The 56,201-nt window shown below is 46.6% G+C and carries 48 protein-coding genes, 1 other RNA gene and 3 pseudogenes (1 of these 52 cut by a window edge); 20 read left to right on the top strand and 32 right to left on the bottom strand.

The window, feature by feature from the left end; translation table 11 throughout:
* Positions 1-267, bottom strand: the start of a protein-coding gene (gene dnaK, locus AR383_RS06810; protein WP_055732455.1) for a molecular chaperone DnaK. 1,650 nt of this gene lie to the left of the window's left edge; only the first 267 of its 1,917 coding nucleotides appear in the window; the start codon lies at positions 265-267; its stop codon lies beyond the left edge, outside the window.
* Between the two features lie 292 nt (positions 268-559).
* Here dnaK and AR383_RS06815 point away from each other — a divergent pair, with 292 nt between their 5' ends.
* Positions 560-1,900: a dicarboxylate/amino acid:cation symporter gene (locus tag AR383_RS06815; protein ID WP_055732456.1), complete on the top strand. Its 1,341-nt coding sequence runs from the start codon at positions 560-562 to the stop codon at positions 1,898-1,900.
* Between the two features lie 73 nt (positions 1,901-1,973).
* On the opposite strand, the gene can is transcribed toward AR383_RS06815, so the two are convergent.
* Both can and AR383_RS06825 read right to left on the bottom strand, forming a co-directional pair.
* Entirely contained in the window at positions 1,974-2,579 is a 606-nt protein-coding gene (gene can, locus AR383_RS06820) for a carbonate dehydratase (protein WP_055732457.1), read from the bottom strand.
* An 87-nt stretch (positions 2,580-2,666) separates the two neighbouring features.
* A complete protein-coding gene (locus AR383_RS06825) occupies positions 2,667-2,924 on the bottom strand; it encodes a DUF1289 domain-containing protein (protein WP_055732458.1) in 258 nt (85 codons plus the stop codon).
* Between the two features lie 190 nt (positions 2,925-3,114).
* On the opposite strand from AR383_RS06825, the gene AR383_RS22500 reads away from it, so the two are divergent.
* Positions 3,115-3,696 carry a DUF4115 domain-containing protein gene (locus AR383_RS22500; RefSeq protein ID WP_157051660.1) on the top strand — a complete coding sequence of 194 codons (582 nt, stop codon included), beginning with the start codon at positions 3,115-3,117 and terminating at the stop codon, positions 3,694-3,696.
* A 116-nt stretch (positions 3,697-3,812) separates the two neighbouring features.
* Here the strand turns inward: AR383_RS22500 and grpE are convergent, their stop codons facing one another.
* A complete protein-coding gene (grpE, locus tag AR383_RS06835) occupies positions 3,813-4,448 on the bottom strand; it encodes a nucleotide exchange factor GrpE (RefSeq protein WP_055732460.1) in 636 nt (211 codons plus the stop codon).
* A gap of 151 nt (positions 4,449-4,599) precedes the next feature.
* On the opposite strand from grpE, the gene nadK reads away from it, so the two are divergent.
* Positions 4,600-5,481, top strand: a complete 882-nt coding sequence (gene nadK, locus AR383_RS06840; RefSeq protein ID WP_055734972.1) for an NAD(+) kinase — start codon at positions 4,600-4,602, stop codon at positions 5,479-5,481.
* A 31-nt stretch (positions 5,482-5,512) separates the two neighbouring features.
* Positions 5,513-6,217, top strand: coding sequence for a flagellar brake protein (locus AR383_RS06845; RefSeq protein WP_055732461.1), 705 nt, complete (start codon positions 5,513-5,515; stop codon positions 6,215-6,217).
* A gap of 35 nt (positions 6,218-6,252) precedes the next feature.
* Here the strand turns inward: AR383_RS06845 and AR383_RS06850 are convergent, their stop codons facing one another.
* The 5 genes from AR383_RS06850 to AR383_RS06870 form a co-directional block, all read right to left on the bottom strand.
* Positions 6,253-7,455 (bottom strand): multidrug effflux MFS transporter, encoded by a 1,203-nt coding sequence (locus AR383_RS06850; RefSeq protein ID WP_055732462.1) that lies wholly within the window; start codon positions 7,453-7,455, stop codon positions 6,253-6,255.
* Positions 7,456-7,617: 162 nt separating this feature from the next.
* Positions 7,618-8,475 carry an ABC transporter permease gene (locus tag AR383_RS06855; protein WP_055732463.1) on the bottom strand — a complete coding sequence of 286 codons (858 nt, stop codon included), beginning with the start codon at positions 8,473-8,475 and terminating at the stop codon, positions 7,618-7,620.
* 6 nt (positions 8,476-8,481) lie between these two features.
* The gene (locus AR383_RS06860; RefSeq protein WP_055732464.1) at positions 8,482-9,339 is read right to left on the bottom strand and encodes an ABC transporter permease; all 858 of its coding nucleotides are present in this window, start codon (positions 9,337-9,339) and stop codon (positions 8,482-8,484) included.
* Positions 9,329-10,444 (bottom strand): ABC transporter ATP-binding protein, encoded by a 1,116-nt coding sequence (locus AR383_RS06865; RefSeq protein WP_055732465.1) that lies wholly within the window; start codon positions 10,442-10,444, stop codon positions 9,329-9,331. The genes AR383_RS06860 and AR383_RS06865 overlap by 11 nt, the downstream gene beginning before the upstream one ends.
* Positions 10,445-10,489: 45 nt before the next feature.
* Positions 10,490-11,560, bottom strand: coding sequence for an extracellular solute-binding protein (locus AR383_RS06870; RefSeq protein WP_055732466.1), 1,071 nt, complete (start codon positions 11,558-11,560; stop codon positions 10,490-10,492).
* Between the two features lie 448 nt (positions 11,561-12,008).
* On the opposite strand from AR383_RS06870, the gene recN reads away from it, so the two are divergent.
* On the top strand, positions 12,009-13,676 hold the full coding sequence (recN, locus tag AR383_RS06875; RefSeq protein ID WP_055732467.1) for a DNA repair protein RecN: 1,668 nt from the start codon (positions 12,009-12,011) through the stop codon (positions 13,674-13,676).
* 76 nt (positions 13,677-13,752) lie between these two features.
* Positions 13,753-14,112, top strand: a complete 360-nt coding sequence (locus AR383_RS06880; RefSeq protein WP_055732468.1) for an outer membrane protein assembly factor BamE — start codon at positions 13,753-13,755, stop codon at positions 14,110-14,112.
* A 50-nt stretch (positions 14,113-14,162) separates the two neighbouring features.
* On the opposite strand, the gene AR383_RS06885 is transcribed toward AR383_RS06880, so the two are convergent.
* Both AR383_RS06885 and AR383_RS06890 read right to left on the bottom strand, forming a co-directional pair.
* A complete protein-coding gene (locus AR383_RS06885; RefSeq protein ID WP_083481744.1) occupies positions 14,163-14,507 on the bottom strand; it encodes an RnfH family protein in 345 nt (114 codons plus the stop codon).
* A 2-nt stretch (positions 14,508-14,509) separates the two neighbouring features.
* Positions 14,510-14,938 carry an SRPBCC family protein gene (locus AR383_RS06890; protein ID WP_055732470.1) on the bottom strand — a complete coding sequence of 143 codons (429 nt, stop codon included), beginning with the start codon at positions 14,936-14,938 and terminating at the stop codon, positions 14,510-14,512.
* A 367-nt stretch (positions 14,939-15,305) separates the two neighbouring features.
* On the opposite strand from AR383_RS06890, the gene smpB reads away from it, so the two are divergent.
* The 5 genes and pseudogenes from smpB (at position 15,306) to AR383_RS06910 (ending at position 19,954) form a co-directional block, all read left to right on the top strand.
* Positions 15,306-15,791: an SsrA-binding protein SmpB gene (gene smpB / locus AR383_RS06895; protein WP_055734973.1), complete on the top strand. Its 486-nt coding sequence runs from the start codon at positions 15,306-15,308 to the stop codon at positions 15,789-15,791.
* Positions 15,792-16,047: 256 nt separating this feature from the next.
* Entirely contained in the window at positions 16,048-16,701 is a 654-nt protein-coding gene (locus AR383_RS06900; protein WP_055732471.1) for a nicotinamidase, read from the top strand.
* 21 nt (positions 16,702-16,722) lie between these two features.
* A complete protein-coding gene (gene pncB, locus AR383_RS06905; RefSeq protein ID WP_198150214.1) occupies positions 16,723-17,949 on the top strand; it encodes a nicotinate phosphoribosyltransferase in 1,227 nt (408 codons plus the stop codon).
* A 112-nt stretch (positions 17,950-18,061) separates the two neighbouring features.
* Positions 18,062-18,428, top strand: a transfer-messenger RNA (tmRNA) gene (gene ssrA / locus AR383_RS21225).
* Between the two features lie 481 nt (positions 18,429-18,909).
* Positions 18,910-19,954 (top strand): annotated as a pseudogene (locus AR383_RS06910) (IS110 family RNA-guided transposase).
* Between the two features lie 667 nt (positions 19,955-20,621).
* Here the strand turns inward: AR383_RS06910 and AR383_RS06920 are convergent.
* Positions 20,622-21,170 carry a T6SS effector amidase Tae4 family protein gene (locus tag AR383_RS06920; protein WP_055732474.1) on the bottom strand — a complete coding sequence of 183 codons (549 nt, stop codon included), beginning with the start codon at positions 21,168-21,170 and terminating at the stop codon, positions 20,622-20,624.
* A 135-nt stretch (positions 21,171-21,305) separates the two neighbouring features.
* Between AR383_RS06920 and AR383_RS06925 the strand changes: the two genes are divergently transcribed.
* A complete protein-coding gene (locus AR383_RS06925; RefSeq protein WP_055732475.1) occupies positions 21,306-22,460 on the top strand; it encodes an IS110 family RNA-guided transposase in 1,155 nt (384 codons plus the stop codon).
* 374 nt (positions 22,461-22,834) lie between these two features.
* On the opposite strand, the gene AR383_RS06930 is transcribed toward AR383_RS06925, so the two are convergent.
* The 7 genes and pseudogenes from AR383_RS06930 to AR383_RS06965 all read right to left on the bottom strand — a co-directional run bounded on the left by AR383_RS06930 (position 22,835) and on the right by AR383_RS06965 (position 28,640).
* The gene (locus AR383_RS06930) at positions 22,835-23,074 is read right to left on the bottom strand and encodes a hypothetical protein (protein WP_055732476.1); all 240 of its coding nucleotides are present in this window, start codon (positions 23,072-23,074) and stop codon (positions 22,835-22,837) included.
* A complete protein-coding gene (locus AR383_RS06935) occupies positions 23,071-23,577 on the bottom strand; it encodes a T6SS effector amidase Tae4 family protein (protein WP_055732477.1) in 507 nt (168 codons plus the stop codon). Before AR383_RS06935 ends, AR383_RS06930 begins: the two co-directional genes overlap by 4 nt.
* A gap of 290 nt (positions 23,578-23,867) precedes the next feature.
* A pseudogene (locus AR383_RS21230) lies at positions 23,868-24,785 on the bottom strand (IS5 family transposase).
* 156 nt (positions 24,786-24,941) lie between these two features.
* Positions 24,942-25,916 (bottom strand): DUF4917 family protein, encoded by a 975-nt coding sequence (locus AR383_RS06950; RefSeq protein ID WP_055732479.1) that lies wholly within the window; start codon positions 25,914-25,916, stop codon positions 24,942-24,944.
* 596 nt (positions 25,917-26,512) lie between these two features.
* The gene (locus tag AR383_RS06955) at positions 26,513-27,118 is read right to left on the bottom strand and encodes a LysE family translocator (protein WP_055732480.1); all 606 of its coding nucleotides are present in this window, start codon (positions 27,116-27,118) and stop codon (positions 26,513-26,515) included.
* A gap of 55 nt (positions 27,119-27,173) precedes the next feature.
* Positions 27,174-27,869, bottom strand: coding sequence for a DUF4336 domain-containing protein (locus tag AR383_RS06960; protein ID WP_055732481.1), 696 nt, complete (start codon positions 27,867-27,869; stop codon positions 27,174-27,176).
* Positions 27,870-27,965: 96 nt separating this feature from the next.
* Positions 27,966-28,640, bottom strand: a complete 675-nt coding sequence (locus AR383_RS06965) for a 2OG-Fe(II) oxygenase (protein WP_055732482.1) — start codon at positions 28,638-28,640, stop codon at positions 27,966-27,968.
* Between the two features lie 844 nt (positions 28,641-29,484).
* Between AR383_RS06965 and AR383_RS06975 the strand changes: the two genes are divergently transcribed.
* Entirely contained in the window at positions 29,485-30,063 is a 579-nt protein-coding gene (locus AR383_RS06975; RefSeq protein WP_055732484.1) for a hypothetical protein, read from the top strand.
* A gap of 100 nt (positions 30,064-30,163) precedes the next feature.
* On the opposite strand, the gene AR383_RS06980 is transcribed toward AR383_RS06975, so the two are convergent.
* Genes AR383_RS06980 through AR383_RS07005 form a run of 6 tightly spaced genes read right to left on the bottom strand, consistent with a single transcriptional unit; the run spans position 30,164 to position 35,152 of the window.
* Positions 30,164-31,393 (bottom strand): tetratricopeptide repeat protein, encoded by a 1,230-nt coding sequence (locus AR383_RS06980; protein WP_055732485.1) that lies wholly within the window; start codon positions 31,391-31,393, stop codon positions 30,164-30,166.
* 8 nt (positions 31,394-31,401) lie between these two features.
* On the bottom strand, positions 31,402-32,049 hold the full coding sequence (locus tag AR383_RS06985; protein ID WP_055732486.1) for an energy transducer TonB: 648 nt from the start codon (positions 32,047-32,049) through the stop codon (positions 31,402-31,404).
* The gene (locus AR383_RS06990) at positions 32,049-32,459 is read right to left on the bottom strand and encodes an ExbD/TolR family protein (protein ID WP_055732487.1); all 411 of its coding nucleotides are present in this window, start codon (positions 32,457-32,459) and stop codon (positions 32,049-32,051) included. Before AR383_RS06990 ends, AR383_RS06985 begins: the two co-directional genes overlap by 1 nt.
* 11 nt (positions 32,460-32,470) lie before the next feature.
* Entirely contained in the window at positions 32,471-33,010 is a 540-nt protein-coding gene (locus AR383_RS06995) for a MotA/TolQ/ExbB proton channel family protein (RefSeq protein WP_055732488.1), read from the bottom strand.
* Positions 33,000-34,352 carry a MotA/TolQ/ExbB proton channel family protein gene (locus AR383_RS07000; protein WP_055732489.1) on the bottom strand — a complete coding sequence of 451 codons (1,353 nt, stop codon included), beginning with the start codon at positions 34,350-34,352 and terminating at the stop codon, positions 33,000-33,002. Before AR383_RS07000 ends, AR383_RS06995 begins: the two co-directional genes overlap by 11 nt.
* Positions 34,352-35,152 carry a DUF3450 domain-containing protein gene (locus AR383_RS07005; protein WP_055732490.1) on the bottom strand — a complete coding sequence of 267 codons (801 nt, stop codon included), beginning with the start codon at positions 35,150-35,152 and terminating at the stop codon, positions 34,352-34,354. The genes AR383_RS07000 and AR383_RS07005 overlap by 1 nt, the downstream gene beginning before the upstream one ends.
* Positions 35,153-35,433: 281 nt before the next feature.
* On the opposite strand from AR383_RS07005, the gene AR383_RS07010 reads away from it, so the two are divergent.
* From AR383_RS07010 to AR383_RS07035, 6 genes are all read left to right on the top strand, one after another.
* On the top strand, positions 35,434-37,515 hold the full coding sequence (locus tag AR383_RS07010; protein WP_055732491.1) for a TonB-dependent siderophore receptor: 2,082 nt from the start codon (positions 35,434-35,436) through the stop codon (positions 37,513-37,515).
* Positions 37,516-37,553: 38 nt separating this feature from the next.
* Positions 37,554-38,366: a siderophore ferric iron reductase gene (locus AR383_RS07015; RefSeq protein WP_055732492.1), complete on the top strand. Its 813-nt coding sequence runs from the start codon at positions 37,554-37,556 to the stop codon at positions 38,364-38,366.
* Positions 38,360-39,199: an ABC transporter ATP-binding protein gene (locus AR383_RS07020; protein WP_083481525.1), complete on the top strand. Its 840-nt coding sequence runs from the start codon at positions 38,360-38,362 to the stop codon at positions 39,197-39,199. Before AR383_RS07015 ends, AR383_RS07020 begins: the two co-directional genes overlap by 7 nt.
* A gap of 8 nt (positions 39,200-39,207) precedes the next feature.
* Positions 39,208-40,143 (top strand): ABC transporter substrate-binding protein, encoded by a 936-nt coding sequence (locus AR383_RS07025; RefSeq protein ID WP_055732493.1) that lies wholly within the window; start codon positions 39,208-39,210, stop codon positions 40,141-40,143.
* The gene (fhuB, locus tag AR383_RS07030) at positions 40,136-42,127 is read left to right on the top strand and encodes a Fe(3+)-hydroxamate ABC transporter permease FhuB (protein ID WP_055732494.1); all 1,992 of its coding nucleotides are present in this window, start codon (positions 40,136-40,138) and stop codon (positions 42,125-42,127) included. The genes AR383_RS07025 and fhuB overlap by 8 nt, the downstream gene beginning before the upstream one ends.
* A 380-nt stretch (positions 42,128-42,507) precedes the next feature.
* Positions 42,508-44,661 carry a TonB-dependent hemoglobin/transferrin/lactoferrin family receptor gene (locus AR383_RS07035; RefSeq protein WP_055732495.1) on the top strand — a complete coding sequence of 718 codons (2,154 nt, stop codon included), beginning with the start codon at positions 42,508-42,510 and terminating at the stop codon, positions 44,659-44,661.
* Between the two features lie 36 nt (positions 44,662-44,697).
* On the opposite strand, the gene AR383_RS07040 is transcribed toward AR383_RS07035, so the two are convergent.
* From AR383_RS07040 to AR383_RS07055, 3 genes and pseudogenes are all read right to left on the bottom strand, one after another.
* Complete coding sequence (locus AR383_RS07040; protein ID WP_055732496.1) at positions 44,698-45,546, bottom strand: HDOD domain-containing protein; 849 nt, start codon at positions 45,544-45,546, stop codon at positions 44,698-44,700.
* 82 nt (positions 45,547-45,628) lie between these two features.
* Positions 45,629-46,186, bottom strand: coding sequence for a DUF1415 domain-containing protein (locus tag AR383_RS07045; RefSeq protein WP_055732497.1), 558 nt, complete (start codon positions 46,184-46,186; stop codon positions 45,629-45,631).
* Positions 46,187-46,564: 378 nt separating this feature from the next.
* Positions 46,565-47,442 (bottom strand): annotated as a pseudogene (locus tag AR383_RS07055) (LysR substrate-binding domain-containing protein).
* A gap of 105 nt (positions 47,443-47,547) precedes the next feature.
* On the opposite strand from AR383_RS07055, the gene AR383_RS07060 reads away from it, so the two are divergent.
* The gene (locus tag AR383_RS07060) at positions 47,548-48,525 is read left to right on the top strand and encodes an aldo/keto reductase (RefSeq protein WP_055732500.1); all 978 of its coding nucleotides are present in this window, start codon (positions 47,548-47,550) and stop codon (positions 48,523-48,525) included.
* A 353-nt stretch (positions 48,526-48,878) separates the two neighbouring features.
* Here AR383_RS07060 and AR383_RS07065 read toward each other — a convergent pair whose 3' ends face one another.
* The 4 genes from AR383_RS07065 to AR383_RS07080 form a co-directional block, all read right to left on the bottom strand.
* Entirely contained in the window at positions 48,879-50,129 is a 1,251-nt protein-coding gene (locus AR383_RS07065; RefSeq protein WP_055732501.1) for an HNH endonuclease signature motif containing protein, read from the bottom strand.
* Positions 50,130-50,185: 56 nt separating this feature from the next.
* Positions 50,186-53,230: an ExeM/NucH family extracellular endonuclease gene (locus AR383_RS07070; RefSeq protein ID WP_055732502.1), complete on the bottom strand. Its 3,045-nt coding sequence runs from the start codon at positions 53,228-53,230 to the stop codon at positions 50,186-50,188.
* 101 nt (positions 53,231-53,331) lie between these two features.
* Positions 53,332-54,321, bottom strand: a complete 990-nt coding sequence (locus AR383_RS07075; RefSeq protein WP_055732503.1) for a porin family protein — start codon at positions 54,319-54,321, stop codon at positions 53,332-53,334.
* A gap of 141 nt (positions 54,322-54,462) precedes the next feature.
* The gene (locus AR383_RS07080; protein ID WP_083481527.1) at positions 54,463-55,329 is read right to left on the bottom strand and encodes a DUF2608 domain-containing protein; all 867 of its coding nucleotides are present in this window, start codon (positions 55,327-55,329) and stop codon (positions 54,463-54,465) included.
* Between the last annotated feature and the right edge of the window lie 872 nt (positions 55,330-56,201).

The following is a 56,201-nucleotide window of genomic DNA, read 5'->3' on the forward strand; positions in this document are numbered from 1 at the left end:
CATAATTTCGATGTCACGTTGAACTTCGTCATCAGTAAAACGACGACCGATTAAACGCTTAATCGCAAATAAAGTATTTTTAGGGTTAGTTACCGCTTGGCGCTTTGCAGGTTGACCCACTAAGGTTTCGCCATCTTCAGTAAAAGCAATGATAGATGGGGTTGTGCGATCGCCTTCTGCGTTCTCAATAACTTTAGGGGTGTCGCCGTCTAATATTGCAACACAAGAGTTAGTGGTTCCTAAGTCGATACCAATAATTCTACCCATGATGGTGTTCTCCAAATTCTGGTTTTAACTAATATTCTGTTGTTGAAATCTAAGTGGGGGCAGCAAATTTCTTTTCAAGGGAAAACACTAAAAAAACTTATTAAAAATAATTTCCCCTGGCTTCACGCCTCGCTCTTTTAAATCCCCCGCCGGGAATACCGATAGTTCAAAAAACCAACAAAAACACCCAAAATAGTGCCATAAATGATTTTACCTATAACTTATGGTACTATCCGCTGAACTTTAAGTTATATGGAGACATAAAATCTCCATTAGAATAGAGAGAAGGATAATGAAAAACGATCCAAAACTAAGCCTCACACATAGAATTATTATTGGCATGGTAGCCGGTATAGGCTTGGGTGTATTGCTACAAAGTTTTTTTGCTGAATCGGTTCTGGTTAAAGATTATTTGGTTGATGGCGCCTTAAACATCGTCGGTTCAATCTTTGTTGCCAGCCTTAAAATGCTCGTGGTACCACTGGTGTTTGTCTCTTTAGTTTGCGGCGTATCTTCAATGAAAGATACCGCACGCTTAGGTCGCTTAGGCGGTAAAACCGTTTTACTTTACCTAGCCACTACCGCGATTGCCATTTCTCTAGCCATGGCGGTGGCTTTATTGGTTCGCCCAGGTACCGGCATGGAACTAAGCAGCGAAACCAGTTTTGTTGCTAAGGAAGCACCAAGCCTAAGCCAGGTTGTGATCAACATGTTCCCAGACAACCCTATCGCGTCTATGGCCCAAGGTAATATGCTGCAAATCATTGTATTTGCGTTGCTATTTGGTATTGCTATCGCTATCTCTGGTGAACCCGGCAAGCGCATATCGAAATTATTTGAAGATTTCAATGTGGTTATCATGAAGCTGGTTACCATCTTAATGAACCTAGCGCCTTACGGTGTATTTGCCTTATTAGCTAAACTTTTCTTCGGCATTGGCTTTGGCGCTATTGCCAGCTTATTAAGCTATTTCATGGTGGTATTGGTCGTACTACTACTGCACTCTTTAATTATCTACCCTTCACTATTAAAAGTGCTCACCGGCCTTAGCCCAATGTTGTTTATAAAGAAAATGCGTGAAGCCATTGTATTTGCCTTTAGTACTGCCTCGTCTAACGCTACCATTCCGGTAACGATGGAGACCGCCACCCACAAGCTAGGTGTGCGCAACTCAACCGCATCATTCACCATTCCTTTAGGGGCAACCATTAACATGGATGGCACCTCTATCATGCAGGGTGTGGCCACTATCTTTATTGCCACGGTTTACGGTATCGACCTCACCGCCGGTAATTTCTTAATGGTTATCGTCACCGCCACCCTTGCCTCGGTAGGTACAGCAGGAGTGCCAGGTGTGGGCTTAATTACTCTTGCGATGGTATTACAGCAAGTAGGTTTACCAGTAGAAGGCATAGCCTTAATTATTGGTGTAGACCGTCTGCTAGACATGGTGCGCACCGCGGTTAACATTACCGGTGATAGCATGGTAACTGTAGCGGTGGCTAAATCAGAGGGCGATCTTAATATCGAGACCTATAACAACCCGCTAGCAGGTTTATCAGAAGAAGAAGTTCATCTTCCTCACGAAGAAACTGACGCAGCCAGCGTAAGCGCAAAGGCACAACAAGCTTAAACGTTGAACTCACTGCAGCTATAAAAAACGCGGCTAACTGCCGCGTTTTTTTATATCTTCAATGTTTTAATGACTAATCATCTAAGCCCATACGGCTAATATTTAAGTCATTTAATATGCCATCCTGCAAAGAATAAACACAACCATGCACCGCCAGTGGCTGACCGCGGCTCCAGGCATTTTGCACAACCGTGGTTTCTGCCACATTTTTAACCTGCTCTACCACATTCAACTCACATAAGCGATTAACACGCTCTTCAAAGTTTTCGATGGCATCCAATTCTTGTTGGTAATAGCGGTACACATCTTTGATATGACGTAACCAGTTGTCGATCAAACCATGTTGTTCATCTTTCATGGCGGCCACCACTCCACCACAGCCATAGTGGCCGGTTACAATGATGTGTTTCACCTTCAACACATCCACCGCATATTGAATAACAGAAAGACAATTAAGATCGGTATGAACCACTACGTTAGCAATATTCCGATGCACAAATACTTCGCCGGGAGGCAAACTCGCTAGCTGGTTAGCGGGAACTCGACTATCACTACAACCAATCCACATAAACTCTGGAGACTGCTGCTCACACAGATCAGAAAAAAACGTGGGGTTTTTCTCCTTCATTTTCTTTGCCCAAATACGATTATTATTGAGCAGGAGATCTACACCATTCATTGACACCTCGATTTACTGTTACCACATCATTCCCTGTGCGGCTATATTGCCCGATAGCCTCGCTAACTACCAGCTTTTAAGTGCTTATTAGAAAGGCAGTTCGTTTTGTTGGGATAGGTTCTGCGCGCGGCTTGCGTCTAATTGCTGTCGGCGAAGCTCCCTTAATAAGCGCCCTTTACGCTGCTTCATTAAACGTAAAACATTTTGCTGCTCAGCCAGCGTTAAGTGCTGCCACTCAAAGCGTTCTTTGCGGGTACGAAAACAGCCCAAACACAAGCCACGGCTATTGGTCTGACAAATACCGCGGCAAGGATTGGGAATATCGAAGATCTCTAGCTGTTCCATTTGGCGTGATCACTCAAGCTGAAGCAATGCGAACAATTGTTATTTACTTAACCATGGCATAGGAATAGCAAACTGGTCAAAGTTTTTAGCTCAAAGCCAGTAATCGGGTTAAAGTTAGACAACTAGCTTGAGTCTTCTCACCATCAGTTCTGCGCTAGAATTGGAGCAAACACCACCTAACGAGGTAGATATGCGTTCAAAGTTGTGCTGGTTAATATTATGTCTTAGCTTTTCTCTGTATGCGGAAATGTCGGACATGGATTTTGAGGATGTCGATATAGATAGCTTCGAGGAGGAATGGCCAGCCGAGCCAGAACTGCCCATTGAACCAACCGAACCACAGCCTGAGTTACCAATAGAACCAACCGAGCCAACGCCGGAATTGCCGATAGAGCCCTCGCCGGTGCCACCAGTGGAACCGAGTCCAAGACCTCCCGGAACGATTATTATACCGCCCCCCATATGGTGGCTACAGGATCCATGGGACTATTGGTACCCTAGCGATTATCCGCGAGCACTCTACCAAAGCGCGTCGCTAGCCATAACCAGCTTTGATACTGTTAGGCTAAGAGTGGTCGACGCAGACCGGCGTACCTTGTATGACGCCAAGATGGAAGCTAATCAATCGCTACGCTGGCAGGGGCAAGCCCCGTTCGCTATATCAGTGGGAGATGTAGCAGCGATAACTCTATATTATCAAGATGTGAAAGTTGATCTCAGCGAATACCCACAGGGTCAAGCCAGTTACTTTCAGGTGCCAGCCAATCAGTGAGCTCAACCGTTCAGGCCGGACTAAACAGTTAACTAGCGATGCCAGTATATCTCAGGCAAAAAAAAGCTAGCGACAAAGCTCTTGGCGCTAGCTTTTTAAACTCAGTTAATTAGCGATTAGGCCTTGGTATCAACCGAAGCCGCTTTTGAAATCATCACCATCGCAGGGCGTAATAAACGGCCATTTAGTTCATAGCCTTTTTGTAGCACGGCCACTACGGTATTGGCGGCAACGCCTTCTACTTCTTGCATGCCCATCGCTTGATGTTTTTCAGGGTCAAAAGCATGGTCTTGTGGGTCAACCACTTCAATGCCAAACTTCTTAACGGCATCAATCAAAGTTTTAAGGGTTAACTCAACGCCTTCAATCATAGACGCCAAGGCGTCATCTTCGCGGTTGGCATGCTGCAGGGCCATTTCCATGTTATCAATCACAGGAAGCAGCTCATTGGCAAACTTTTCTAAAGCAAATTTACGTGCTTTTTCCACTTCTTGAGCTGAGCGGCGACGAATGTTTTCCACTTCGGCCTTGGCTCGAATAACACTGTCTTTCTGCTCTTCAACGGTTTGCTCAGCCTTAGCTAAACGCTCTAATAACTCAGCAACTGAAATTTCTTCACCACCCTCGTCATTAGCCTGCGCTTGCTCGCTGGACTGTTCGCTCTGCAACTCTTCGGCATGCTCTTCCACTGGCTGCTCTACTTCGGTTTCTACAACTTCTTCAGGCTGTGGTTTATTTTGCTCACTGCTCATGCAGGGTCTCCGTAATACTTTAAAAAAACTAAATCTGAAGCCTATTATGGGGATCAAACAGAGGCTTTCAAGTGATAGTCACGATAAAACTGGCTGAGTTGTTAGCGCACGCGTTATAATCAACGACAACACAATGTTAAATCAACAAGTTATGACTCAAGCCTTCAATACTATCGGTTTAATCGGCAAACCCCATCACGAGGGAGCCAACAATACCCTCACGGCTCTCTATCATTGGTTGGCAGAGCAGTCTTATACAGTTTTGGTCGAAGAGCGAACTGGGCAAGAATTAAACATCGACAGTCCCAAGCTAGTCACCATTAACGAACTGGGTGAACAAGCCGATCTAGCCATTGTGGTGGGCGGCGACGGTAATATGCTAGGCGCGGCACGGGTTCTATCTCGCTATAACGTAGCGGTTCTAGGAGTGAACCGAGGCAACCTAGGCTTTTTAACCGATCTTGATCCCTATAATTTCGAGCATCCGCTAAAAGCAGTATTAGATGGTGAATACATCACAGAGAAACGCTGCTTATTAGAAGCCAAAGTACTTCGTCATAACTCGGTAAAAAGTCTCAACAGTGCGGTGAATGAGGTGGTATTGCACTTAGAAAAAGTCGCCACCATGTTGGAATTTGAAGTCTACATCAATAACCACTTCATGCTTAGCCAACGCGCCGATGGCATTATTGTTACCACGCCCACCGGCTCCACCGCCTATTCGTTATCTGCTGGCGGCCCGATCCTTACCCCCAATTTAGACGCGATAGCCTTAGTGCCAATGTTTCCCCATACCCTAAGCTCTCGGCCCATCGTAGTAGACAGCAACAGCGAAATTAAGCTGAAACTGTCTCATGAAAATAGTGAACACATGCACGTTAGCTGCGACAGCCATGTGTCGTTACCGGTATTGCCGGGCGATGAAGTTATTATTCGTAAACAGGCCCACCCCTTACGCTTGGTTCACCCTAAAAACTACGACTATTTTAAAATTTTACGAACTAAGTTAGGCTGGGGCAGCCGGTTGTTTTAATTTAGCTATGTAATAACAAGGGAGTGTTATCTTGGCAACAGCAGTAAGCCCGCTGGTTAAGCAGCGTCAGGAAGTGATTAGCATCATGCAGCAACTTCGCTTTGGCGATGTACTAGATGTACAGTTCATCAAAGGCAGTAACGTTAGGATCAAATGCAAACTGGTAGGCTTAGACGATGCAAATTTTTTAATCTTTGCTGTTCCCCGCTACGCCCAGCACGGCCATAACGATGTATTGCAAGAAGGCATGGCCTGTATCGTACGTTCAATTATTGAAGGCGAAGCCGGACAGTGTATCGCTTTTCGCAGCAATATTACCGACATCATCAAGTCGCCTAAGCATCTGCTGTTTGTTAAATATCCCAGTGAAATAGAACGCTTTAGTTTGCGTAAGCAACAACGCGCCAGCACCCGCATCCCTGCCATGTTAACCCACCGTTCATCGGTGCACGACCAGCAAATCGAAAATGATTTAAGCTTCGACGGAGTAATTGTAGATTTATCTGCGGGGGGTTGCCGCTTCAAAGTCAAATGGCCGGAGAGCTATGGTAAGTGTTTATTAGATAAGGTTTTTATCTACATCCGCATACCCAGTCAGCCAGAAAATGATACGGTGATAGAAGGCAGTATAAAAAGTCAAAGTCGCGACGGCCACCAGCATCTCGCGCTTGGAATAAAATTTGACGAGCAAGCCGAGTTGCATGATTTATTCACCCACCTCGCCCTAGAGATTTAACGACAACTCTCACCTATCCACAACGCACGGCCCCACTAAGCCTTAGCGACGGGCCGATCAAACAGCTTAATTAGCAACAAAGCCGTCACCGCCATAAACAAAAAGCCCAAGTTTAAAGGGTAAACGGTATTATTAAAGCTGAGGCCAATTGCACTACCAATTGGGATCCCCACCAAGGTAGAAATACACGCCACAAAGGCCGAGCCTAACCCCGCGATTGCGCCCAGCGGCTCCATCGCCAAGGAGTTAAGATTACCAAACAGTAAACCAATACAGAAAAAAGCCGGGATCAAATAAGTCATTAGCCAAAACAGACTCGGCACGCCCTGAGTCTTCACTAACAATAGGCAAAATAGCGAGCTTAACCAAACCAAGCTCCACAGCGCCCATAGAATCATCCGCCGCATGCCCATTCGTAATACGATGCGCCCATTAACCACCGACGCTAAACCTATCGACATAGCCGATAAGGCAAATAATAGAGCGAAGTTATCCCCCTGTTGGTATAACTGAATAAATAACAAGGGAGCGCTGTTTAAATACCCCATAAAGCCGCCAAATACTAAGCCCGACACCAAGGTGTATACCAATGCTGTGCGCTCGGCAAACAACAGCTTTAGGCCCGCTAGCATATTAGCGATGCTCAAGGCGCGGCGCTTTTCTACTGCCAGCGTCTCTTCTTGAAACAAGCAGAAGCAAATCCCCGTCACCAGCGCCATCGCTAACAACACACCAAAAATCCAACGCCAGCCGGCCAGGTTTAAGACCACTTGGCCCAAGGCTGGCGCTACAATCGGCACCACAATAAAAATCGAAAATACCACCGACATAACACTGGCCATTTCCGCCCCCTTTAACTTATCCCGCACCAGTGCAGTGGTGATAATTCGTGGTGCTGCTGCGCCTATTCCTTGCAATACTCGCCCGGCAAGGAGCCAAGCAAAAGAGTCCGCCAATACACACAGTATACTGCCTAGTATAAACAGGCTATAGCCTAAATAAATGGGACGTTTGCGGCCAAAAGCATCGGATAAAGGGCCATAAATTAGCTGGCCAAACGACAAACCAATGAATAAAGAAGTAATGGTCCATTGCGCATAAGCCTGATTACTTAGAGAGAAATCTTCGGCAATCACCACTAAGGCTGGCAACATGGCATCAACTGACAAGGCGACTAAAGACATCATGCCGGCTAATAACAATACAAAGCCTTTAGACTGGTGCTGAGCGTGTTTCACTGGCAACTCCCATTGAAAAATATCGGCCTTATATCATGCCAAGCAAGCAATAGCGACCACGAAAAACCAGCCAAACGCTTACTATAAAAAATAGTTCATCGCTTGGCTGGCGGACTCAGCAAGTCACATAAAACGGTAAATACCGTGGGAACCCAGTAATAGCTAACTTGAAGGTTTTTCGTCGCTGTTGAGTAACATCGATAGCAGAGCCACTACGCCAGAACCGAGCATCAGTAACAACGATACCGCATTTAACACTGGGGTAGACCCTTCGCGTAGTCGGTCATACATGGCAATGGTTAAGGGGGCATCGGAGCCCACCAACATCAAGGTGGTATTAAAGTTTTCAAAGGACATTAAAAAACTCACCACCGCAGCACCAATTAAAGCGGGTGATAGAAACGGTAAGACCACCGTAACAAAAGCCACCCATGGGCTAGCGCCGAGATTGAGTGCGGCTTCTTCTAGGCTGAAATCAAACTTACGCAAGCGAGCAATCACCACCAAGGTCGCAATAGTGGTAATAAAGGCCACCTGCCCCAGTACCACCAATACAAAACCCGGTCTCAACCACTGTAGATCCCAGCCAATGGTGTTCTCTAAGCTATTGGCCAAGCCGCTACTGGCCACCAAAATAGCCACACCAAGAATTACCCCGGGAATCACCAAGGGCAATAACAAACCAATGTATAACCAGTTTTTCCCAGGAAAATCAAAACGCACAAACAGCCAAGCATTGGCCGTAGCGAGTAACAGCGAAAACAGCGTCACTAAACAGGCTATCATCGCGCTCACGCCAATACTGGATAACAAACCTTGGTCATAAAAAATCCCTAACTTGGGTTCCTCCTGACCAATAAACCAGTCTAAGGTAAAGCGCTGCCAAGGCAGAGCAGCAAACACGCTGTCGTTAAAGGCAAATACCGCCACCACGGTTAAGGGCAAAGCTAAGAACAACAGAAACAACAGCATGTAACTCACATAAGCCGACTTCGCAGGACCACGTAATTGGTGCAACATAAACCATTACCTCCCTAACGTTCGGCTAAACGATTGACCGCTGAGTTTTAAACCCAAAGCCACCACCAATGACGAAACCAACAGCAATATCACACCAAAGGCCGCGCCGAGTTCCCAATTAAATCGGGTAATAAATTGGGTAAAAATTTGCTCGGTAAACCACAAACTGTCTTTGCCGCCCAGTAAACGCGGGGTTAAATAATTGCCCAGACACAACATAAACACCATGATACAGCCAGAGACAATGCCCGGCATGGCATAAGGCACCACGATAGAGCGCGTAACATTCCAGCCGTTGCCGCCCAAATCATAACCCGCTTCGATTAAGCTTTGATCCAAGCCTTCAAGGGTACTCACCAAGGGCACCACCATGAATAACATCGAGGTATAAACCAGCCCCACTAACATGCTTACATCATTATATAAAAACTCGATGGGTTGCTCGCTTAAGCCCAGCGCCATTAGGCCTTGGCTAATCACTCCCGACTCTCGCAACAGAATCATCCAACCGTAAGTGCGTACTAACTCACTCACCCAAAATGGCAGTAAGCAACTCAGCAATAACAAACGCTTGGTTTTACCCTTGGCGACCTTGGCGATATAAAAAGCCACCGGGAAACTGACCAACAAGGTAATTAAAGTGGCCAATAAAGACATCCAAACCGTTCTTAATAAGGTGCGCCAATACAAGGGCTCTGAAAAAAACTGCTGATACTGATACCAACCATGACTGTCGCCCGCCATGTAATCACGTTTAATAAACGACAGCTCTACCATCTGCAAATGCGGCAGTACAATCAGCAGTACAAACCACAGCACAAAGGGCAATAACAACAGATAAAACCCTAGCGTTTTAGCTTTCACTCGCCACCTCGGCAGCAATACAAATCGCCTGTTTGGCATTCCAATAAATACGCAGTTGGCTACCCACTACTACATGCTGTAAGGAGAAGTCGGCGCCGGGGGCCACTTTGTATAAATCATGGTGGTGAATATCGCGCACCACCAGTGTCGAGCTTGCGCCATCAAACAAACACTCTTCCACTTGTACATCAAACTGATTATCGGCTTGCACATCTTGCCCCGCCTCGGCAATGCCAATCGCTTCGGGGCGAATAAATACACTCACCCGCGCATTCACGCTATAGGCATGAGGAGTGGCAACAATTAAGTGTCGCCCACGGGCGGTTTTAAGTAACGCGATGTCTTTTTTCTGCTCAAACACCAAGGCTTTTAAACTATTGGTTTGGCCAACAAACTTGGCCACAAAAGCACTTTTGGGCTGATAATACAGCTCTTGGGGGCTGGCTAATTGCTCAAACTTACCATGATTCATCACCGCCACTTTATCCGACATAACCAAGGCTTCTGATTGGTCATGAGTGATGTAAATAAAAGTGGTGCCAAATTCTCGCTGTAGGTGTTTTAACTCAACCTTCATTTTTTCGCGAAGCTTTAAATCTAAGGCTCCTAAGGGTTCATCTAATAGCAATAGGCGCGGTTCTAACACTAAGCTACGAGCTATTGCAATGCGTTGCTTTTGTCCGCCAGATAACTGAGAAATTTGCTTTTGCTGGCTGCCATTTAAGCCTACGCGTTCTAATACATCGGTAATTTTTCGGCTTCGCTCAGCCGCCTTAACGCCGCGGCGTTTCAGGCCATAAGCAATGTTTTCGGCCACATTCATATTGGGAAACAAAGCCAGATGCTGAAACACCATATTCACCGGGCGTTTGTTTGGCGCTAGCTCATTCACCCGCTTCTGGTGAATACGAATTTCCCCTTCACTGGGTGACTCAAAGCCAGCCAACATTCTTAATAGCGTCGTTTTGCCGCAGCCCGAGGGGCCTAAAATAGAGAAAAAAGACCCTGCTTCTACAGCAAAGTTAAGGCTGTCTACTGCAGTGAAATCAGCAAAACGTTTAGAGAGATGTTCACACTCAAGATCAAAATTAGCGTTATCCGCCATAGTACATCCAAGTTAAAGCTGAGGGGCCAGGCGGCCCCAAGTGATTTATTGTGCCGCTTGCACGCGGTCTAATACTTTTCCTTCCATGGCTTCTAGGCCTGCAGGAACGGCGGGATACCATTTAATATTATCGATATCATCACTGCTAAAGCTGGTATTAAACTGGGTCTTAGCCTGCTCATTTACAAAGGCGTCAGAGCCCTTAGAGGCAGTGAAGTTGCCGGCAGCTTCGGTGATTTTAGCGGCAATTTCAGGGCGCATAACAAAGTTAATCCACTTATAGGCGGCATCTACAGCTTTAGATTTTCGAGGAATAGCAAAGGTGTCAATCCACCCTAAAGCACCTGATTTAGGCGCCACAAATTGAATGTTTTGCTGATCGCGATTGAGCTTCCAGCCACCCGCATCCCATGCCATAGCCGCCACTACTTCATTTGAGCGGATCAAGTTCATTAACTCGTCGCCGCCAGACCAATAGGTTTTCACTAAAGGCTTACAGTCGATTAAAGCTGCTTCCACCTTATTCAAAATCTCTTGGTATTTGCCCGCATCACTATAGGCGGCAAAAGGATCTTCACCCAAGGCAAAGGCAAAGCCAATCAAGGTGGGACGTTTCAAGCGGTAAGACACCTTACCGGCATATTTTTTCTGACATAAATCGGTGTAGTCGGCGACATCCTTGGCCATGTCAGTATTCACTACCAAGCCGCTGGTTCCCCAAACGTGAGGCACACCAAACACCTTGTCTCCCACCGCGGTGTTTTTCTTAGTGGCTGCCAACATTGAAGTAATAAACTTGTCTTGTTCAATACGGGATAAATCGATGGCTTGGTAAATACCAAACTGTTGCTGAACGCCAGTAATACGGTCTTGGCTAGGCTGAGCCAAATCAAAACCCGAGCCACCGGTGGCGCGCAGCTTAGAAATCATGTCTTCGTTATTCGACTTGGTCACCTTCACTTCAATGCCGGTTTCCTTTTCAAACAGCTCAATCACCTCTTGCGGCGCATAGCCACCCCAAGTTAATAAGCGTAAAGTTTCTGCACTGGCCTGTGCACTGAGTGCTGCGCCCATACTAAGTAGCAAGGCACTTAGTGTTAAACGTTTATTCAACATAATATCTTCCATGTATTCTAGGTTAATTGGTATACCGACAAGTGCGGCACATATACAACAACTATTTGATAAACATGCACGAATTCGATGACACTAATGTGACAAACTCCATCCTAGTAGCAAATCCTAAGGCTGAAAAGCCTCATACCTAGCTTTTATTGCTAGGGGGAAGCGTAAGGCCTAATGCTCGACTCTAAGAACCAGCCAAATTTCAAACTTATCTATACGTTTTGTCTGTATTTTGCCTAAGGAACATTAAGATTCACTAATAAAACCGGGCATTTACCGCACACAATACTAATGCACATTTTTTACTCTAATTTTGATTATTTTTTAAACCCCAAGCCTTAGTTCGCCTTTAGATGAAACTTTTAAACTTGATGCTTGCGCCAATTCTCATGTCGCTATATATTTATACAGTTACTGTATAAATGAACAGGTTTGAAAAATGCTCACTCAATTAAGCGTACAAAACTTTGCCATTGTTCGATTTCTTGAATTAGATCTGCATGCAGGGATGACCACCATCACCGGCGAAACCGGCGCAGGTAAGTCGATTGCCATCGATGCCTTAGGCCTATGCTTAGGTAATCGAGCCGAAGCAGGCATGGTTAGACAAGGTGCCGATAAAACTGAAATTACCGCCCAATTTGACATAAGCGACAATACTCACGCTCAGCTATGGTTAAAGCAAAATGAACTCCTGAGTGACGAAGAGTGCATTTTACGCCGTGTGGTCACCAAAGAAGGTCGCTCTAAGGCCTATATCAATGGCACGGCCGTGCCACTGGCTCAGCTAAAAAGTCTGGGCCAGTACTTAGTGAGCATTCACGGGCAACATGCTCACCAACTCTTACTCAAACCCAGCCAACAACTGGCCATTGTTGACCAATATGCCGCTCACCCACAGTTAATCACAGAGGTGAAACAGGCCTATCAAGCTTGGAAGGGCCTGTGTAATGAAAAAGAGCTCGCCGAACAACAGCAAAATGAGCTAGTGGCTCAACGTCAGTTATTGGAATACCAAGTTAAAGAATTAGACGAGTTTGCCCTGCAAAACGGTGAATACCAAGAGATTGAACAACAACACCAATGTCTGTCTCATAGTACAGAACTGCAACAAACCAGCTATCAGCTTAGCCAGTTGCTCGGGCAAGACGAGCAAATGAATATTACCGACATGCTGGGTCAAGCCTGTAAAAGCATTAGCCACTTGCTAGAACTCGACCCTAAATTAGAAGTTATTAGCAACCTCATTCATGACGCGCATATTCAAGTTGAAGAGGCCACTTCGCAGCTTAGCCACTATAGTGAGCAACTAGATTTTGACCCAGAATTATTTGCCGAGTTAGAAGCTCGCCTTGGTCAAGCCTTGGAGCTAGCCAGAAAGCACCATACTAGCCCAGAGCAATTGCCCGAGTTACACCAAAACCTACAACAACAATTGAACGAACTCAGCCAACAAAGCGAGCGCTTTGAGCACCTTAGTGAAGACATCGATAAGGCCTGGCAAGATTACCTAGAAAAAGCGCAAAAACTCTCGAAAAGCCGCGAACGAGCAGCTAAAGCGCTGGGTAAACTCATAACCAAAGAAATTCATAAATTGAGCATGGCTAAGGCACAATGTGAGTTTGCCCTACAAAGCGATGCCCAGCAGTTTACCAATGCCAATGGTATAGACCGAGTAGAATTACTGGTGCGTACCAACCCCGGCCAAGCCATGCAAGCCATCGAAAAAGTCGCTTCTGGCGGTGAATTGTCTCGAATAGGCTTAGCCATTCAAGTAATTTGCTCTGCCAGCATTCTAACTCCTACCCTGATTTTCGATGAGGTGGATGTGGGTATTAGCGGGCCAACCGCTGCGGTAGTGGGCAGCATGTTGCGCCAACTAGGTAAACAATGCCAAGTATTGTGTGTTACCCACCTACCGCAAGTGGCGGGTCATGGTCATCAGCAAATGTTGGTAAGCAAGCAACAGAAGAAAAATGAAACCATTACTCAAATGCAAAACTTAAGCAGTGAGCAACGACTCAGCGAGCTAGCACGCTTGCTGGCCGGTGATGCCATTACCCCATCGGCACTGGCAAACGCACGAGAATTGTTGATTGAGGACTAATTTCTTAGTAATCGACGCTTCTTTTTAGCTCTGTGCTTAGTTATGATGCTTGCCTTAACAAGGAGCTTCGATTCACATGCGTTGTACTGCAAAAGTTTTAATTCTACTCGCCAGCCTTGGCCTTAGCGGCTGCTCTGCCTTCAACTGGTTGGTATATAAGATTGATATACCCCAAGGTAACTACATTGACGATGCTAAAGTTGAGCAACTGCGTATTAACATGAGCAAAGAACAAGTACGTTATGTACTTGGCACTCCTATGTTGATTGACGCCTTTGATAAAGAACGCTGGTACTACTTATATAGTTACAAAAGCGGTGATGGCGAGTTTGAGAAGCGTAACCTAATCATTCAGTTTGTTGATGACCACTTAGCCCTAGTAGAGGGGGACTACCAAGTCAGTGAAGACTTTATGGTTCCTTTAGAAGACAGCTAATAGACACTTCAGCAACAAAAAGCCAGATCATCGAATCTGGCTTTTTGCTATTAGCTCGCGGTATTTTTAGTTTTAGGCCTGCCGCCGGTTACCTTACTCGCTCGTCCCTCGGCTTTAGCCCGCTCTGCTCTTATTTTGCGAAGCTCTTTTGGGTCGGCAATTAAGGGGCGGTAAATCTCGATGCGATCGCCATCACGTAATTCTTGGTCAAGCTTTGCCATGCGGCTAAAAATGCCTACGGTGGCATTTTCTGGGTCAATTTCAGGAAAATGCTGCACTATCCCCGACTGCTTAATTGCAGTTAAAATATCACAGCCCTGCTCCACCTCTAGCGCTAACAAGACCTGATTGTCGGGCAGTCCGTAAACCACTTCTATTTTAATTTTCTCGGCCACCACTAATACACCTGTTTCGCTCTATCTACAAAGGCTTGCACCATGTTACCCGCAAGCTCGTTAAACACTCGACCAAAAGCCGCAGCAATCAGCTTGTTACTAAACTCAAAGTTCAAATCCAAGGCTACTTTGCAGGCCTGTTCATCTAAGGGGATAAACTGCCATACTCCAGATAACGATTTAAATGGGCCATCAACCAAATTCATGTGAATTGACTGATTTTCACTCAGGGTATTTTCGGTAACAAACTTATTGCGAATGCCCGCTTTCGCCACACCAACCTCGGCAACCATACTCGACGGGCCTTGCTGAATAATTTCACTGTTAACACAACCGGGTAAAAACTCTGGGTAGGCCTTTACGTCATTCACCAATTGGTACATTTGCTCGGCACTGTACATCACCAAAGCACTACGATTTACTTGCGGCATAAGCCCACTCTTCTAACAAAACTGACAACATTTTACCATTAGCTCTAGGGCCTGTTGACCTCTCGCGGTAAATTTTTGTTCGAGATAAAAGCGTTTTAATCGCGGCGAGAGGTTTGTCGCCTAGCATTCTAAGTAAAACATCTCTCTACAAAGAGTAAAACGCTTTTAGCCGACCCCTTTGGGCAGCGTTTGTGGGGTCTTTCTACTGCGTTATCGGCTTATCAAGTAGAATAACTACATTTCAAAGCCTCTGTCTTGTATAAAAATCCTACAAAATGCTGCAAAAAACATCTCGAAAGATCAACAGGCCCTATTGATCCGCACAATATCAGTTTTCAAGCTTCGCTGCATGCGTATAATAGCGCCCATGAGTAAGAAAAAATCAAAACAAAAAGCCGGCTCAAATACCATCGCGCTAAACAAAAAAGCGCGCCATGAATACCGCATCGAAGATAAGTTTGAAGCGGGTCTTGAGCTACAGGGCTGGGAAGTAAAATCCATGCGAACCGGAAAGGTTAACATCGCAGAGAGCTACGTATACGTACGCGACGGCGAAGCCTTTATTTCCGGTTTGAACATTCAACCACTTATCTCGGCCTCAACCCACGTAGTGGCCGACCCAACCCGTATTCGTAAGTTGCTGCTTAACCGTCGCGAACTGGATAACTTAACCGGTGCTGTTGAGCGCCAGGGTTATACCATTGTCGCCACCGCGCTGTATTGGAAAGGTTCTTGGGCAAAATTAGAAATTGGCCTAGCCAAGGGTAAAAAAGACCAAGACAAGCGTGAAGACATAAAAGACCGCGAATGGCAGCGCACTAAAGAGCGGGTAATGAAACACAACCTGCGTTAACGCTAAGGCCATCGCGCACTCAGTTACAAGGCGCAACACCCGCGCCTTGATGTTTCTGTTTAGCGCCAGCACTAAGCTTTAATCCAGCATATCACCTGAGCACAAACTCACATGGCTAAACCCTAGAGCAGTAAACATTTGGCCCAAACCCTTATAGCAAATGGGCAAATCACCAGAGCATAGTCGCTATTTAAAATTTGTGATTAAATACGCCTTGTAAAGGGAACTGCGTCGTTTTCCAACCAAGGGATCCAGAATGTCCAAGGCAAGATTAATTGCATCAATCGATGTTGATGCCCAGAAAACCTTCACCCCACTTTGTCCCAAGGAATTACCGGTACCCGAGGGAGAAAAAATAGGCCCAGCCCTTAACGCACTGGCGGCTTACGCCGACCTGCGAGTAATGACAAAAGATGCCCATTCCGCTCAGGCGCCTTGGGTAGTTAACTGCCCCGAACAAATGTTGCAGCCGCTGGGTTTAGAAAACGCCGATGTCACTTGGGTCGCCCATGCCGTGCCCGGAACCACAGGCTTTGAGCTACTCGACGAGCTTCCCTCTCCGCTAGATTATGACTACCGCGTTTATAAGGGGATTGAGCCAGATTTGCATCCCTACGGCGCCTGTTATCACGATTTGCAAGAGCAAGTGTCAACCGGGCTAATAGAGTGGCTGCATTACCAAAACGTGGGCATTATATTATTGGGCGGCTTAGCCTTAGACTACTGCGTAAAAACCACCGCCCTACAGCTTAAACGCGCCGGCTTCGAAGTCGTGGTAGTATTGGAAGCCTGCCGTGGCATTGCAAGCGATACCAGCGAAACAGCCAAAACAAAAATGCTCGCAGCCAACATTCAGCTATGCGAACAAGTAGGCCAACTGCCAGCACTGCTAGCAAGCATTAATAATTAAGCCTTAACAATGAGAGACCCGATGATGTCTGAACGCCCGCTGATTCAAGGCATACTCGATACCGACTTCTACAAACTCACTATGGCTCAAGCCTATTTGCACCAAACGCCCAAGGCCGAAGCCGAGTGGGAGTTTAAATGCCGCAGCGAAGAAGATCTCAGCCTCTATGTTCCAGAACTAAAAGCTCAGGTAGAGAGCTTCGCCGAACACACCCTGAGCGACCAAGAGTTTCAGTACCTAAGGGAAAACTTTAGCTTTATATCAGACGACTACTTACAGTGGTTAAAACAGTTTCGCTACCAGCCAGAACTACTCTCAATTGAAGCAAGAAATGGCCAATTAGTAGTGAGCGGGAAAGGCCCTCAACTGCAAGTATCCCCCTTTGAAATTCCGCTAATGGCAGCCTTGTCGGAAATTCGCAACCGTCATCGCTACCCGCAGATAAGCCCTGAGCACATTGAACAAGCCACCAACCGTAAAATTAAATCACTGGAAAGGATGGGCGATACAGTTGACCTCAGTGGCTTCCGCTTCGCCGATTTTGGCACCCGCAGGCGTTTTTCTTTTGCCGCGCAGCAACAAATTATTGCGCAGCTTCAACAGCAACTGCCGGAACACTTTGTTGGCACCTCCAACCCCTTGTTAGCAAAACAGTTTAATTTGGCCTGTATTGGCACCATGGCCCACGAATGGTTTCAAACCCACCAACAGCTGGGCTATCAGCTAGCAGACTCGCAGCGCGCCGCACTAGAGAACTGGATAACAGAATATAAAGACGACCTTGGTATTGCCCTCACCGACATCATTGGTATCGATGCCTTTTGTCGTGATCTAAACCGCCGACTGGCAAGCAACTATAGCGGCTTTCGCCACGACTCCGGCGATCCCATCCTCTGGGGCGAAGCGATTTTGACCAAACTAGAAGCGCTGCAAGTGGACCCCAGCAACAAAACACTGGTATTTAGCGATGGCTTAAACTTCGAGCGCGCCGTTAGCATTTACCAACACTTTAATGGCCGAATTGGCCTCAGTTTCGGTATTGGAACCTGGCTGATGGGCGACCTTGGCCTCAACCAACCCATGAACATGGTAATGAAGATGGTGCGACTAAACGGCCATCCGGTCGCCAAAATTTCCGACAGCCCAGGTAAAACCATGTGTCGAGATAGAGCCTTCTTAAAATCACTCATGAAGGTCTTTGCGGTCAACTCCACCACCCGCAATGCGGTACTGGCTCAATTAAATTAGGCCACATTGAGCACTTATCGTCGGCAACTCAGGCCATCGTTTAAATTCGCAGCAGTCGATAACACAATGCTAGGTGAACACCTAACAACTGTGTTACACTGCGCGAAATTCCGGGGCTGAATTGGATTCGACAGGATCAGGAAGGCTTGTGGAGCATGTCGTGGGGCGGTTTGCCACGTAAAAAGCCGCAAAAAAATAGTCGCAAACGACGAAAACTACGCACTAGCAGCTTAATAACCTGCTAGAGCACTTCTACCCTAGCTTCCGCTTGTAAGACGGGGATTCATAGAAGTTCAAAACCAAACAAGATAGCGAGGGAAGCTTTGACTAGAGAGCTGAACCGCGAAATAGAATTCTGGTATGTTAATTAGTGGCGTGTTTGTCCGCAGCTGATTAACGAGAATAAAGACAAACTAAGCATGTAGCGCCATTGGTTAGAATGGTTTTGGACGCGGGTTCGAAACCCGCCAGCTCCACCAATACCAAACCCACTGTTTACCAACAAATTCAATAAGTTGTAAACAGTGGGCGTATCAAAAACCCACTAAAAACCCACCCAATTACAGCATATTTCCAACCCATTTCAGCACAATAGCAGCCCCAAATTAGCTTTGTAAAAAGCTCTCGATTTGCCAATTTGGGTTGAAAACTTAAGCCCAAATGCTTTGGGTCAGTTAAAGCTTAACGTTTATTGCTTAACCCCAAACGGCGGCCAGTTTTACTTGACCACTACAGTTTCTATGCTGGTGTTAATCGGTAGGAATAGACTTGTGCGCGTTGCCAGAGGGGAGCATTTCAACTCCCTAATCATGGACAAAAAAATTTTTGGCTAAATATTGATGAACGAAAACAGCCAACTGCTTTTTGTTCTTGTTAATTAGCTTGATACTCATTGAGCCTTCTCCCTCAACCTAGTTCGAACTAAGCTGAAGGCGACGAAACCAAATAGGAGAAGACTCAATGAGATTTTACACCCAACAGCACCCTTATTACTGTGGCATCGATCTGCACGCTCGCGTTCTTTATGTTTGCATCATTAATGATAAAGGCGAGAAAGTCCTACATCAAAAGATCCCCGCTGAGAAGGACGCTCTTTTAGAACTCATCACTCCTTACCAAGACCAAGTCGTTATTGGGGCCGAATGCATGCACTGTTGGTACTGGGTCAGCGATTTATGTCTCGACTATGCATTTGAATTTGTACTCGGCCATGCGCTCTACATGAAGGCTATCCACGGTGGTAAAACAAAGAATGACCGCATCGACTCTTATAAGATAGCCATGCTTCTTAAAGGCGGGAACTTCCCTATTGCTTATGTTTATCCTAGGCAAATGAGATCAACGCGCGATTTGCTGCGCCGCCGAACTCGTATTGTCAGACATGGGGCTGATTTGAAAGCTCATGTCACCAATACCTTCAGTCAATATAACCTTCCTGCCCATAACCTTAATCTGCGCTACCCATTTGCTAGAGAAGAGCTGCGGAATTGCTTTGCTGATCCGTCGGTGCAGCGAAACGTCGATATTGATTTGAACATCGTTGACTTCTATACCCGAGAACTTTCTAAAGTAGAATGGTTTATCGAGAAGCATGCCAAATACCATAGCGCTCAAGATTACAGTTTGCTCCGTACCATCCCCAGTATTGGCCGGCATCGTAGCCCTCACCATTATCTACGAAATTGGAGACATCAAACGATTTTCCAGCGTTCAGAAGTTTGCCTCATATAGCCGGTTAGTAAAATGCAAAGCTGAATCAGCAGGCAAGATATATGGTACGAGTGGAAACAAAATCGGTAATGCGCATTTGAAGTGGGCATTTTCAGAAGCGGCAGTGCTTTATCTAAGGGGAAATGAGGAAGCGAAGCGATATCTGCAACGTTTACTAAAACGCATGAGCAAGGCCAAGGCGTTATCGGCATTGGCGCATAAGCTTGGTCGCTGTGTTTACTTCATGCTAAGGAACAAAACAGTGTTTGACCCAGAACGCTTCTTGTCGAGTTAAGTCGCTCAGTAGCGTGAGCTGAAGATCTAACTGGTGCTGTGAATGAGTATATTAAATGGCCGCCCCTAATGGCATAAAGCCGACGCATAGGCCTTTTATACCAACGAAGTACAAGCCCGATTGCTTTGATTAGCCACGCTATTGGTGCGCCATAGTGACGAACAGCAAAGTTGCTTACACCTGAACCAAGCCTGAAACTAACTGAGCACTGAAGCTCCTGGGTTTGAATAGAGCTGGTGAAGGTTAACCGATGAATGTCTAGTGGCCCTGTAGCTCGCCTACAGGCAGCGGAGAGACCGCAATAAGAGACCCTCTATATGTGTTTGCCGTAAGCACGCTTAATGGCGGAAATGACAGAGCGAAGTAGCCAGCTTCGCTGTTCGATACGATTGGCTGCTGACGCAGCCAATAAGTTCGTATTACCTATTGACGGGAGGAAGGCTCATATGTGTTAGGCATTTAGTGTGTATTATGTAACCCAAGAAAAAACCTAGCGCAAAAAACGCTGGCCACTGCCAAAATATAAGGAAATCAGCTAGCTCAGACTCTCCGTCAGGCCCGGGTTGAACATTAAAATAATCGGCATATATTTCGCTTAAAAGTGGCGTAGCAAAAAAACTTAAGAGGACAACAGAAACAACCCCTGACAGGAACGCGGTTAAATACTTCATTGATGCGTCTCCCAAAACCAGATTTCTTTCGAATCCTCAAAATCTGAAAACCTGTCGGTTATTGAGTGGATTCCAAATGATCCTATTCGTAGGTTAATCCTTGCCCAGGAGGAAAGGTCTGTAATGCGACTCCCATTCCAAATATCGATATGATCACCAGATCTATTTCTAAAAGACTCTTTCTTTCCCGATATTGTTCTTTGCCAATAGTCTTTAAAAAAAAAAATACCTTTCTTGCCCGACAGCTTTTTTGAAAATTCTTTTGGACTTACTTTGATGACGGGCTTGAGCCCGGGAAAACTAACTTTAGTTAATCCAATAGCGAGTTCTTCAGCGCGAATTACATGCCCTTCAGATTTATCATGTCCATGCCAACAATGAACTGCTCCAGGTATAGATGTCGTTTTAATACCGCATTTTGTTAGAGATACACCCACACGAATAGCGCATTGGTTTGCGAAATTCTTTTTTCCGTCAGTCACACATGGGTCTTTCTGATCCGTATTGGTTGGATGGTTGTCCCAAAGCTTCCTAAATGTGATCATTTCTTGCTCCTTAAGTTCGATTGATGTTGCCTAGACATAATGACTCCCCAAGAAGGTGCTGATCTCCAACTTCGTGGGTTAGCTGAAAGCCAGAGCCATAATAGTTAATAACAATAAACTAGATTGGAGATCAGCATGAACAAACATAACATACTTTTTATTGGCCTAGATACTCACAAAGAGTTTGTTGAAGTCGCCTGTATTGAAGGCCAACGAGGCACACAAGCTGTTCACTTCGGTAGAATATCTAGCGCTAAAACCGCTATTGTTAAACTGGCCAAGCAATTGCAATCTAAATACTCACAAGCCACCCTACACTTTGTCTATGAAGCGGGGCCTTGCGGTTACTGGATATATCGCCTGCTCACCAGCCTTGGCCATTGTTGTTATGTAGTGGCACCTTCGCTTATCCCTAAAAAGCCAGGCGATAAGATTAAAACCGATAAGCGTGATGCACTCAAACTTGCCAAGCTGCTAAAAACTGAAGACCTTACACCAATTTACGTCCCAGAGCCTGAAGATGAAGCAGTAAGGGATTTATCCCGTGCGCGTGAAACCGCCATGAAAGACCTAAAAGATGCCAAGTATCAGTTAAAAGCCCTGCTACTACGTAACAACATTAACTATGCGGGCACTGCCAATTGGTCGGCTAAACACCTGCGTTGGCTCACCGAGTTAGTACTGCCCCACCCAGCACAACAAATTGCGCTACAAGAGTATTTACACACCATTAATGAACGTATTGCTCGCTTAAAGCGTCTTGATAATGAATTAACCCATCAGGTACAAGCATGGCGTTATTACCCCGTAGTGAAAGCCGTACAAGCCATGCGTGGGATTCGGCTACTGGTGGCCACTGGCCTAATTGCAGAGCTGGGTGATATACGCCGCTTTGACCACCCGCGAAAATTGATGAGTTATTTAGGTTTAGTGCCTAGTGAACATTCAAGTGGGGGAAAACGACATATAGGCGCAATCACCAAATGTGGTAATGGCCGAGCTAGACGTTTACTTATTGAAGGAGCTCACAGCTACCGTTATCCCGCAAACATCTCTAGTGACTTACAGCTCAGGCAAGAAGGTTTACCCAAAGCGATTGTAGATAAGGCTTGGCAAGCTCAATTGCGATTGTGCCGCCGTTATCAACGCCTGATGCACAAAGGTAAACACTATAACGTGGTGGTAACCGCCATTGCCCGAGAGATGATTGCCTATATTTGGGCGATAGCTAAACAAGTGGTTTTAGTTGATGTTAACCCCAAACTGCGTTTAGCCAGAGTACCCGCATAATGACAAGAATAGAGTTAGTGCATGAGATTAAGCATCGGCTGTGGCACAACCACCGACGGCGTTAGGATGGCAAGGTTAATGATTTAGCCTTGACCCACGAGCATAGACTGAAGACAGGTGTCACGACGGAATAAGTAAGGTTAGCACTGCCCGTAATTTGGGTAATCTACGGATATCAGCATGAGAACCGACGAACTTACTTGCTTCAACCTTATGCATTAACTCGCCCTTTAGGCAAAGAGCAATGGTTCAACACGAGCTAGGGATTTAGGCGGCCAACTTGACAGGGGGAGTCATACCAACGCCGCCAGAACGGGCAAGGGCCAGCGGCTTGCCGCGCTGTGGCCTTTGTCCCCGAGGAGCGTAGTGACGAGTTAGTTACTGGCATTGTTAAATTTTTTTTTGCTGCGCCTATGTAAATAAACAGCCAAACCAAATGTAACTACGACAATAGACTCAATACCGACAAAATAGTTAAACCAAACGCTCGAAAAATCCTCATGAGATAACTCTGGATTAAGGTAATGGACTACCTCACCCAAATATTTTGCAGATAAAAACCATGCTAAAAGCATGCAGAGCAACATTGAGAAAAGAAGGGGGATGGCTTTCATTTTACCCTCCAGAACCAGATTTCTTTTGACTTAGAATAATCACCACCCGTGTTAAAGGTTGACGATATAAAAAACCAAGTTCGCCAATCAGTCAAACGAGAGCCATTCCATAAATCAATGTGGTCGCCAGTTCTATTTCTAAAAGTTTCACCTGACCTATTCCAGAAATCCTTAAAAAAGATAATACCGCTTTTTCCTGAAATGGTTTTTTGAAAGCTCAGCGGATCTACAAGCACTTTTTTGTCAATGCCAGAAATCCTGTTCCGAGAAAGCCCATTGGCTAACTCCTCCGCTGCTAGGACATGCCCATGACTTAATTCATGATGCCAACAATGCCGCTTTCTTGAAACGAGTTTTGTCGTATCCACACCGTTCGCCGCGAGGCATGAGCCCATTCGAATAGCACATTGATCAGAAAAATTCTTTTCTCCATTGGTACGACATGGCGCCTTTTCTCCTTGTATTGTAGGGTAGTTTTCCCAAAGTTCTTCAAATTTAATCATGATACACCTACTTGTTTAAAAAATTTAACGCTTCAAACACCGGTGCAGCTATGCTGCATCCGCGTGATTTGACTTGTTATATTCTCCGAACATGAACTGCTTATGCTTCTCATGCTCGCCCATTGACATGACGTAAAAAAGAAACTCTTTGTTTTTCTTATCTGATTTTGAGATCAGATCAGCTATCAGGTGTAAGCAATTTCGTTGCGAACTAGTTAATGTTGACTTAACCTCGGCCTTGTTGATCAATTCAGATCCAAGAATGCAGTAACCCCAAGGCGTTTTCCTCTTTATTCAGCTAGCTGACGAGCAGGCATACCTAGCCTGCTCATTTTGTTCAACGCGCACACTCCGGCCATGATTTCGCCGACTTGGGCGTTGTAACAACGTAGACTCAACTTGTCGCTAAGCAGTTGTTTGAAACGATACATCGCCGTCTCCTATAGTGAACGAAGATGGTAAGCATTGTCCCGTTTCCAGTTTTCCAACTCACCTTGCTTCAAGGCTTTTACTGCAACGTTCCGTGGGTGACCCGCTTCCCACATACCTGCATTCTTGCGTGGAGGGATTAGTGCAACAGCCTTCTTACGTTGTACTTCTTGATAGCTCTGCCGTGTGTCATAGGCACCATCAGCGCTTACTGCTTTCACTTTGCGCCGCAGCGGTCTCAACAAGGTGGGTAACACTTCACTATCGTGAACCCAGTCCATCGAGACCTCAGCACTCACTATCTGATGGCTCTGGGCATCTACTGCCATATGCAGTTTTCGCCAGACTCGACGCTTTTCAGCGCCGTGTTTACGCACCTTCCACTCTCCTTCGCCAAACACCTTAAGACCTGTAGCATCGATAACGAGGTGAGCCGCTTGACCTTGGCTAGGTAGGCGATAGTTGACTTCAACAGTCTTTGCTCGCTTGCTTATACAACTGTAATCGGGAGATTTTAAGTCGACCTTGAGCAGGCGAAACAATGAGTTGATGAAGCCTTCAAGAGCACGCAGTGGTAACTTGAATACGCCTTTAATCATCAGCGCAGTTGCGATAGCGGCGTCACTGTAAGTATGGCTGCGCCCTCGACGACCACTGCGCTCAGTGTTATTCCATAGTTCTATGGCTTTCTCATCCATCCAGAAGGTCAATGAGCCGCGTTGCTTCAGTGCACTGTTGTACAGCTTCCAGTTGGTGATGTTGCCTTTCGCTTTACCCATGTTTGGTGACCCGACAGATATAGATACTGATCAGATCCGCGACTGCTGAGTTAGTTCAATCTGATTTAGGAAACAACGCCGTTTTTGTGCAATAATTGGAGCTTGCGACATCTGCACAAAAACGGCGTAGCAAAATGTGTCGCTTGCAGTAACTTGTTATACCCAAACTGGCACCGTCGCTGCGTCATAAAATTCGACAACTAAACCAGGTGACTCAATGTAAGCTCTAGCATTTGCTTTTGTTCTTAAGTTCTCTTCACTATTTTCATCACCATAGAGGCTAACAAAGACTCTTGATAAATTACTGGCTTTGATCTGATCAAAAATATGTTTATCATTTTCATCCATAGAATGGCCAAAAATAAATAAATTGCCATCAAGTCTTTTTAGAGATTCATAGCACTTATTTAAATAAGGATTATGCTCAATCTTGCTCAGCTTTTTCTCATGAGTCGGCTCTGATACAAAAAGAGGAAAACGACCGTTTTCAAGATTGTTACGGACTTTATCAACGATTGTGTCTCCCCTGTCATCGCAAACATGTTTTTTTATACTTAGGCCTGTATCGTAAAGATGTAGCCCGCCATGTAAAAAGAAAACTTCTTGCGCTGTCCCTACTGATTGCCATGTTTGATTTGCCCTAAAGCCATCATCAGTTTGATGATTAACTGGAGCTAAGTCATTTTTATTTCTAGCCCAATACATTAATAAATCATAATTTACTGTATAAATTGCGTTAAATTGAAACATGAAGTTTCGAACAGCGACATACTGGTCATCAGTAACGTCATATGGTCGATCTGGGTGAGTATTTGAAATGGCTCTAATTAAGGCTTCTTTTAGTATGTCTTTATCTTCTTCAATATTGGAAAGGTACTGCTCATCTAGGCCATATGCTTCCCCTATAACCCCAGCAGATACTAAACTGTTCATAACCTTTTCAAAATCAAACGTCTCTAACTGTTCAAAAATATTTCTAATCACATTGTTTCTGGCACCAAAGTCAGCTTGTTCAAACAAATTGGCATAATTAAAAATATCAGCATCCCAGGCTTGAGAAAATCCATTTGCAAGAAGAATAGATACTGTTTCTTGATTTACCGACTCCATTGCTTCGTCAAACGTTTGCATAACCTATCCTTTGGGTATAACAGCATATTCAGAGGAAAATTTCCTTGTTTAAACAAGGAACCTTTCCTCTTTTCATGCATTTGATAAAAACCACCTTATCACTATTCCTATGCTATATCAGCCACCTAGCTCGAAAAATAACAAAAACGTCAGCATAAAAGTATGCAAGCCTTTGTGGAAAGTAGGAAATGCAAATTAACTGTATTTCACGCCCTCAATAGTCAAGATTGCGCTTTTCAATCCCCATCATCTTCGCCGAGTAGCGCAAATGAGCAAGGGGAGAAGTTGAAGTCTGTTTGAGCGTAGTGTTTACTTCAACGCCCTTGTGAGTGCGGTGAAAGCTTGGCTTTAAACAAAGCATCGCTTTGTAAGCTTGAACACAGGATCTAAGAAGATGCAGGGCGAGCTTTCTTTTTGCTTCGTTATTCTTTGCTCGTCAAAGAAAAACGACGTCGCCGTAGGCGAAATCATTACTCACAGCTCAATACAAAAGTAAATGATAAAAACCAGATTAACAGCCTCAAAAAGTCAATACACTGAACACACAATGGGGCAAAAAACGAGTGAGCACTTTCAGGTGGAGCGGTTCAATTAAACTACAACTGAAGTAACTCAGCCATCACCGGTAACACCGACACCACCAATAGCCCGGCCATGCTGAAGTTGAAATACTTACGTCGTGTTGGGCTGTTTAATACCGTCTGCAACACCGAGCCAAAAGCCAACCACAAACCCACACAAGGGAAAGACACCAACAAGAAAGTGCTGGCAATTAACAGATTTTGACTAAGGAAATGACTATCAACCGTTGTGAACGCTGCGATCGCACCGGTGGCCACAACCCAAGCCTTACCATTCACCCACTGAAATAAAGCCCCCTTCATAAACGAAAAAGGAGCGGCTTGTTGGTTGGCGCTAAGCTCACCCGCCGATTTCGCAATCAAATAGGCTAAATACAACAGGTACAACACCCCTGTACACTTGATGATCAGGTGCAATTGCGGAAATAGCTCAAATAACTGGGAAAAACCAAAACCCACCAACAACAGCATTACGGCAAAACCAACACAAATCCCAGTCAACAGCGGTAAACTACGTTTTACCCCAAAATTAAGCCCCGAGCTCATCAGCATGATGTTATTTGGCCCCGGCGTCACCGACGACGATACCGCAAACAACATCACTGCATATAAGTAATCCATATCACCATCCTTGTATCATCTAATACAGCCAATATGGGGCCAAGTCAGGGTTGCTTCAAGCGTGTTTGTTAAGCCAGCTAAAAGAGCGGCTTAAAAAGGCCTGCGCATCTTGCTCAATGACTAAACCATGTGCCATCACTACTTTTTGCGGCTGCCACGCCAACATTTGTTTAAAATGCTGAGCCGCTTCGGCCTTATGAAAGAAAAAACTTAAGCGCCAATCCAAGGGGGTTTTACCATTGGGCGCCACAATTCCCACCAGCTTAGCCACACTGCGCTGCCAAAAATTAAAATGACTAGGAGCAAAATTTTCCACTAGGTCGGTAAGTACTAAGGTCGCCGAAGGTCGATGGAAAAATACACACTCCTGCATCAAGGCAGAGCCTGAGAATAACAGCTGGTCTATCTGCTCGGCCCATGGCCAATCTTGCGCTGCATTTAATGAAGCAGTAAAACGAATGTCGCTGCGTTTTTTAATCAGCTCATCCGTACCATAGGCTTGCGCCTTAGGGTAGGTCTTCAGCCAATCGCCTATAAATAGATGATGTAAGTGATTGGGTGCGATTAGGTAGCTAAGCTCGCCTAAATTGGCGAGTTCTGCGCGAATCGAATCGTTTAATTCAATCGGGCTATGCACCCACAGCTTGCCATTAGCTAGGCGCACTACCGTCATGCGCGTGGAAAATGGCAACCCAAGAAAAGGTACGCTCGGCCCTTCTTCTATCCAAATATCGGCGGCTAATTGCTGCATTCAGCCCTCCCTATATAAGCTTTATTCGCTACTGGCTAAACCTTTACAGTTTTGCCCTAGCAAAGCAAACTAAACACCGATAATTTGGCGCAGCCACTAACGAGGTGGGTCAATCTTATTGTCGATGGAACAATTGACTCTAAACCAGCCAGCCACTGAATAACGATCGCGACTGGCGGGTAAGACTTCGTGGGGAAATTCCTCACTTAGAAACACCACCACTGTGCCATATAAAGGCACTACCTTTAGCCCCTCTCTATCTTGCTCGTCTCGATATAACACCAACTCGCCGCCATCGCTGGCCGACCAATTTGGATTCAAATAACACACCACCGACAATACCCGATTAGCCTCACCACGAAAGGCGTCATAATGGCGTTTGTAATAGGCACCGGGCGCATAATGCGCATAATGGCTTTCAAAGGAAAACAAGCCTAAGAACAGCCGCTGGTTTAAAAAGCTCTGTAAGCGTGACGTCCACGAAAGCCAAGTTTGCCCCGCTTCTGAGGCCTCACTTATCCAGCAAATTTCATCGGTTCTCACAAACTCGGTCTTTACAAAGTCATCACCTCGGCCAATGCCCGCCTCAACATAATGTGCATTATGTAAACTTTGCTGCTCGGTGAACAAGGCATCGCTAATGTCATTAGGTAAAGCCGCAACCCGAATACTGTAGCCCTGGTGGTATAAATCCTCGGCTATCAAGCTAAAGAGGGTTTCGTCGTTGTTATTTCCGCCTTTCGACGTAGGCAGTTCTACTAATGCGCCCAATATAAATTCCAGCTATTAATCAACACCATTAACCAGCTCTATGCCTCGCTAACCGCTAACCATTGAGCAAACCGTAAAGCATCATCTTAATCAGTGGTCGCTAAGCTCTCTCAAGGCTAGCCTTGCAGTTTGGCGAAGGTGACTGATGCCCTTAGCCACGCTCAATAAGAAAGGAAGAAGAGCAAGCGCAGCTAAAGACCCACTAGGTAAGTGAGGCGAGTGTAGTACGAATAGCGGCCTTGGCAAAGTCAATTTTGTAGCAAATTTATCTGCCAATACTGGCTTAAGTAAGGGCATCCATTAAGCCTGACAAATCAATCTTAATCGCATCTATCGGTTAGAGTTAATTTATATAAATAACAATCAGTTAAGCACAATCAACCTTGTCTTATAATACCATACGCCTTTAGGTTTCGCCTTCGGCGACATCATTTTTCTTTGCACAGCCAAAGAAAAACGAAGCAAAAAGAAAGGCTGCCCCAGCATCTCCTTATTTCCTGCGTTCCGCATTAACAAGGGCGCTGAAGCAAACTCGCTACGCTCAAACATGCTTCAACGTTATCCCTTGTTAATTTGCGTTACTCGGCGGAGATGAGGGGGGAACAAAAGCATAGTTCAATAGCGAAGGGGATACTTTAAAACATCTTTTTAAAATATTTTCCAATACTATCAACAACTTGAATATTTATGGCTTTCATTTTTTTCACGAAATGTATAAAGCTCCGACTTTTACTGCTAACTTATTTTTATCATTAAATAATCATCAGTGTTTACTTAAATTAAAGTGACAGAGTTAACATGAAAGGCCAATTTATACCTATTGTGCTTATAGAGGTAAGGCGAATTGAACAAGATTGATTCTATAATTCAGGACATCAGAACTGCGATATCTGCGGTGGCTGAAGATTTGGATTCTGAAACGGTAGACCTTGTTAACTTTTTGGGGCTTAAAGACGAAGCCGCATACCACTCTGTGATGGATTCCTTTTATTTACTAGAAGATACTCAGCTAGCAAAACGTGAATTTCTAAACATTGACTTTCTAGAAGAATCATTAGGTAAATTATATTTAATGTTCTATGGAGTTTTAAACTCCTGCTACATGCAACAACAAGCAGTACTTGTTATATCTGAAAAACTAAGAATTGAACAAAATATTGAAGAAATAAGAAACATAGAGGTTGTAACTTATCGGAACGATTTCTCAGCTCACTCAGCCAACAGGGGAAAAGGTAAGTCTGAGCACAGTTATATACTTGATAGATTAGCGATGAGAGAGGCAAAAGTTAAAGGTTATACAGCAAATAGCAAAACAGGCTTCATTTTCAAAGAAGCCAATATTAATTCACTGATATCTGATTGGGACGTTATGCTAGAGAAGCAATTAACTTTGATTTCTAAAAGAACACCCAAAAAACAGTAAACTTAGCCTTCTTTCACTATCAAGCCGCATATTGAACACTTTAGATAACTTTACAACTCACCAAAAAACTAGAAGAACAGCAGCGGCTAAAGCCGGTGGCCTAAGATGCCACCTGCTTTAGGTAGTTTAACCACACTTCGGTTTCGTTTTGTAAGCGACTATCTTGCTGGGCTTTAGTGAGTAATTGGCGAGCCTGTTGGTAGTTATTTAGATGCACATTGGCCACCGCTAGCATTAGCCACAGCTTAGGTTCTACCTCGGTTTGCTGCTCCACCAGCCTAGCTAAGATCTGCGCCGCCTTGGCCCATTGCTGCTGTTGCAATAACAACTGAGCATATTGACGCAGGTTACTGTTACTAGGTTCTATCTCGATTAATTTAGCCAAGGCTTCGCCAGCCTGCTGCTGTTGCTTGGCCAACAACCAAGCTTGGCTTAGCAAGCGTTGATTAGCCTTGTTTCGCGGCAACTGGTTTTGCTCTAGCGCTTGCTCAACGATGCTGGCGGCAAAAAAGGCATTACCCTCGCGCAGCAACAATTGGCTAAGCAAAGTGTAGTGTTCTGGTTTGGTGAATAAGCCCTGTTGATAGGCAAGGCGCATGCTAGCTAAAGCGCTACGCTGTTGTTTGGCGCGCAGCATTAAGGCGCTAAGCTGATACCAATGCTGCATTTGCTGTGGCTCTGCAGCCAGCAGCTGCTTTTGCCAAACAATGGCTTGCGGCCAGTCTTCTAGTTGAGAACGGCTCACCATTGCCATTTTATACCAGTTGAGCGGAACGGCTGCCGTTTGCATGCTTATTGCTCGCTCTATCGCCTTAGCGCCCGATTGCCAGCTCTCTAATTGTAAATAGGCCTGTGCCAAAAGGTGGTAATGACTGGCTTGCTGCTGGCTGGCATCAGTGGTGTTTAGCCACTGCTGCAACAAGCTAATACCCTGTTGCCAGTGGGCTAAGCTCATGTTTAGCTGCGCTCTTAACAGCAATAACTGTTGCGCCTGTTGTGCTTCAACATGGCCAGATGCCACGGCTTGCTCGTAGTAATTTAGCGCCTCTTGGTAGCGTTGTTGCTCCAGCAACAACTGACCGAGCTTGAGTTGCGTCAAGGCCAAAGCATAACTGGCTTTAGTCTGCTCGTTTAAACGGCCCAGTAGCTCAACAAGCAGCTTTTCTGCCTGCGGATATTGCTGGCGTTCACGCAGCTCGGCGGCCTGACTAAGTTGCTGATATTGATAGGGGCTTAATTGCGGCCCGGCGGCCATAACCTTAGGAGCGCCTGCAGCAGCGAGCATAACCAGCATCAGCAGCCAAGTTTTAGAACTTCGTTTAATCAACATCTTGCCTCCTATTCTGCCAACTTAAATTCTAAGGTTTGTAAGGCCTTAAAGCCGACGTTTTGGCCGTTCTCGGTTTTGGGCTGAAAAGTCCAACGGTAGAGCGCCCGCTTCACCGCCAAATCAAACACCCCCTTAGGGTTTGATTGCAACACCTCAATAGTGCCTGCGACCACGCTGCCATTGGGCGCAACTTGAAAGCTCACGGTAACAGAGCCCTCAATCTTGCGGCGCATCGCCGCGCGCGGATAACTAGGCGCGAACTTAGATAAGGCCACCGGATTACGCTCGATGGACACTTCCACCGGCCCTGGCGGGGCAAAATCGGCCAAGCCCGCCACCATGTTTATCGCCACCGGAGAGCTTTCTATTTGCGGTAGCGTTAAATCAATATTGGGCAGGCTTGAACTGGTTTTGGGCTCACTGCTCAGTTGCGGCAGAGCCAAGGGCTCGGCTATTTCTGGCTCTGGCGGCTTCTCTCGCTCTCGGGTACGCAGCTCTACATCACTGTCTTGCAACTGCACTAAAAAGGGATTTAAGCGCACTTCATTACTGGGCTTAGGCAAACTTTGGCCCAGCCCAGCTAACTGAGCCAGCCCCCAGAAAAAGCTCAGTGCTGCTAGCAAGCCCAAGGGCGACAACATCATTAAACGCAGCACTACTGTTCTCCTGCGCGAGTTGCCACCGAATACGGCACATTTGCCAAGCGTAACTGATCCAACAACTTCACCAACTGACCAGTACTGGATTCTTCGTCGGCTTGTACCACCACGGCTAAGTCGGCCTGCTCGGTCTTAAGCCGCTCTAAACTTGGCCGCACCATACGAATATCGGTTAACTGACGATCTAACCAAATGTCTCCACTGGCCGACAGCGCCACCATCACCGCGCCTTGGCTTTGTTCACTACTGGTTTGCGCTTCAGGGCGCTGTACCTCTATCCCCGCTTCTCGAACGAATGAAGTGGATACGATGAAGAAAATCAACATGATAAATACGATGTCCAACATCGGCGTCATGTCGATTTGGGCTTCCTCGTCTTGCTGAGCAAATATTCTGCTTTGTCGCATAATGTCTAACCTTAGGCCTTAGTCAAAGTGGCTCGACCACTTTGAATACGAGTATAAGAGGCCTCTAAATGGGCACGCTGGCGAATCGCCCAACGCGCCAAATGAGTATGAAAAATCAAACCAAATACCGCCACCGCCATACCCGCCATGGTTGGTAAGGTGGCCTTGGCGATGCCCGCCGCCATTAAACGTGGATTACCGGTGCCATTTATAGCGAGGCTATCAAACACCTCAATCATGCCGGTAACGGTGCCCAATAAACCAATTAAGGGACACAATGAAATCAACACTTTGATAAACGACAGGTGCTGCTTTAGCTGCAAGTCAATGTCGCAGTAATGACTTTGCCAACGATAGACCTGAACATAAGCCGCGGCCTGTTGTATAAACTGCCGATGCAAAGCAGGAAACGTCACCATGCGAAACCAATAGCGCTCTAGCAACAGTGTGATTAACAGAGCGCTCAGCACTAAAATAGCGCCAAGCACCCAGCCACCCGAGTTTAAAAACTCACGTAATAATGTGCCGGCTTGTGACCAATCAAGCAGCATCTTTAAAGTCCTGCCGTTGCTCTCTGCGATCGGCTAATAAAGCCGTGCTCTTTTGCTGCAGAATTTGCAAAATTCGTCGGGTACGGGTGCTTAATAGGTTGTGACTAAACAATAAGGGGATCGCCACAATCAAACCCACAACGGTGGTAATCAACGCTTGCGAGATCCCCCCGGCCATCAGCTTCGGATCGCTAGTGCCAAACAGGGTTATGCTTTGGAAGGTGCCAATCATTCCGGTTACCGTGCCCAATAAGCCCAGCAGCGGCGCTACCGCAGCAAACAGCTTAATTAAACTTTGGCCACGCTCTAAACCGGGCATTTCTTCAAGTATCGCTTCCTCAATACGCAAACTTAAATCATCTACCGCTAAATCACTGTGCTGCGCTTTAGTTAATACTCGGCCCAGCGGATTATTGGTATTTAATTGGCCTATGTTGGCCAACTGGCGTTTAACTTTCAGCTCGTTTAGCCACAGCGCGACAATTCGCCATAAGGCCATTAACAAACCAATCGCGCCCAAACCAAGAATAATATAAGCCACTACCCCACCTTGTTTGAGGCGAGCCAGTAAGTCGGGGGTTTGTTCTAACATCGCCAATAACTGGCCGCGGGTCACATCCACCAGCAGAGCAGCGGGCTGTTGGCTATTAACAAAAGCCTTGGCCTGAGACACTGCGCTAGCGCTGGGTTGGCGAGGCAGAACTTGCACTTGATTTAATTGGCTTTGCCAACGCAGAAACTGCCCCTCTTGGTCAATCAGTTGAAAGTTACCCAGGCGCAGTAGCGAACGGCTTTGGCTTTGCCCGCTTGGGCTCACCACTTCGCGTTGAAAACGCACCGTTTTACCTGATTCGCTCAGTTCATGATGCAAGGTCACCCACAGCGCCTTAAATTCCTCTAGGCTGGGAATACGAGCTTGATCGGCAAAGGCTAAACGCTGCTCGCGCTGTGGAAATTGCGCACTAACTAAAGAATCTTTCAAGGCTCCCTGGGCCTCACTGGCCTGCTGCTTAATTACCCCAAATACTTCACCTAACTGGCCGGTGCGCTGAGTTAACAGCTGCTGCTGTTCTGTTAAGCGCTCTTCATTATTGTCGAAGCTGGCCTTTAGCTGCTGTTGGCGTTGCTCGGCCGCGGCTAAGCGCTGCTGGCTTTGTTTTAATAGGGCCTGTTGCTGGGCTAAGTCTTGTTTAAACTCATTCAAGCGCTGTTGGTTGATTTGGCTATCATGACCACTGATATCCTGCGCTACTTTATCCCAGCTACGACTGGTGATTTCACTCTGTTGGGCATAGCTACTAAGACTAAAAACGACACTAAGAATAATAATGGCTGCGCGCATTACTGAGCCTCCACGGCGGGATTAACAGGAAGAGTTAACAACTGAGGAATCGCTTGCTGCCAAGCCACTTGCATAGCGCTGCGTAAGCTCTGGTTATAACTAGCATCAAGTGCTTGCCAACGCTGCGCCTGAGCGTCCCACAGGGCACTGTATTTAGTATCAAGGGTTTGGCAATACAGGGCACTACGACCTAAACGGAAAAAGTTTAACTGTAAGGACTCACCCGCATTGCTAGTTTCAACAAAGGGCAGTTGCGCGGCAGGCAATTGCGCCTGATAGGCTTCAATAGTACGGCCGTATTCAATTTCGATTTGATAGGCCTCTAAGACTTGGCGATACTTTTCTGCCAAGCTCACATCGGCGCGCTGTAAATTGGCATGCAAGCGATTGATGCGCCGAGCACGTTCCTTAGCTAAAAACGGTAGGTCGTGTTCAATAAACTGACTCAGGGCCTGCAACATATCCACCAGCAAAGGCAAGGCCGCCTGCTCGGTGGCGGCTAGCGAGTCTAATTGCAGCGCTAAATCAGCCAACTCCTGCTGTTGCGAGTTCACCATTAAGGCTAGCTGTTTGTTGTAGGCTTCTAGCAAATCGGCTTGTTGTTGGTTTTGCTGATAGCTCAGCATAGCCACTTGGCTTTGCTCGTCGAGCTTATCGATTTGCTGTTGATTGTGTTTATTGTTCTGGTGGGTCTTTATCGTGGTAGCTAGGCTGTTATCCAGCCCACTCGCCAGCAGTGAACTGCTCAACAGCAAACTACTCACTGCTGCAAGGTGCTGTAAAAACTTGAAAATCTTCATTGTATTACCATAAATGTATTTACATAGTGGGCTTAGCTGCAAGCCTAACAAGGCAAAAACTCACACCACCCTCTAGCCAAGTGTTGAACTGGGCCTTTGTTTTATTCAATTCCGCCCTTAATGGGCATCCCCTTAATATTTAACAACAAAATCTTCACATTAAACCCTAAAATTTAATACAAATAAGAATTGTTATCATTTGTATTTGATAATATCATACCGCCCATCAATTTAAAGAAAAAACTCCATACATGATTAGAAAACAGGAACGCTTAATAACAATGAAACGGACTCAACTAGCGATATTGATTACTGCGCTTGTCAGCCAAAGCGCCCTTGCTGAACAGCAAGAACCATCACTTGAAGTGGGCGAAACAATGACCGTAGTGGCACAGCAAGGCATTGCCAATTCCACCACCACGGGAAGTAAAATGGATGTGCCGATCAAAGAGCTGCCCTTTTCTGTCGCGGTGGTCGATCAACAATTCATCCAAGACACTGGAGTGAAAAACATCCAAGATGCCTTGTTATATACCTCTGGTGTATATGCCGGCACCTTTGGCTTAGACTCGCGCGGAGACTGGACTAAGATTCGCGGAGTGGCCCCCACCCAGTATTTGGATGGAATGAAAACCAACTTCGGCAACTACAATAATACTCGCCCCGATCCTTTTAGCTTAGAGCGCATAGAAATATTAAAAGGCCCCTCTTCAGTACTCTACGGTCAAGGCTCTACCGGCGGCACGATTAACTTGGTATCCAAGCTACCTCAGCAACAAGCGGCTCATCAACTATGGTTGCAAGGCGGCTCTCATCAGCGTAAGCAGGTGGCTATTGACTCAACAGGCCCCATCGCTAACAGCAAACTGCTTTACCGCATTGTAGGTTTAGCTCGTAAGGCCGATACTCAGGTAGAACATACCGAAGATAATCGCTACCTGATTAACCCCTCGTTAACTTGGATGATCAGCCCTGAGACCAACCTGACATTGCTGGCCAATTTCCAAAAAGATGAAACCGGCACAGTATTGCAATTTGTGCCTGCCGAAGGCAGCTTATACGCAGGTCCCAATGGCCAATACATTGCCAGAAGCACCTTTTTAAGTGAGCCTGGCTGGGATGGTTACGACACCGAACAAACCTCATTTAGTGCGTTATTTGATCACCGTTTTAATGCGATTTGGTCGTTAGCCGCAAACGCCCGTTATACCGATAGCGAATCAGATTACCGCTCGATGTGGTCACTGCCAACGGGAGCGACTAATCCCGATGGCACGCCAATTTACTACCTGCCAGATGGCAGCATTAACCGTGCGGCTTACCACAAACAAGGCCAAAGTAAGGTATTTAATGCCGATGTTCGTGCCACCGCTAACTTCCTCACAGGCAATGTAGAACACGCCCTATTAATGGGAATAGATGCCCAACAAGCGAAAACCCGCGATGATGTTTGGTATGGCAGCGGCGGTACGATTAACCCTTACGCGCCAGTGTACGGCAATGTGCCTAGCGGCTACACCATTAGCCCCGGCGCTGAGAATACCAACTCACAACTGGGCCTGTATGTCAGTGACCAAATCACGTTGCAGCGGGCTTCAATTAATGCCGGCCTACGTTATGACAGTACCAAAACTGAAACCGATGGCTCGTCTATTAGCCCTAGCGACCAAGCCTTTTCCGGCCGCCTAGGCGCGATGTACCATTTCGATAGCGGCGTTTCGCCCTATTTAAGCTACTCACAATCCTTCGAGCCTCAAGGCACGGTTAACGATGCCAATAGCGGCCAAACCCTGTACTTAGATCCGCTCCGCGGCGAACAGTATGAACTGGGTTTGAAATATCAACCCGAAGGACAAGATCTACTGGCCACCTTAGCCGTATACGACATTGCCCAAAGCAACCGTGCGCAAGCCGACCCCAACGGCGGGATCCGCAGCTTAGCCGAAGTCAGTATTCGTGGGGCCGAGTTTGAAGTAAATAAACAATGGCAACAGTTTGAGCTATTGGCTAGCTACACCTATCAGCAGACCGAGGATAAACAAAACGGCCATCGCTTGGCGTATATTCCCGACCAATTGGCATCTGCTTGGGCAAGCTACCGCTTTAGCGACCGCTTAGAAGGACTGCGAATTGGCTTAGGTAGCCGCTATGTTGGCGATACCACCGATGGCAGCGACCTATACTCGGTACCGGCTTATACGGTATTTGATGCCATGGTGGCCTACCAAACCGGTCAATGGGAACTGAGTGCCGACGCCAAGAACCTATTTGATAAAAACTACGTCGCCTACTGTTCAAGCTCTGGTACTTGTGGTTATGGGGAAGGCTTATATGTCACCGCTAATGCACGCTACAACTTTTAAGTTATGCGCCGCTAAGCGGAACCGCAACAAGGAGAGTTATGCCAAAGCCGCTTGAGACCAACAGCGACTTGCTTAGCCAACAATTGCTCGCTGCTTGCAAAAGCAGCGAGCCTTTTGCCGTGCTCGCCTCGGCAGTTCACCCGGCACTAAGCGATATAAGTGACAAGCCCGCAGCGGCGGAGATCAGCTTAGCTGATAGCAGCCAAGGGCTTGAGCGCTTATATCAATTTTGGCAACGGCAACAACCTGAGGCAGGCGAGCGTTATTGGGTGACCCGAACGTGGACCATGCTCAGCTGGCAAGCAGTCAGCTTGAGTTTAATTGGCGTTTATGCTGCGCAGCGTAGCCTCGATTTTAGCCAATTGGTGCAAGGCTTTAACCCTCAAACCGGGGTGGTGAGTGGTTACAAAAACCTACACTTAAGCGCGTTACAGCAAAGCCATGCGAAGACGCTGGCTAGCACTTGCCAGTCATTGAAACAGTTATTGGCAGACTATTTTCATCGGCTACAAGGCTTAGCAAACCTACGTGAAGCGGTGGCGATGCGCCTAGTGAAAGACCAACTGGCGCGCTTCATGCTGTTGATAGCCGAACACCGCTGCCCCCTTAAAGGAGAGTCTCTAAATCAACTGTTACTACCGTGGTATCAACAACTGCAACTGAGCAGTAAATCGCCTTTTTTCGAATTAGAACTGGGCCCACAAAGCAGTAAAACCTTGGCTAAGCCCTCGGCCTGCTGTCAACATCATCTACGCCAAGATGGTGACTACTGTTTGGCTTGTCCCAAATTAAACCGAACCGAGCTTGCCCAACAGCTTGCTCTGCACCAACAAGAACTACAGCAATGTTAATCTCCTCTAACAGCTCTTCCAAGGGCTCTTCCGCGAAGGCTACCCGCCCCCAAGACGCTAAGTTAACACTACAAAATGTGGCAGTGCGCCATCAGCACTCCACGGTGTTAGAAATTGATCAGCTGAGTCTATCGGCTCAGCAAATCACCGTGATTCTGGGTCATAACGGCTCGGGTAAATCGACGCTGATGAAGCTATTGGCGCGCCAACAGGCGCCCAGCAGCGGAACCATTAGCCTTAATGAGCAAGCCTTAAGCCGCTTCTCACAACGCCAACTAGCCCAACAACTGGCTTACTTACCGCAACGTTTACCCGACGTAGCAGGACTTAGCGTAACCGAACTGGTACGGCTGGGGCGCTTTCCATGGCGTGGCACGCTAGGGCGCTGGAGAAAACAAGATCAGCTCGCGGTAGAGCAAGCCATGAGCGATACCAATGTCAGTCATTATGCCCAGCATCTCGCCGATCAACTCTCTGGAGGGGAACGCCAACGAGCCTGGATAGCCATGCTGCTAGCCCAACAGGCTCCGCTGTTATTACTCGACGAGCCCACCTCGGCACTGGATTTGGCACATCAATATGAGTTGATGACGCTCCTGGGCCGACTCAACCAACAGCAGCAACGCGGCATTATTGTGATTTTGCATGACGTGAATCTGGCCTGCCGTTTTGCCGACCGCATTATCGCCCTGAAACAAGGTAAAATTTGCTTTGATGGCAGCGCCGAGGCATTGCTGCAAAGCGACACCCTAAAACAGGTTTACGGACTCAATTTCGATTTAATCACTCAGCCTAGCCAATCCCTGCCCGTTGCCGCCGTGGCCGGCCTCTAAGGAACTCCATGAACTTACTAAAAGCCCCCACCAGCTGGAATATGATTAAAGCCTTACTGCTATTCAGCCTGTTAAAATCCAGCTTGGCTTGGTCTATCAGCATTGAAGATGACCTGCAAACTCATCACTTTGAGCAAACACCCACTCGCGTCGTCGCACTAAATTGGTCAATGGCAGAAAACCTGATTGAACTGGGGATCACTCCGGTGGGCATTGCCGATATAGCTGGCTACCAAAGCTGGGTGGTGAAACCGGCAATCCCAGTGGGAGTCACCGATGTGGGCACTCGCACCGAACCCAATCTTGAGATCATTCAAGAGCTTAAGCCAGACCTAATTTTGCTTAGCAGCATGCAGCAAGATATGCTGCCGCGCTTGCAAAAAATTGCCCCTACCCTGTTTTACGACTCGTTTAATGCCAAGCAAGATAACTACCTTAAGTCACGCGAGATCTATCTCAGCCTGGCAAAACTGTTGGATAAACAAGACTACGCCCAGCAGCGCCTACAACACTTAGAACAAGAGTTAGAGAATTTGGCCGCTCAGTTACAGCAGCACTTCTCCGGGCAACTGCCTGAAGTCACCACCATTCGTTTTAACAACCCCGCCACGGTGATTGTTTATGGTGATAATTCGATGTCGCAGGCAGCGGCTAAACGACTCGGCTTACAATCGGCATTGCCACAAAAAGCCTCACAATGGGGTATTACCCAGAAGAAGATCACCGAGCTTGCCAAGGTAAAAGACGGCATCGTGGTCAACATCGAGCCCTTTGCTTTTTCCGAACAACTGAATAAATCACCACTGTGGCAGGCCATGCCTTTTGTTAAAAAAGGCCACTACACCACTATGCAATCCGCTTGGAGTTATGGCGGCGTGCATTCGGTTCTCTATCTGGCCCAAGCCCTGACTGCCAGTCTGTTAACTATAGAAAGCCATGACTAATCATTATGCGGCATCGCTAGTCCGCCGTTATGGGCTAGCTAGTATTGCTCTACTGCTAAGCATACTGCTGTACCTACAACTCGGTGAAACGCCCAGCTTAGCCAAGCAATTTAGCTTGCTCACCTACGGCCAAGCCGAAGAGTTTGTTGAGGTACTGTTTTTACACGTTACCCTACCGCGACTTTGTTTGGCGTTAATGGTAGGCGCAGTACTCGGTCTAGTAGGTAGCCTGCTTCAGCAACTAACCCAAAACAGGTTGTTATCGCCGATGACTCTCGGGGCATCTTCTGGCGCTTGGCTCGCTTTGGTTTGTCTCAGTGTTTGGTTACCCAGCGCCATTGGCAGCTACGACCATTGGTTTGCCATGGCAGGAGCCATGCTGGCAACGGCTTTGGTGATGGTTATTGCTGGTCGCCAAGGTTTAGGCGGCTTGCCGATTATTCTTTCAGGCTTAGCAATTAACCTGTTATTAGGCGCCATTGCTACCGCCATTGTGATGACTCATGATCAATATGCCAAAAACCTGTTTATTTGGGGAGCAGGAGATTTAAGCCAAACCGACTGGTCTTGGGTGCACTGGTTACTGCCCAAATTATGGGTGATTCCTGCGCTATTTATTCTCGCTCCACGCCCACTGACCCTATTACGACTAGGCGAGCAAGGCGCAGCGGCACGCGGCTTAAGCCTGCTGCCCACCATGCTCATTTTATTGAGTCTGGGGATATGGGCGCTAGCCTGTGCCATTACTGCGGTTGGGGTGATAGGGTTTATTGGCCTACTCGCTCCCAACATTGTGCGTAGCCTTGGCGCCAGAAGCGCCAGAGACCAACTTGCCTTCAGCGCCCTACTCGGTGGCTTATTATTACTGCTCACCGACATGCTAGCCTTGCTGGCCAGTAACTACAGCGCCAATATGATCCCCAGCGGCACCGCTGCCGCATTAATTGGTGCTCCCGCCTTAATTTGGTTTAGCCGCGGTAAATTAGGCGCTAAAGATCAACAAAGCCTAGAGCTGCCCAAGGGCGCTCAAACGCTGAGTAAAGGCCTGCCTTACCTATTAGCACTGCTGCTACTAGCCATGTTATTTGTCGCCTTATTTTTAGCACCATCGTTGCACGGTTGGCAGTTTGACCTAAGCAACTCGCTAACTTGGGAACTGCGCTGGCCACGGGTATTTGCAGCACTGGCAGGTGGTGCCGCTATGGCAATAGCCGGGGTAATATTGCAGCGCCTGATCCGCAACCCGTTGGCGAGCCCCGACATACTAGGCATGTCAGCAGGGGCCACATTTGCCTTGGTACTCACCACCCTATTTACCGGCGCCTCTATTTTTGAAGTGGGCTCACTAGTGGCTTTTTTGGGTAGCAGCGCAGTATTAGCACTGTTATTAATACTGGGGCGAAAACACCAGTTCGCTCCTTCTATGGTCGTGTTGATCGGTATTGCTTTAGCGGCACTAATAGACGCACTCGTTGCCTTTGCCATGGCCAAGGGCAGCGATGAGGTATACAGCATACTCGGCTGGTTATCCGGCACCACCTATCGAGTAGAGCCAGCCAAAGTCGTCCTATTATTGGTTGTGGTAACACTATTAGCGTCGATTAGCCTTGCACTGAATCGCTGGTTAACCCTGATCTCTGCTGGCGATGATATTGCACTCGCCCGCGGTCTCAACATCAATAAGGCGCGCCTAATACTACTGCTAGTCGTTGCGCTATTGTGTGCGGTGGTCACCGCAGTAATTGGGCCACTGGCATTTGTTGGCTTATTGGCACCGCATATGGCGGTAATGCTGGGTGCTCGCAAAGCAGCTCCGCAATTATTGGTAGCCTGCGCGCTTGGTGCCTTATTAATTCTGCTTTCTGATTGGTTGGGCCGAGTGATGTTATTTCCAATGCAAATGCCCGCTGGCACCATAGCCTCGGTATTAGGCGGCAGTTACTTCGTACTCATGTTAGTGCGCGGTTCCAAGCAAGGCCGCTAAGGCCCTTTAACCCACTTGCCACTTTGAAGCAGCGTCAAAGTGGCAAGTCGCGCCGCAACTCTGGTTAATTCATAAACCTGACCTTCACCGCAACCGGTGCTACGCCCACTCAACTCACCCACCAATAAGCACCACCATGAGCTTATTGCTCGGCTTAACTCCGAGCTGCTATTAAACGGGCTAAAGTAGACCAAGAGCCGTCTAGCTCTCGCCCTAAAAGCTTATACAAAGCAAGTCCATCGGCTTCGCCGTTTTATTAACTGTATTATTATAAAGCAAAAACCAACAATCATTAAATACAAATGATTTTAATTCTCATTCGTATTGTATATAGTAAGGGCTTGTCGATATTTACAGGATAAGGATTAAGCCTGATTACCATGAAAATACTCAAGCGCACACTCATAGCCAACGCCGTCATGATTAGCCTCAGCCCTTTGGCCCATGCAGAAACTAACGCCACTCTATTTGACGAAGTAGTGGTATCAGCGACTCGAACCGAGCAAAGCATTAAAGATGTATCCGCTAGCGTTAGCGCGGTGCACGCCGAACAACTGGAACAGCAGCTAGCCGATAGCCTCAGTGAAGCGGTTCGTTATGAACCCGGTGTAACGGCCACCGGCCAAGGCCGCTACGGCACCAGCGGTTTCAACATTCGCGGCTTAGACGGTAACCGGATTAAGTTGATAGTAGACGGTATTGAGCAACCCACCGCCTATAACCCCGGTGGCGATGTGATGAACAAGGGACCAAATACCTATGAAGTTGATACTCTGAGCGCCATAGAAATCAACAAAGGCCCGGCTTCAAGCCTATACGGTAGTGACGCCCTAGGTGGCGCCATCTTGTTACGCACCAAGAACCCAGCCGATGTTTTGGACGAAGGCGATAGTGGCCATGTGACAATTAAAGCCGGTTACGCCAGTGCTAACGAAGCTTACAAAACCACTTTAGAGCTAGCTAAACGCTACCAAGCTTGGGAAGCCCTAGCCATTTATACCTACCGAGACGGCAGCGAAACCAAGACCCATTCTTCTGGTGCCGACATTAATGGCCGTAGCCGTGGTCGTGCCAACCCCCTTGACTTTGACTCACACAACTTATTGGTGAAGCTGAATTACCAACTCAATAACGCCCATAAGTTTGGCTTGGTCGGCGAGCTGTTTAAGCGCGAGTCAGAGGTACAGATCTTAAGTAACGAAGGTTATACGGTGATGCCCGGTTTCACCTATACCAATGTGACAGGCGAAGACCAAGATGAACGCAGCCGCATTGGCTTTAACCATACCTGGACAGCCAACAACGCCGCCTTTGATCAGCTGTTCTGGCAACTTAGCCATCAACAAAGCCGTTCCGAGCATAACAGCCTAGACACTACGGGAATCTACGGCAGCCGTAACCGTGAACGTAATGGCGAGGACCAGTCTGTACAATTTGATATGCAGTTCGACAAATTGCTAGAGTTTAACCATGGCAGTCACGAACTAAGTTACGGCCTAAGCGCTATTAATAACGACTTTGAATTAGATTACCGTACTTATTACTATGATCGCGGTACCGTAGAAGCGGGCTCACCGGAGGTTCCCAAGGCCGAATCAGAGAAACGTGGCTTCTTTATTCAAGACCACATGTACCTAATGGATGAGCGTTTAGTGCTCACCGCGGGCCTGCGTTACGACGACTACACAGCCACGCCAGATGCCAGCAGCGGCTTTACCGAGCACTCTAGCGATGCACTGACCAAACGTTTGGGTGTGGTTTATCACTGGAATCAGCAATTCAGCAGCTTCGCGCAATACAGTGAAGGCTTCAGAGCCCCTACCATTGACGAACTTTATTATGCCTTTGACAACGCTGGCCACGGCTATGCCACCCTGCCTAACCCAGAGCTGAAGCCAGAAGAAAGCCAAAGCTACGAAATGGGTTTGCGAACCAATACTCCATACTCCAGCATGGAGTTAGTCGGCTTCTTTAATGATTACACCAACTTTATTCAATCGGTGACCGACTATAGTGACCCCGCTTACCCAGCCGGAATTACCATTAATGAAAACATTGGTGAAGCCGAAATCTATGGCGTTGAATTTAAAGCTAAATACTGGTTAGACGACGCGCTAGGAGCACCTAAAGGCAGCTACAGCCGCTTTAGCATGGCCTACGCCCAAGGTAAAAATAAACAAGATGGCAGTAGCTTAGATTCGGTAGCGCCGCTGACTGCTGTATGGGGATTGGGTTACGATCACCCCGAGCAACTGTGGGGCGGCGTGATCAACTTGACCATGGTGGCAGCGAAGAAAGCGGATGATTGGGCCAATCAAGACAATGCCCCAGCTCCTGGCCATGCTTTATTAGACCTGACCGCTTACTACCAGCCGTTACAGGATTTAACCCTACGCGCAGGCTTGTTTAATGCTCTGGACCAAAAATACTGGAGCTACACCGAATTGGACGGCCATGCTGCTGACGATTTGGGCTTAGACCGTTACAGCCAACCCGGAAGAAACTGGGGTGTGGATTTAGCTTATAAATTCTAAAAATAAGGGCTGGCCTGGGCCAGCCCTCTTGCTACTCTAAGCAGGGCTTTGCGCCTCAGCCACAGCGTTTAATACATCTTCTAACTGTTGATCTTCATAATTTAAAAAGTTTAACAGACCATCATAATTGTCTTGCCAAGCCTCTTCCTCACTACTCACTCCCAACTTACGATAAGCCACAATTCGCGCAATTTTAAGTATTGCCAACATCAGCAAAGACGAGGCACTTAACTCTTCTCCCTGAAATAATCCGGCACTATCATGTTGATAATAAATGGCTTCTACCATGACCTTTGGCAAACTCCATTGTTGAGCAATCAACGCCGCCACCGTTGCATGACTGGTACCATATTCTCGGCGCTCATATTCGGCTAAAGCCGCCCAGCCCATGTTATTAGCTTCAGCCAACTGCTTTTCATACTCGGGAAAAGCCTGTAACAAGGCAGGAACACCCGCTTGGTGAAATAAACCCAGCATATACGCGTTGTCTTTGGCGCTTTCGTAACCGAGTTCTTCGGCGGTGGCCGCAGCGCAACCGGCGAGGAGATTGGCCTCAAGCCAAAAGGCATCCAACACTTTGGAAGCTGGCATGGCGCTTTTTAGGGCTACCGCTTTAACAATCGGAAAAACACGATTAATACCTAGGGTCATTACCGCCTGATGAATCGACTTGATTTCATTAAGTCGACGAAAAGCTGCCGAGTTCACCACCTGCAAAACTGCACCGGAAATTCCCACATCACTAGCGATGGCTTCGGCAATCACCGCTACATTGGGCTCGGCCTTCTTGGTTTCTTGAGTAATGGTTAACAACACTTGAGGGCGTGGTGGGATACTTAAATCCGCTAAAATGGCCTTCTCCGCCGCAGTAATGCTTAAAGACATAGCAACTCCTTAATGATATCTCTCTAAGCATAGGAATTAACTCACACAATTTCTTTGACCACTTGCAAAGCTTTGCGCTCAACTAGCCTTTGCAGGCGGCCAATAGTTGTTTCAGTGAGCTAATTCCCAATTTTTCAGTAAGTGCGATGTTGCGCTCAGGAATAGACTCAGGATCGGGATGCAAGGCAGTTAAACGACTAATGGTTTGCTCACGAATTAAGTGTAAGGTGGCATAAGGCGCTCGATTGGTGTAATTGCTGACATCATTCGGCGAGGCCCCCGCAAAGCAGTAGTTAGGATGAAAACTTGCCAGTTGATAGACGCCCTCGTAGCCCTGCTGTTGCAATAACTGCTCTGCCCAGTCGAGCACATCAAGATAGTCTTCAAAGTCTTCTAGCTCAGGCAAAATAACTAGGCTGGTTTCAATTTCAGCGTGTTCATCAAGACGCAAACACTCTAGCAGTAAACTTTGCAATAAAGCCTCAGGTTGCGTGCCCATCACTACCTGATAATAAATAGAGCCACGCTCCAGCTCTCGCTTAGCAAAAGGGCAAATATTGTATTCAACGACAAAGTCTTTCACCCAGCGGGCCGTAGCCTCTTGATACTCAGCAGCTAATTTGACTTGGCGCTCTGCCATATGGGTCTCCTTGATGCTGCTTGGCAGCCTGACGAATGAGCGCACATAGTAAAGTAAAAGCCAACAAAAACCAGCCCAAATAGGCCATTACTGAGTAGAGTTAACCGAGCAATCGGCCAGCGCACTGACTCGTTAACAGAAGAGCCGAAATCGAGCCGGTGGAAATAACATACTTACCAGAGCCGCAAGAGCTGGTTGCTTTCTTGCTTATAAACACCAAACTAGATTGGGTTTTGCTGCGCATAGTTAACCAACCAATCGGCTAGCGCACTGACTCGTTAACAGAAGAGCCGAAAACGAGCCGGTGGAAATACCATCCATGAAACCGCATTGACTGGCTGCTTTCTTAGCGGGCATCTATCCGAGCGCATCGGCAAGCTAAATGGGATGCTGCTGCGCATAGTTGACCAGCCAATCGGCTAGCGCACTCACTCGTTTAGAACGAAAACGAGCGGGCGGGAATACCATCCATAAAGGCTGGCTACTTTCTTGCCAGTCTTGTAACACCGCTTGCAGACTGCCGTCGGCCAGTGCATCGCGAAGATACATATCGTGGCTACGAATAAACCCCAACCCTTGTAAGGCGGCTTGTTTTAACACATGACCATTAGGGCAAGAGAAAGGCCCTTTTACCGCTACCGTTAAACGTTGCTGCTGTTTAACAAAGGGCCAATGTGACACCGTTCCACAAATACAAGGATGTGCTTTAAGCTCTTCGGGTGCTTTGGCACCCCGTGTTGTTGCAAATATTCAGGGCTAGCCACCACATGGGTATGTAGCTGACTTAATACCCGCACTTGCAAACTAGAATCAGGCAAGGCTCCCATACGCAGCACTAGGTCAAACGGCGCGGCCAATAGATCTTCCCGCTGCGAAGACAGATCCAATTCAATATCAATCTTGGGATACTGCTGGCGAAAGGCCAACAAGGCAGGAGCCAACCACTGCTCGGCAAAAATCCCACCTTGGGAGTTAATCACCACCTTGCCTTGCAGATGATGTTGCTGCTGCTGGGCGCTTAGGTTGGCTTCTTCTAATAACTCCAAACTTTGTCGGCAACTATGATAGTAGCCCTCACCGGCCTCCGTTAAGCGCAGCTTGCGGGTTGAGCGATATAACAACTGCACCCCCAACCGCGCTTCTAAGTCACTTACCCGTTGACTAATGCTAGCTTTAGAACCGCCTAATTTATCTGCAGCCGCGGTAAAACTGCCGCTCTCGACTACCGTGACAAAATCAACCACACCGCTATACATATTAATCCAAATTTATGAACAATAATTCCAATAATAATGAATTATCAAACAACATAAAATGAGTAAACTTAACTAAATAGACAGTAAATATGGAATCAACAAACAATGAAAAATCGAATCTTAGGTAAAAGTGGCTTAGCGCTTACTGAAATAGGCTTAGGCTGTTGGCAGCTTGGTGGCGACTTTGGCCCCATTAGCAAACAGCAATCACTGGCAATATTAAGTGCTGCTTACGACAGTGGAGTACGTTTTTATGATACCGCCGATGTCTACGGCGCGGGTTTGAGCGAGAGTGTACTGGGCGAGTTTTATCAACAACATCAGGATATTACCATCGCCACCAAAATTGGCCGCGATGGCAGTTTATTCCCGGATAAATACAGCAAACAAGGTTTATTAAAGGGTATTGAGGGCAGCCTTAAGCGACTCCAAACCGATGCCTTGGATCTCATTCAATTACACTGCATCCCCTACCCAGTGATGCAAGATGGTGAAATATTTACTTGGTTGCAAGACTTCCAGCAACAGGGTCTGATTAAACATTACGGCGCCAGTGTGGAGTCGATGGATGAAGCTAAGCTTTGCTTAACCGACCCGCAACTGACCAGCCTACAGCTGATTATTAATATCTTTAGACAAGACGCGCTAGAGCAAGTACTGCAGCAAGCAGCTGACAAGCAAGTGGGGATAATTGTTCGCCTGCCTTATGCCAGTGGTCTGCTCAGTGGCGCTGTTACCCGTCAACGTCAATTCGCCGAAACCGACCACCGCCACTATAACCGTGACGGTGCCGCCTTTCACGTGGGCGAAACCTTCGCTGGCATTCCGCTAGATAAAGCCCTGGACTTAGTAGATGAACTTCGTGAAATACTGCCTGAATCCTTAAGCCTAGCGCAGGCGGCGATCCGCTGGTTACTTGATCAAAGCGCCGTTACCAGCATCATTGCCGGAGCCAGTAAGCCCGAGCAAATTCAGCAAAATGCCGCCCATGCCGAGTTAGCCCCATTGAGCCCTGAATTACATGCCAAACTGGCACAGTTTTACCAACAACAAGTAAGCCCTTGGGTAAGAGGCAACCGTTAATACTTGCTTTAAAATGAGGTCAACTGGCTTGGCCTCAATGCTTTGTAACTAAGCAGTAAAGCCGTAAGACTAAAGGTTTTATCTGGCTATCTTTAACACGCTCAGCAATAGCGCTTTGTCACCTAGCACGACTAAGCATTGCTCTTTAGGGGAGTCGTTATTGTGGGGAGTGAAACTAAAGAAATCAGCAGGCTAATTAAATAAAAAAAGGGCATTGACGATACGCCGATGCCCATTTCAAACAGGGAAAAATCAGGACTGAGCAAGCCAGCCCATTTTACAAGTTATCACTACCAACAAAGCAAGGTAGTGAACTGCACAACAATGAATCAGCTAATGACTGCACAATCGACTTAGTTAAAGTAGAACTTAGCTGATTCAAAGCCTTCTTTGCCCCAAATTTGCTGCACAAATTCAGGATGATCGATGAAGGGGTTACGGTTACCTTGGAACTCAAACGCTTTTTGGTTACGGTCGATTTCTCCTTGGCTCACTGGATCTTGTTCATGCCAACGCATCATTAACTCAATCACCCAGCTACGATACACTTGATCAGAGCTATTTTGCTGGAATACTCCATAAGCTTCTTCACTTTGCTCAAACCAGTCATCGCGAGTGCCCTCGGGGTTAATCACGTCTTCATAGCGAGTCGCCATATAGAAGAATACGCGAGCAATATCACCTTTAAACTCATCGATGGGTTCAAATACCGGTTGGCGGTAACCCAACTCGTCATGACCTAAACCACGCTTAGAACCGTTAGCAGAAGTGTAATCAACAGTAGATTCATCCACCTCGCCGTAAGGCAAATTGCCACGAGCGTTATTTACATAACCATCGGTAGCATAAAGCTGATGAACATCAGAGCGCATTGGGTAAGCACTATCAAACCAACTCTGTGGCATGATGTGCTCACGGTTATAACAGTCACCTTCACCAGAGTAGTTGCCACACTGGTCATCGCCAATGGTGTAGTTATAGGGGTCTTCACCATTAGGTACTTCTGAGTAGATGTCTAGAATCGAACCATCTTGCTCGTAGTACTGATCTTCTGAACCACCCAAAGCATAGAAATCCCATGCACCGCCATATCCTTGATCGGTATGACCTTGTTTGATGATCTTATGCAATGCAGTCTTTAATAAGTAACCATCGAGTAAATCGGCATCAGCATAGTAACCGTCTAACTCATCTGCATAGCTATTTTGGTAATCACCCACCACAAAGGTTTGGCTTAACTGTTCGGTAAACTCACCGAAATCACCGTTATCGCTTAATACCAGCTGGCCATCGACATAAAACTCGATGCTACCTTCACCGTAAGAACAACACAGCCCATCAAGACCTTCATCTTTAAAATCGATGCGGTAACCACCTGGATCGAAACCAAAGTCCACTTCATAGTGAGTGCTACTTTCATAGCCACTACCCGAAGCGACTACCTCTAAGCGGCTATTGGTAATCTCCCAACTTAACTCAGAGCCATTACGGTCAGTGTTGATGATTAAGCTACCATCAACCTTATTCTCTTGGTTATCAGAACCTGCTCCGCAACCTGCTAGCAATAGCGGTGCAGCGACTAATGCAATTTTATAAATATTCATAGTTTTCCTTTTCAGCAGTAAGCAGCCAAGCTGCTTACTGCGTCAACATCCTTGATTTAAGCGTTTCTGCGACGGAACAACAATAAACCGAACAGGCTTAGTAACAGCCATGGGCCACTAGAACCAGCGCCATTGGTTTCTCCGTAGCTACCGGCTTCAGCGACAGTAGAACGTTGTTCAGAAACTTGTGTATCTTTGTAGTAAGTCTCTGTAACAAAGTCACCCACCACCGGCGCTTTAAAGCTGTGAGCAACCCAACCTTGGGCAATTTGCTGCTCAGTCAACTGAACATGCGCCACCTGTGATTGCGTCACCACACCGTTGCGATTCATATCAGAAACCACCAAAGTCACGATATCACCCACTGCTAAAGAGTTAACGCCAGTTTGAGTGAGGTCCATGACTGCACGGTAACTTTCGCCATCTTGCGGAGTCGATGCCGAAGGCATGCCCACTGGAGTAGCAGGTAAACTAATCAAGTCACCTACAACCGCTGCGTTTACGTTACTGTCTATAGCATCAATGATGTCTAGGCTTAGTACCGCAGGATCGTGGTCCGAAGAGCGGAAGGGATCGGCATATTTAGGTAAGTCACCAGTGTATTGACCTTCGTACTGGAACAAAGTCGACTCAGCCGAGTTAATGTTCCAATCTGCCGCATCTTTAACATAGCTATGTAGATCAGGCGAAATCAAGATATGGTCAAGCGTACCCACGATTTCGTTGTAAGAGTAGCTAATGGTGTCTGGATGTAGCTCAGGTACGATATTGATGTAACCGTAGCTATGGCCAATCACCTCACCGCCATTACCGGTTAACTCTTCACGTCCCACTTTCACATTACGACCCGCTTTTACAGAGTAACCCGCAGGTGCATTGTCACGGTTAGTTAGAACTAATAGCGGATCTTCAGTGGCATAAGCGTTTAAGTCACCCATGATTATACGGTAGCCGTGATATTCTTTGAGCTGCTCGCCCAAGTAATCAGCAGCCGCGGTACGGAAGGCCTCACAGTTACCTTGTAGATCGGCATCTTCGACCTTATAGATACGGCGACCATTGTCATCGGTGTAACCGCCTTGCAAATCTTCCCAACAAGTACTGCCTTTAGATTTGAAATGGTTTACCGCTACCGACAAGGTTTTCTCTCTTGGTCCATTGATTTGGAAAGTCGGAATCAGCGTATCACGCATGTATTTAGTAGTTGGGCGGAAATCTTCGTAATCCCCATCAAAATACACTGGGTAATCTTCTTCTGGCACCGCCTGACGAGGCATAGCCAAAATATCGATTTTCTCTAACCCCACTTTAGCTTTGCGGTAAATCACCATACTGGTAATGGCGTCAGAACCAACAAACTTCGCGTCTTTTGGCTTAGCAATGGCGTATTGCTTCGCCGCTGGCAATTGTTCGTTCAGTGCGCTAACCAAATCTACTACGGCAGAATCGGTATCAAAACCGTTATTCTCAATTTCCATCAAGCCGACGATGTCAGCATCTAAGCCTAAGATGGCGGCAACAATTTTTGAACGTTGTACTTGGAACTCATCAAAGGCTTCGGCACCGCGATTATCATTTAGCGGGTTGTCGTCTCCACCAAACGGCGAGTTGAAGTAGTTCAATACGTTCATGGTGGCAATGGTTAAATCGCCACGGTCCACTTCAGGAGACGCACTACGATCTGGCACGTGAGTGTAGATAAAGTTGCTGTTATCCACTTCATTGGTCACAAAGAAACGGAAGGCATCGTAAGAGTAGCTCAATACTCCTTCAAAGCCATCTAAAGTCGCGCCAATACGTAGGTAACTATCGCTAGTTCCTGTACCACTATCACGACCAAATTCGGGGTACCAAGGCACAACACCGTTGGGCGCTTTTGCAAAGCTCTCGATATACAATTGACGCTGAGCATTACTCTCAACGACCGCTTGAGCCCCTTCACTACCAGGCGCGTTCTTCTGGGTAGGTTGGAATAACAAACCACCATGAGCAGCGATCATGTTATTACGGAACGAGCCATAGTCGAAACCAAAAGTACGGGCGATAACAATATCAGACTCTTGATCAATTCGAGTCAGCATACCTTCGTAACGCTCGTAGGTATCTTGGATGGTTTCATCACTAGCTAAAACACGTAATGGCGTAGCGGTGATTTGGCCAGTGTTACCGGTAGCAAAGGTCAAATCAAAACCTTCAGACTGCTCGGGGATCAATTGAGTCCAACCATAAGATTCGGTTACCTTAGCGTAAACCTGTACCTCATCACCCACAGCAAGTGCTTGAGTCGCATCACTACCACTGTTAAGCAAAGCAGAGACTTCACCGCGAACAAAGATCCCGTCTGAACTTAATGGATTGCCATCGCCGTCGGCATCTTGAATAAAGTAACCGGTAGGTAAATCATTACCGAGTCGCCCGGCTTGAATCGCAGTAACAATACCAGTCACTAAGTATACTTGATCGGAGGTATAGCTACCGTCTTCCAAGACTGGAGAGCGGCTGCCGGTGCCTTGTAGCTCCATTATGCTTGCTACAGTAAACTCGCCTTCAGCGGGTGCAGTCGGCGCTGGCGGAGCTACGCAGCTAGCGTCAGCTTCGCTATATTGACCAAGATTATCAAAGGTGTCTTTTGCTAAAACTTCCCATTGCCATTCGGTATAAACCGTACTCAGTGTTTGCTCACAACGTCGTAGCGTGACATCTTTGTTGTAGCTCATGTCGAACAAGTCACCCACCACGTCGATGGCTTCATCGTTATACAACAGCGCTAGACCATCATCGCCATTAAATTGCATCATGTAACTGCTATAGGTAGCGTCGGCCACCGCTAGCACTTCGTTACTAGCTGAACCATGGGCAATCACCCATACATCATTTGGCTGAATGGTAATGCCGTCTAGTGAGTATGTGTTATACCAGCTATTGCGATATTCGCTGGCCAACTTATAGCCATCCAGCGTGACAGCCGAGCTGCCATTGTTTGCAATTTCGATGGCCTTGTTATTACTTGAGCCTTCCACTACTTCCGATATGTAAATATCAGCGTGTGAAACCACTGGTAATAAAGCCGCCATAATTGCAGAATAATAAAACTTCTTCATGCTTCTCTCCGCAAGAGATATGACTCGAAGAATGCATCCTTTCAAGGCATCCTTCCTCGAATAACTTCACGTTGTTAGTTCAACAACAGATTTAGGCTAACTTAGAACCAGTAATAAACTTTGCTGTAGCCGTAACTGCCTTGTTCACCGCCGGTAACAAATTCAACTTTCATCTTGATGTTGCTGCGGTAGTTGTAAACCAGACCGGTAGATACCCATGAGTCATCAATCCACAAGCGGAAGCCATCATCGCCCATCTCTCGAGTTTCCGTATCAACGTCAACCTTTGTATAAACGACATTTAATGCCAGTTTGTCGTTAAAGTCATAGCCCGCCGAAGCCACGTATAATAAAGCATCAGAGGTATCGTCCGCTTCGCGTTCTTCGGCATCATATTGAGACACAAAGCCACCGAGGCGTACAGGTCCAATAAAGCCTCTTGCGTGTAGTGAATAAATATCGCCACGTTCGTCAACGGTTTCGGCAGCAACTAATACATCTACGTTATCTCCGAAGTAACCAAAGTAACCGTTAACCACTTCACCCACGCGAGAATCTGTTTTGTAATGATCCCAACCCTGAGTAGAATATGAGATACCGTATTTAAAGCTGTTAAAGCTGCCGCGGTATTTAAGTGTAGCGTCTTGGTCACCCGCTTCTCTCACTTCACCTGCACCGTCAACGGAGAAGTCACCCATTTGGTCATAGTGATCGTAAGCAGTATCGGTGCGGCCAAACTCTAGTTTGTCGCCATTGTCGAATTGCCAACCTACGTAGGCTTTATCTAGAACCATCTGGAATTCATTTTCTTTAGTCCAGGTCTGGCGTTCAAAATCCAAGTCTAGGTGCGAGTAGACATGTCCAGTTTGAACACGAATACCGTAAGACATAAAAGTATCGTCAGTGTAATAGCTGTCGTATTCCCATCTTTCACCATTGTCGTTATAGTCTTTTCCGAAATAGCCGCCCACCTCGAAGCTACCGACTAGATCGACTTTGTCACCGTTTTCCCCTTGATAAAGAGTCACGGCATTAACGCTGCTGGCCGCAAGTAGCGAGCATACTAATAGAGATAAATTGGTACGTTTCATAGTCACTTCCTGTAATAAAATTGTCCTTCATGGGACGAACTAACCCTACTTCCTTAAATGAATAAGGAAGCATTTCAGGGATAAATGGGATTATTTAGAAGCGGTTTACTCCACCGCCTCTATAAAACTAAAGCGGCGCTATTAATTAACGCTGAGGCATTTACCTGAATCACGAGCAGGAAAAACGCTATTCAAAGTAGCGTTTAGCTGCGCCCAGTCTGCTGCCATCTTATCGGCTTGAGCTTGAGTCAGTACGCTGCCAAACTTTTCTTTACGCTGTTCTTCAATGCGAGTGTAGTGGAATAGGCTTACATCTACGTCTTTGCTATCTTTATAAGCAGCATCAACATTCTTGATGTTTTTTGCAGAGTCATCAATAAATACAATCTTATCGAAGCTGCGGCCTGTTTTGTCTAAGATGTGTTGTAACATGGTGCCTTTATTCATTCCGGTGGTCATCATTACACCTTTGGAATAACTCAGTTCACGCTTGGTTACTTCTCGATATACCGGAGTTTCTTCACCCTGTGGTGCTAGTGCCGTTACGTCAAAATCGATACCTTTGCTAAGTAGTTCTCGCTCGGTTGCAGCACGATACTTAGGAGAACGAGAGGTAAGGGCAAACATGGTATAACCGTCTTTCTGCCACTGACTAACTAGACTAGGAACCGACTCTTCAGTTAATACTTGAGGGTTTAGTTCGTACAATAGGCCAATAGAGTCTTCAAAAAGGCAAGCTACTTTTTGCTCATCTGTTGGTTTTACATCAAGTTTTCCGCGCTGCCATTGGTACCAAATGTCACCACCAAGATCGACGCTGCTGGTCAAAATTGTGTTGTCGATATCTAATACCAGCAAGGTTTTGTCTACTGGATATTGCTTCAGCTCTTGTGCAAGCTTTGCGGTAATATCAGCGTAACTTGAGGTTTCGATGACTTCAGTAGAAGCCACCGCCATGCCTGAAGCGACTAACAGCGCTGCACTAATAAAATAATTTTTACTACTCATTTGTTAACTTCCCTAAACGTTGTGGAGCTTAATGACTAAGCAACTCATCTTCCTAACTGATAACATGCATAAATAGTCGGCTTAATATTAGTATTGTAAAGCCACCGCATTTTACTCTTGATCCGTCAGACTCGACGCTATGTAAACTAAGGCACCAGTAGCAGTGATGCAGTTCACACAAACCCGGACAGAGCAATCCTCGGCATGTATGTCATATTTCGTATTATTAAACTCTAATAGGGCGACTTTGATGTAAAGTGCTTTAAGCTTTGAATTGACACATTGAACTCATCAAAAAAACATCATTACCAAAAATGTTGAAAAAAACCCTCGTTTCCTGGCCTTATATTCAAGTTTTTGGAATTAGAGTAAATAAAAAGTGGAATCATTGAGATAACGAGCTAACGACTAGTTATTCACTATTTATTCAACACAAAAAGTAACAACAATTCCTAGTAAGCTCAGCTATACGACATGAAAAGTGGCTTTTATAAAAACGGTTAGCAGAATAAAAAATGCTGCGCTTATTCTGATTAAAAGCAGAAAATTCACTAAACTCGAGCCGAAAGTGCGAACAGAATAATGTGATACCAATAGCGCCTATTGCTCCAACACACCTGCTTGCCGGATCTGAGTTTTAAGCAACTTTTAAAGAGAAAGTTCTGCACAAACAGCTACGCCTATGCTCCCATCAGGGGCAAAATTTGGGCCTATAAACTTGAAAAGCTGGGTGCAATTTAGGCATAAAGTTCTATTAATTGCGGGTAATAGACTTACGCTTGAGAACATGAAACATGTGTGGTCTTTGCAGCTGCCTAGCCAGCTCGCTGATAAAGCGCTCGCGTTTACTGCACCATGAAGCTGAGCTCCAT

Source organism: Agarivorans gilvus, from assembly GCF_001420915.1.
Taxonomy (GTDB): domain Bacteria; phylum Pseudomonadota; class Gammaproteobacteria; order Enterobacterales; family Celerinatantimonadaceae; genus Agarivorans; species Agarivorans gilvus.

Excerpts from the sequence above, each read along its gene's own strand:
- AR383_RS06815 (WP_055732456.1), top strand. The coding sequence starts at position 560 with ATGAAAAACGATCCAAAACTAAGCCTCACACATAGAATTATTATTGGC.
- can (WP_055732457.1), bottom strand. The coding sequence starts at position 2,579 with ATGAATGGTGTAGATCTCCTGCTCAATAATAATCGTATTTGGGCAAAG.
- AR383_RS06825 (WP_055732458.1), bottom strand. The coding sequence starts at position 2,924 with ATGGAACAGCTAGAGATCTTCGATATTCCCAATCCTTGCCGCGGTATT.
- AR383_RS22500 (WP_157051660.1), top strand. The coding sequence starts at position 3,115 with ATGCGTTCAAAGTTGTGCTGGTTAATATTATGTCTTAGCTTTTCTCTG.
- grpE (WP_055732460.1), bottom strand. The coding sequence starts at position 4,448 with ATGAGCAGTGAGCAAAATAAACCACAGCCTGAAGAAGTTGTAGAAACC.
- nadK (WP_055734972.1), top strand. The coding sequence starts at position 4,600 with ATGACTCAAGCCTTCAATACTATCGGTTTAATCGGCAAACCCCATCAC.
- AR383_RS06855 (WP_055732463.1), bottom strand. The coding sequence starts at position 8,475 with ATGTTGCACCAATTACGTGGTCCTGCGAAGTCGGCTTATGTGAGTTAC.
- AR383_RS06865 (WP_055732465.1), bottom strand. The coding sequence starts at position 10,444 with ATGGCGGATAACGCTAATTTTGATCTTGAGTGTGAACATCTCTCTAAA.
- AR383_RS06870 (WP_055732466.1), bottom strand. The coding sequence starts at position 11,560 with ATGTTGAATAAACGTTTAACACTAAGTGCCTTGCTACTTAGTATGGGC.
- recN (WP_055732467.1), top strand. The coding sequence starts at position 12,009 with ATGCTCACTCAATTAAGCGTACAAAACTTTGCCATTGTTCGATTTCTT.
- AR383_RS06880 (WP_055732468.1), top strand. The coding sequence starts at position 13,753 with ATGCGTTGTACTGCAAAAGTTTTAATTCTACTCGCCAGCCTTGGCCTT.
- AR383_RS06890 (WP_055732470.1), bottom strand. The coding sequence starts at position 14,938 with ATGCCGCAAGTAAATCGTAGTGCTTTGGTGATGTACAGTGCCGAGCAA.
- smpB (WP_055734973.1), top strand. The coding sequence starts at position 15,306 with ATGAGTAAGAAAAAATCAAAACAAAAAGCCGGCTCAAATACCATCGCG.
- AR383_RS06900 (WP_055732471.1), top strand. The coding sequence starts at position 16,048 with ATGTCCAAGGCAAGATTAATTGCATCAATCGATGTTGATGCCCAGAAA.
- pncB (WP_198150214.1), top strand. The coding sequence starts at position 16,723 with ATGATGTCTGAACGCCCGCTGATTCAAGGCATACTCGATACCGACTTC.
- AR383_RS06920 (WP_055732474.1), bottom strand. The coding sequence starts at position 21,170 with ATGATCACATTTAGGAAGCTTTGGGACAACCATCCAACCAATACGGAT.
- AR383_RS06925 (WP_055732475.1), top strand. The coding sequence starts at position 21,306 with ATGAACAAACATAACATACTTTTTATTGGCCTAGATACTCACAAAGAG.
- AR383_RS06930 (WP_055732476.1), bottom strand. The coding sequence starts at position 23,074 with ATGAAAGCCATCCCCCTTCTTTTCTCAATGTTGCTCTGCATGCTTTTA.
- AR383_RS06935 (WP_055732477.1), bottom strand. The coding sequence starts at position 23,577 with ATGATTAAATTTGAAGAACTTTGGGAAAACTACCCTACAATACAAGGA.
- AR383_RS06950 (WP_055732479.1), bottom strand. The coding sequence starts at position 25,916 with ATGCAAACGTTTGACGAAGCAATGGAGTCGGTAAATCAAGAAACAGTA.
- AR383_RS06955 (WP_055732480.1), bottom strand. The coding sequence starts at position 27,118 with ATGGATTACTTATATGCAGTGATGTTGTTTGCGGTATCGTCGTCGGTG.
- AR383_RS06960 (WP_055732481.1), bottom strand. The coding sequence starts at position 27,869 with ATGCAGCAATTAGCCGCCGATATTTGGATAGAAGAAGGGCCGAGCGTA.
- AR383_RS06980 (WP_055732485.1), bottom strand. The coding sequence starts at position 31,393 with ATGTTGATTAAACGAAGTTCTAAAACTTGGCTGCTGATGCTGGTTATG.
- AR383_RS06990 (WP_055732487.1), bottom strand. The coding sequence starts at position 32,459 with ATGCGACAAAGCAGAATATTTGCTCAGCAAGACGAGGAAGCCCAAATC.
- AR383_RS06995 (WP_055732488.1), bottom strand. The coding sequence starts at position 33,010 with ATGCTGCTTGATTGGTCACAAGCCGGCACATTATTACGTGAGTTTTTA.
- AR383_RS07000 (WP_055732489.1), bottom strand. The coding sequence starts at position 34,352 with ATGCGCGCAGCCATTATTATTCTTAGTGTCGTTTTTAGTCTTAGTAGC.
- AR383_RS07005 (WP_055732490.1), bottom strand. The coding sequence starts at position 35,152 with ATGAAGATTTTCAAGTTTTTACAGCACCTTGCAGCAGTGAGTAGTTTG.
- AR383_RS07010 (WP_055732491.1), top strand. The coding sequence starts at position 35,434 with ATGAAACGGACTCAACTAGCGATATTGATTACTGCGCTTGTCAGCCAA.
- AR383_RS07015 (WP_055732492.1), top strand. The coding sequence starts at position 37,554 with ATGCCAAAGCCGCTTGAGACCAACAGCGACTTGCTTAGCCAACAATTG.
- AR383_RS07020 (WP_083481525.1), top strand. The coding sequence starts at position 38,360 with ATGTTAATCTCCTCTAACAGCTCTTCCAAGGGCTCTTCCGCGAAGGCT.
- AR383_RS07025 (WP_055732493.1), top strand. The coding sequence starts at position 39,208 with ATGAACTTACTAAAAGCCCCCACCAGCTGGAATATGATTAAAGCCTTA.
- fhuB (WP_055732494.1), top strand. The coding sequence starts at position 40,136 with ATGACTAATCATTATGCGGCATCGCTAGTCCGCCGTTATGGGCTAGCT.
- AR383_RS07035 (WP_055732495.1), top strand. The coding sequence starts at position 42,508 with ATGAAAATACTCAAGCGCACACTCATAGCCAACGCCGTCATGATTAGC.
- AR383_RS07040 (WP_055732496.1), bottom strand. The coding sequence starts at position 45,546 with ATGTCTTTAAGCATTACTGCGGCGGAGAAGGCCATTTTAGCGGATTTA.
- AR383_RS07045 (WP_055732497.1), bottom strand. The coding sequence starts at position 46,186 with ATGGCAGAGCGCCAAGTCAAATTAGCTGCTGAGTATCAAGAGGCTACG.
- AR383_RS07060 (WP_055732500.1), top strand. The coding sequence starts at position 47,548 with ATGAAAAATCGAATCTTAGGTAAAAGTGGCTTAGCGCTTACTGAAATA.
- AR383_RS07065 (WP_055732501.1), bottom strand. The coding sequence starts at position 50,129 with ATGAATATTTATAAAATTGCATTAGTCGCTGCACCGCTATTGCTAGCA.
- AR383_RS07070 (WP_055732502.1), bottom strand. The coding sequence starts at position 53,230 with ATGAAGAAGTTTTATTATTCTGCAATTATGGCGGCTTTATTACCAGTG.
- AR383_RS07075 (WP_055732503.1), bottom strand. The coding sequence starts at position 54,321 with ATGAAACGTACCAATTTATCTCTATTAGTATGCTCGCTACTTGCGGCC.
- AR383_RS07080 (WP_083481527.1), bottom strand. The coding sequence starts at position 55,329 with ATGAGTAGTAAAAATTATTTTATTAGTGCAGCGCTGTTAGTCGCTTCA.